The 55,396-nt window shown below is 70.9% G+C and carries 55 protein-coding genes and 1 pseudogene (1 of these 56 cut by a window edge); 22 read left to right on the top strand and 34 right to left on the bottom strand.

Going from position 1 to position 55,396, the window contains the following annotated elements; all coding sequences use genetic code 11:
- The 8 genes from EFK10_RS17440 to EFK10_RS17405 form a co-directional block, all read right to left on the bottom strand.
- Positions 1-128, bottom strand: the 5' portion of a protein-coding gene (locus EFK10_RS17440) for an aspartate/glutamate racemase family protein (RefSeq protein WP_127356595.1). The gene continues 616 nt to the left of window position 1, outside the view; 128 of the gene's 744 nt are visible here — the first part of the coding sequence; the start codon lies at positions 126-128; the stop codon falls past the left edge of the window.
- Positions 125-1,498: an allantoinase AllB gene (allB, locus tag EFK10_RS17435; protein ID WP_127356594.1), complete on the bottom strand. Its 1,374-nt coding sequence runs from the start codon at positions 1,496-1,498 to the stop codon at positions 125-127. Before allB ends, EFK10_RS17440 begins: the two co-directional genes overlap by 4 nt.
- A 1-nt stretch (position 1,499) precedes the next feature.
- Positions 1,500-2,069 (bottom strand): SLOG cluster 4 domain-containing protein, encoded by a 570-nt coding sequence (locus EFK10_RS17430; protein WP_127356593.1) that lies wholly within the window; start codon positions 2,067-2,069, stop codon positions 1,500-1,502.
- 37 nt (positions 2,070-2,106) lie between these two features.
- Positions 2,107-3,066 carry a metallophosphoesterase family protein gene (locus EFK10_RS17425; RefSeq protein ID WP_127356592.1) on the bottom strand — a complete coding sequence of 320 codons (960 nt, stop codon included), beginning with the start codon at positions 3,064-3,066 and terminating at the stop codon, positions 2,107-2,109.
- A complete protein-coding gene (locus EFK10_RS17420) occupies positions 3,053-3,841 on the bottom strand; it encodes a nucleotidyltransferase family protein (protein WP_127356591.1) in 789 nt (262 codons plus the stop codon). Before EFK10_RS17420 ends, EFK10_RS17425 begins: the two co-directional genes overlap by 14 nt.
- On the bottom strand, positions 3,838-5,973 hold the full coding sequence (locus EFK10_RS17415; protein ID WP_127356590.1) for a PfkB family carbohydrate kinase: 2,136 nt from the start codon (positions 5,971-5,973) through the stop codon (positions 3,838-3,840). Before EFK10_RS17415 ends, EFK10_RS17420 begins: the two co-directional genes overlap by 4 nt.
- Positions 5,974-6,071: 98 nt before the next feature.
- Complete coding sequence (locus tag EFK10_RS17410; RefSeq protein WP_127356589.1) at positions 6,072-7,751, bottom strand: APC family permease; 1,680 nt, start codon at positions 7,749-7,751, stop codon at positions 6,072-6,074.
- A gap of 13 nt (positions 7,752-7,764) precedes the next feature.
- Positions 7,765-8,628, bottom strand: coding sequence for a GntR family transcriptional regulator (locus tag EFK10_RS17405; RefSeq protein ID WP_164836029.1), 864 nt, complete (start codon positions 8,626-8,628; stop codon positions 7,765-7,767).
- A gap of 148 nt (positions 8,629-8,776) precedes the next feature.
- On the opposite strand from EFK10_RS17405, the gene EFK10_RS17400 reads away from it, so the two are divergent.
- On the top strand, positions 8,777-9,544 hold the full coding sequence (locus EFK10_RS17400) for a PhzF family phenazine biosynthesis protein (protein WP_240677274.1): 768 nt from the start codon (positions 8,777-8,779) through the stop codon (positions 9,542-9,544).
- A gap of 27 nt (positions 9,545-9,571) precedes the next feature.
- Here the strand turns inward: EFK10_RS17400 and EFK10_RS17395 are convergent, their stop codons facing one another.
- The 11 genes from EFK10_RS17395 to EFK10_RS17345 all read right to left on the bottom strand — a co-directional run bounded on the left by EFK10_RS17395 (position 9,572) and on the right by EFK10_RS17345 (position 20,272).
- A complete protein-coding gene (locus EFK10_RS17395; protein WP_127356661.1) occupies positions 9,572-10,099 on the bottom strand; it encodes an NUDIX hydrolase family protein in 528 nt (175 codons plus the stop codon).
- Between the two features lie 53 nt (positions 10,100-10,152).
- Positions 10,153-11,070, bottom strand: a complete 918-nt coding sequence (locus EFK10_RS17390) for an alcohol dehydrogenase catalytic domain-containing protein (protein ID WP_127356587.1) — start codon at positions 11,068-11,070, stop codon at positions 10,153-10,155.
- A gap of 1 nt (position 11,071) precedes the next feature.
- Positions 11,072-11,971 (bottom strand): N-acetylglucosamine kinase, encoded by a 900-nt coding sequence (locus tag EFK10_RS17385; protein WP_127356586.1) that lies wholly within the window; start codon positions 11,969-11,971, stop codon positions 11,072-11,074.
- Positions 11,968-13,002 (bottom strand): SIS domain-containing protein, encoded by a 1,035-nt coding sequence (locus EFK10_RS17380; protein ID WP_206305485.1) that lies wholly within the window; start codon positions 13,000-13,002, stop codon positions 11,968-11,970. Before EFK10_RS17380 ends, EFK10_RS17385 begins: the two co-directional genes overlap by 4 nt.
- 114 nt (positions 13,003-13,116) lie before the next feature.
- Positions 13,117-13,881: a GntR family transcriptional regulator gene (locus tag EFK10_RS17375; RefSeq protein WP_127356585.1), complete on the bottom strand. Its 765-nt coding sequence runs from the start codon at positions 13,879-13,881 to the stop codon at positions 13,117-13,119.
- Positions 13,878-14,879, bottom strand: a complete 1,002-nt coding sequence (locus EFK10_RS17370) for an NAD-dependent epimerase/dehydratase family protein (RefSeq protein WP_240677273.1) — start codon at positions 14,877-14,879, stop codon at positions 13,878-13,880. Before EFK10_RS17370 ends, EFK10_RS17375 begins: the two co-directional genes overlap by 4 nt.
- A 5-nt stretch (positions 14,880-14,884) precedes the next feature.
- A complete protein-coding gene (locus tag EFK10_RS17365) occupies positions 14,885-15,685 on the bottom strand; it encodes a sugar phosphate isomerase/epimerase family protein (protein WP_127356584.1) in 801 nt (266 codons plus the stop codon).
- Entirely contained in the window at positions 15,682-16,416 is a 735-nt protein-coding gene (locus EFK10_RS17360; RefSeq protein ID WP_206305484.1) for a ThuA domain-containing protein, read from the bottom strand. The genes EFK10_RS17365 and EFK10_RS17360 overlap by 4 nt, the downstream gene beginning before the upstream one ends.
- A gap of 23 nt (positions 16,417-16,439) precedes the next feature.
- A complete protein-coding gene (locus EFK10_RS17355; RefSeq protein ID WP_127356583.1) occupies positions 16,440-18,083 on the bottom strand; it encodes a type 2 periplasmic-binding domain-containing protein in 1,644 nt (547 codons plus the stop codon).
- Between the two features lie 285 nt (positions 18,084-18,368).
- Complete coding sequence (locus EFK10_RS17350) at positions 18,369-19,256, bottom strand: carbohydrate ABC transporter permease (protein ID WP_127356582.1); 888 nt, start codon at positions 19,254-19,256, stop codon at positions 18,369-18,371.
- Entirely contained in the window at positions 19,253-20,272 is a 1,020-nt protein-coding gene (locus EFK10_RS17345) for an ABC transporter permease (protein ID WP_127356581.1), read from the bottom strand. The genes EFK10_RS17350 and EFK10_RS17345 overlap by 4 nt, the downstream gene beginning before the upstream one ends.
- Before the next feature lie 131 nt (positions 20,273-20,403).
- Between EFK10_RS17345 and EFK10_RS17340 the strand changes: the two genes are divergently transcribed.
- From EFK10_RS17340 to EFK10_RS17330, 3 genes are read left to right on the top strand one after another with little or no spacing between them, the layout of a single operon-like run.
- Positions 20,404-22,047, top strand: a complete 1,644-nt coding sequence (locus tag EFK10_RS17340; RefSeq protein ID WP_127356580.1) for a beta-N-acetylhexosaminidase — start codon at positions 20,404-20,406, stop codon at positions 22,045-22,047.
- Positions 22,017-23,762, top strand: a complete 1,746-nt coding sequence (locus tag EFK10_RS17335; protein ID WP_240677271.1) for a glycoside hydrolase family 9 protein — start codon at positions 22,017-22,019, stop codon at positions 23,760-23,762. The genes EFK10_RS17340 and EFK10_RS17335 overlap by 31 nt, the downstream gene beginning before the upstream one ends.
- Positions 23,711-24,397, top strand: a complete 687-nt coding sequence (locus EFK10_RS17330; protein WP_206305483.1) for a GNAT family N-acetyltransferase — start codon at positions 23,711-23,713, stop codon at positions 24,395-24,397. Before EFK10_RS17335 ends, EFK10_RS17330 begins: the two co-directional genes overlap by 52 nt.
- 24 nt (positions 24,398-24,421) lie before the next feature.
- On the opposite strand, the gene EFK10_RS17325 is transcribed toward EFK10_RS17330, so the two are convergent.
- From EFK10_RS17325 to EFK10_RS17315, 3 genes are all read right to left on the bottom strand, one after another.
- Positions 24,422-25,366, bottom strand: coding sequence for an SMP-30/gluconolactonase/LRE family protein (locus EFK10_RS17325; RefSeq protein ID WP_127356579.1), 945 nt, complete (start codon positions 25,364-25,366; stop codon positions 24,422-24,424).
- A 151-nt stretch (positions 25,367-25,517) separates the two neighbouring features.
- A complete protein-coding gene (locus tag EFK10_RS17320; RefSeq protein WP_127356578.1) occupies positions 25,518-27,446 on the bottom strand; it encodes a primary-amine oxidase in 1,929 nt (642 codons plus the stop codon).
- A gap of 56 nt (positions 27,447-27,502) precedes the next feature.
- The gene (locus EFK10_RS17315) at positions 27,503-28,258 is read right to left on the bottom strand and encodes a GntR family transcriptional regulator (RefSeq protein ID WP_127356577.1); all 756 of its coding nucleotides are present in this window, start codon (positions 28,256-28,258) and stop codon (positions 27,503-27,505) included.
- A 250-nt stretch (positions 28,259-28,508) separates the two neighbouring features.
- On the opposite strand from EFK10_RS17315, the gene EFK10_RS17310 reads away from it, so the two are divergent.
- Positions 28,509-29,654 (top strand): lectin, encoded by a 1,146-nt coding sequence (locus EFK10_RS17310; protein WP_127356576.1) that lies wholly within the window; start codon positions 28,509-28,511, stop codon positions 29,652-29,654.
- Positions 29,655-29,753: 99 nt separating this feature from the next.
- On the opposite strand, the gene EFK10_RS17305 is transcribed toward EFK10_RS17310, so the two are convergent.
- Positions 29,754-30,509: a GntR family transcriptional regulator gene (locus tag EFK10_RS17305; RefSeq protein WP_127356575.1), complete on the bottom strand. Its 756-nt coding sequence runs from the start codon at positions 30,507-30,509 to the stop codon at positions 29,754-29,756.
- Between the two features lie 174 nt (positions 30,510-30,683).
- On the opposite strand from EFK10_RS17305, the gene EFK10_RS17300 reads away from it, so the two are divergent.
- Together EFK10_RS17300 and EFK10_RS17295 are read left to right on the top strand one after the other, a co-directional pair.
- Complete coding sequence (locus EFK10_RS17300) at positions 30,684-31,499, top strand: maleylpyruvate isomerase family mycothiol-dependent enzyme (RefSeq protein ID WP_240677270.1); 816 nt, start codon at positions 30,684-30,686, stop codon at positions 31,497-31,499.
- A 137-nt stretch (positions 31,500-31,636) separates the two neighbouring features.
- Entirely contained in the window at positions 31,637-32,320 is a 684-nt protein-coding gene (locus tag EFK10_RS17295; protein WP_127356573.1) for a RibD family protein, read from the top strand.
- Here the strand turns inward: EFK10_RS17295 and EFK10_RS17290 are convergent.
- Positions 32,211-33,044 (bottom strand): CDP-alcohol phosphatidyltransferase family protein, encoded by an 834-nt coding sequence (locus EFK10_RS17290; RefSeq protein WP_127356572.1) that lies wholly within the window; start codon positions 33,042-33,044, stop codon positions 32,211-32,213. The genes EFK10_RS17295 and EFK10_RS17290 overlap by 110 nt on opposite strands.
- 46 nt (positions 33,045-33,090) lie before the next feature.
- Between EFK10_RS17290 and EFK10_RS17285 the strand changes: the two genes are divergently transcribed.
- Genes EFK10_RS17285 through EFK10_RS17260 form a run of 6 tightly spaced genes read left to right on the top strand, consistent with a single transcriptional unit; the run spans position 33,091 to position 37,733 of the window.
- A complete protein-coding gene (locus EFK10_RS17285) occupies positions 33,091-34,104 on the top strand; it encodes a zinc-dependent alcohol dehydrogenase (RefSeq protein ID WP_127356655.1) in 1,014 nt (337 codons plus the stop codon).
- Between the two features lie 4 nt (positions 34,105-34,108).
- Positions 34,109-34,507, top strand: coding sequence for a 6-pyruvoyl trahydropterin synthase family protein (locus EFK10_RS17280; RefSeq protein ID WP_127356571.1), 399 nt, complete (start codon positions 34,109-34,111; stop codon positions 34,505-34,507).
- Positions 34,504-35,628, top strand: a complete 1,125-nt coding sequence (locus EFK10_RS17275; RefSeq protein WP_127356570.1) for a glycosyltransferase family 4 protein — start codon at positions 34,504-34,506, stop codon at positions 35,626-35,628. The genes EFK10_RS17280 and EFK10_RS17275 overlap by 4 nt, the downstream gene beginning before the upstream one ends.
- Entirely contained in the window at positions 35,625-36,488 is an 864-nt protein-coding gene (locus tag EFK10_RS17270; protein ID WP_127356569.1) for an SAM-dependent methyltransferase, read from the top strand. Before EFK10_RS17275 ends, EFK10_RS17270 begins: the two co-directional genes overlap by 4 nt.
- Positions 36,485-37,531: a lysylphosphatidylglycerol synthase transmembrane domain-containing protein gene (locus tag EFK10_RS17265; RefSeq protein WP_265737523.1), complete on the top strand. Its 1,047-nt coding sequence runs from the start codon at positions 36,485-36,487 to the stop codon at positions 37,529-37,531. The genes EFK10_RS17270 and EFK10_RS17265 overlap by 4 nt, the downstream gene beginning before the upstream one ends.
- Complete coding sequence (locus EFK10_RS17260) at positions 37,515-37,733, top strand: hypothetical protein (RefSeq protein ID WP_127356568.1); 219 nt, start codon at positions 37,515-37,517, stop codon at positions 37,731-37,733. Before EFK10_RS17265 ends, EFK10_RS17260 begins: the two co-directional genes overlap by 17 nt.
- On the opposite strand, the gene EFK10_RS17255 is transcribed toward EFK10_RS17260, so the two are convergent.
- Together EFK10_RS17255 and EFK10_RS17250 are read right to left on the bottom strand one after the other, a co-directional pair.
- On the bottom strand, positions 37,698-38,705 hold the full coding sequence (locus tag EFK10_RS17255; RefSeq protein WP_127356567.1) for a hypothetical protein: 1,008 nt from the start codon (positions 38,703-38,705) through the stop codon (positions 37,698-37,700). The genes EFK10_RS17260 and EFK10_RS17255 overlap by 36 nt on opposite strands.
- Complete coding sequence (locus EFK10_RS17250) at positions 38,705-39,280, bottom strand: GNAT family N-acetyltransferase (protein ID WP_127356566.1); 576 nt, start codon at positions 39,278-39,280, stop codon at positions 38,705-38,707. The genes EFK10_RS17255 and EFK10_RS17250 overlap by 1 nt, the downstream gene beginning before the upstream one ends.
- Positions 39,281-39,352: 72 nt before the next feature.
- Between EFK10_RS17250 and EFK10_RS17245 the strand changes: the two genes are divergently transcribed.
- The 3 genes from EFK10_RS17245 to EFK10_RS17235 all read left to right on the top strand — a co-directional run bounded on the left by EFK10_RS17245 (position 39,353) and on the right by EFK10_RS17235 (position 41,739).
- On the top strand, positions 39,353-39,670 hold the full coding sequence (locus tag EFK10_RS17245; RefSeq protein ID WP_206305482.1) for a hypothetical protein: 318 nt from the start codon (positions 39,353-39,355) through the stop codon (positions 39,668-39,670).
- Between the two features lie 81 nt (positions 39,671-39,751).
- The gene (locus EFK10_RS17240; protein WP_127356565.1) at positions 39,752-40,432 is read left to right on the top strand and encodes a FadR/GntR family transcriptional regulator; all 681 of its coding nucleotides are present in this window, start codon (positions 39,752-39,754) and stop codon (positions 40,430-40,432) included.
- A gap of 47 nt (positions 40,433-40,479) precedes the next feature.
- Positions 40,480-41,739, top strand: coding sequence for a patatin-like phospholipase family protein (locus EFK10_RS17235; protein WP_127356564.1), 1,260 nt, complete (start codon positions 40,480-40,482; stop codon positions 41,737-41,739).
- A 13-nt stretch (positions 41,740-41,752) separates the two neighbouring features.
- On the opposite strand, the gene EFK10_RS17230 is transcribed toward EFK10_RS17235, so the two are convergent.
- A complete protein-coding gene (locus EFK10_RS17230; RefSeq protein ID WP_127356563.1) occupies positions 41,753-42,526 on the bottom strand; it encodes an SDR family NAD(P)-dependent oxidoreductase in 774 nt (257 codons plus the stop codon).
- Entirely contained in the window at positions 42,523-43,839 is a 1,317-nt protein-coding gene (locus EFK10_RS17225) for an L-fuconate dehydratase (protein WP_127356562.1), read from the bottom strand. Before EFK10_RS17225 ends, EFK10_RS17230 begins: the two co-directional genes overlap by 4 nt.
- Before the next feature lie 111 nt (positions 43,840-43,950).
- Here EFK10_RS17225 and EFK10_RS17220 point away from each other — a divergent pair, with 111 nt between their 5' ends.
- A complete protein-coding gene (locus tag EFK10_RS17220; protein ID WP_240677269.1) occupies positions 43,951-45,021 on the top strand; it encodes a glycoside hydrolase family 18 protein in 1,071 nt (356 codons plus the stop codon).
- A gap of 159 nt (positions 45,022-45,180) precedes the next feature.
- Positions 45,181-46,140 carry a PAC2 family protein gene (locus EFK10_RS17215; RefSeq protein ID WP_127356561.1) on the top strand — a complete coding sequence of 320 codons (960 nt, stop codon included), beginning with the start codon at positions 45,181-45,183 and terminating at the stop codon, positions 46,138-46,140.
- Between the two features lie 350 nt (positions 46,141-46,490).
- Here EFK10_RS17215 and mshC read toward each other — a convergent pair whose 3' ends face one another.
- From mshC to EFK10_RS17195, 4 genes are all read right to left on the bottom strand, one after another.
- Positions 46,491-47,720, bottom strand: a complete 1,230-nt coding sequence (gene mshC / locus EFK10_RS17210; protein ID WP_127356560.1) for a cysteine--1-D-myo-inosityl 2-amino-2-deoxy-alpha-D-glucopyranoside ligase — start codon at positions 47,718-47,720, stop codon at positions 46,491-46,493.
- 77 nt (positions 47,721-47,797) lie between these two features.
- Positions 47,798-48,637 carry an SCO1664 family protein gene (locus EFK10_RS17205; protein ID WP_127356559.1) on the bottom strand — a complete coding sequence of 280 codons (840 nt, stop codon included), beginning with the start codon at positions 48,635-48,637 and terminating at the stop codon, positions 47,798-47,800.
- Positions 48,595-49,191, bottom strand: coding sequence for a DUF3090 domain-containing protein (locus tag EFK10_RS17200; protein ID WP_127356558.1), 597 nt, complete (start codon positions 49,189-49,191; stop codon positions 48,595-48,597). Before EFK10_RS17200 ends, EFK10_RS17205 begins: the two co-directional genes overlap by 43 nt.
- A gap of 60 nt (positions 49,192-49,251) precedes the next feature.
- Positions 49,252-49,953 (bottom strand): histidine phosphatase family protein, encoded by a 702-nt coding sequence (locus EFK10_RS17195; RefSeq protein ID WP_127356557.1) that lies wholly within the window; start codon positions 49,951-49,953, stop codon positions 49,252-49,254.
- A gap of 98 nt (positions 49,954-50,051) precedes the next feature.
- Here EFK10_RS17195 and EFK10_RS17190 point away from each other — a divergent pair, with 98 nt between their 5' ends.
- On the top strand, positions 50,052-51,062 hold the full coding sequence (locus EFK10_RS17190; RefSeq protein WP_322973348.1) for a magnesium and cobalt transport protein CorA: 1,011 nt from the start codon (positions 50,052-50,054) through the stop codon (positions 51,060-51,062).
- Between the two features lie 164 nt (positions 51,063-51,226).
- Here the strand turns inward: EFK10_RS17190 and EFK10_RS17185 are convergent, their stop codons facing one another.
- Positions 51,227-52,012: a ferritin-like domain-containing protein gene (locus EFK10_RS17185; protein WP_127356556.1), complete on the bottom strand. Its 786-nt coding sequence runs from the start codon at positions 52,010-52,012 to the stop codon at positions 51,227-51,229.
- Between the two features lie 291 nt (positions 52,013-52,303).
- Between EFK10_RS17185 and EFK10_RS17180 the strand changes: the two genes are divergently transcribed.
- On the top strand, positions 52,304-52,912 hold the full coding sequence (locus EFK10_RS17180) for a hypothetical protein (RefSeq protein WP_127356651.1): 609 nt from the start codon (positions 52,304-52,306) through the stop codon (positions 52,910-52,912).
- 3 nt (positions 52,913-52,915) lie between these two features.
- Here EFK10_RS17180 and EFK10_RS17175 read toward each other — a convergent pair whose 3' ends face one another.
- On the bottom strand, positions 52,916-53,965 hold the full coding sequence (locus EFK10_RS17175; protein WP_127356555.1) for an LLM class F420-dependent oxidoreductase: 1,050 nt from the start codon (positions 53,963-53,965) through the stop codon (positions 52,916-52,918).
- Positions 53,966-54,091: 126 nt separating this feature from the next.
- On the opposite strand from EFK10_RS17175, the gene EFK10_RS17170 reads away from it, so the two are divergent.
- Together EFK10_RS17170 and EFK10_RS17165 are read left to right on the top strand one after the other, a co-directional pair.
- The gene (locus EFK10_RS17170) at positions 54,092-55,072 is read left to right on the top strand and encodes an aldo/keto reductase (protein WP_127356554.1); all 981 of its coding nucleotides are present in this window, start codon (positions 54,092-54,094) and stop codon (positions 55,070-55,072) included.
- A 30-nt stretch (positions 55,073-55,102) separates the two neighbouring features.
- Positions 55,103-55,396, top strand: a pseudogene (locus tag EFK10_RS17165) (exodeoxyribonuclease V); the annotation flags it as partial.

The following is a 55,396-nucleotide window of genomic DNA, read 5'->3' as shown; positions in this document are numbered from 1 at the left end:
GCCTCCGGCCCGAAGAACGGCTGCACCGCCAGGATCTCCGTCCCGGGCGAGGCGGCGCGACGGGCGGACCGGGCGATGGACTCCGTCATCGACACGGAGGTGTTGGGGTTGACCACCAGGATCTTCATCGGTTCCCTCCCGGGTTCTGGTTGTCTCTCTCATGCCGCTCCGCGGTCGCCTCGGCGGTCAGCAACCGGCCTGCCGGGCACCGGAAGTCCACCTCGCGTCCGCGCAGCCAGGTGCGGCGCACCACGCCGTGCAGGGTCCGCCCGGTGTACGGGGTGACCGGCTGACGGTGGTGCAGGGTTTCCGGTCGTACGGTGAAGGTGTCGTCCGGTGCGAAGGCGCACAGGTCCGCGTCGTATCCGGGCGCGATCCGTCCCTTCGCCGGCAGCCCGGCCAGCCGGGCCGGCCGCGAGGCCATCCACGTCGCCACATCGGGCAGGCGGAAGCCGCGCCGGCGCGCCTGCGTCCACACCAGCGGCAACGCAAGCTGGAGCGAGGAGATGCCGCCCCAGGCCGCGCCGAAGTCCCCGGTGTCAAGGTGCTTCAGCTCGGCGGCGCACGGAGAGTGGTCGGAGACCACCAGGTCGAGCGTGCCATCGGCCAGCCCCGCCCACAGCCCGTCCTGGTTGGCGGCCTCCCGGACGGGCGGGCAGCAGGCGTACTCGGTGGCGCCGTCCGGCACCAACTCGGCCGCCAGCGTCAGGTAGTGCGGGCAGGTCTCGGCCGTCACCGCGACGCCCTCCCGCCGGGCGGCGGCGATCAGCGGCAGCGCTCGCGCGGTGGAGAGGTGCACGATGTGCACCCGGGCGCCGGTGGCGCGGGCCGCGCCGAGCACGGCGGCGACCGCCGCCAGCTCGGCCTGGGGCGGGCGGGAGGCCAGAAAGTCCGCGTACCGCCTGCCACGCGCGGGTGGCGCGGCCGAGAGCTCCCGCTCGCTTTCGGCGTGCACCAGGAGCACGGCGTCCAGCTCCCGCAGCACTCCTAGGGTCTCCAGCAGTTGACGTCGGCTCAGCGGCGGGAAGTCGGGCGACCCCGAGTCGGACAGGAAGCACTTGAAGCCGAGCACCCCCGCCTCGCGCAGCGCCGGCAGGTGCGCCGTACCGCCGGGCACCACACCACCCCAGAAGCCGACGTCCACGAAGCACTGCCCCGTCGCCGCGGTCCGTTTGGCGGCCAGGGCGGCCGGATCCACCGTGACCGGCACGCTGTCGAGCGGCATGTCCACCAGGGTCGTGATGCCCCCGGCCGCCGCGGCCCGCGTGGCGCTGGCGAACCCCTCCCAGGTGTCGTGCCCGGGCTCGTTGACATGGACGTGCGAGTCCACCAGGCCCGGCAGTAGGACCACCTCCTCCCCCAGCTCCACCACCTCGTCGGCGGCAACCGGGTCGTCGAACCCGCCGACCCGTACGATCCGGCCGCCCTCGACGGCGACGGAGGCGGGCCCCTCACCGCGATCCGTGACCGTCCGGCGGGCGCGTACCAGCAGCTCCATCTCAGCCCCTCGGGCCGGGCGCGGCCACGGGGGCGCCGGACACCATCGCGTCCAGCAACTCCATCGCCTGACCGGTTGTCGCTGCAGCTGCGGCGAGCGTCAGATCGGCGGCGTCCGCCACCAGCGCGCCGCCGAACGCGGCCAGCAGCCCGGGCCATCCCGCGCCGAGCAGGACCAGCCGCGCGGCGCCGGGTTCGGTCTGCAGGGCCGCCCACACCGCGGCGGTCTCGGCGAGTGTGCCGATGCCGCCGTCCAGGGCGACGACCGCGTCGCAGGACAGCAGGTGCCGCAGCCGGTCGGGGTAGTCGTCGGCCCAGCGCAGTTCGTCGCACCACCGGCTCGGGGTCAGTCCGGACCAGCCGCGCATCGGCAGCCCGATGACGGTAGCCCCGGCATCGCGTGCCCCGCGCGCCGCGGCGCCCATCAGCCCGCCGTAGCCGCCGGTCATCACCCGCCAGCCCCTGCCGCCCAGGGCCGCGCCCAGTTCCCGCGCCTGCCGCCAGCGGGGATCGGGCGCTTCGAGCCGCGCCGAGCCCACCACGGCGATCGTCCACGGGAGTCCGCCGGCCATGGCTGCGCTCGCACTGCCCGGCAGGCGGTCCCGCGCCTCATCCCGCGACGAGTTGATAGCCGCGCACCCCCTTCTTCGAGGAGAGCGAGACCAGGGCGCCGAGCAGCACACCTTCGGAGTACTCGCTGCCCGGGTTGATGGACCGGGACCGGCCGATCCGGGCCTCGCCGCGGGACTCGTGGATGTGGCCGTGCAGGCCCAGCATCGGCTGGTAGGTGGTGATGGCGTCGCGGACGGCCCGCGAGCCCACGCCGGTGATCACCGGGGCCCCGGACCGCATCACCGGCCGGAACTCGGCGTCCAGCGCCATGGCCTGGTCGATCGGAGTGTCCTTGGGCGGCACGTGGAGGTTGAAGACGGCCCTGGACATGTCGGGCACCTGCGCAGCCAACGCGTCGATGCGGGCTGCGAGTTGATCCTCCGGAAGCTCACGCGGCGAGTCCCACGGGGTGGGGTTGGAGTAGCCGACCGAGATCATCGTGAAGCCCCCGGGCAGCTCCACCAGCCGCCCCTCGGGGTTGACCAGCATGTCCGATGAGCCGAGCAGCTCGTCCACGAACAGCGGATCGTCGTTGCCCGGCGCCAGCAGGCACATGATGCCGGTGCCCCTCAGCCGTTCCTCGGCCAGGGACATCCAGTCCGCCAGCGTGCGGTGCATGTGCTTGCGGAAGGTCTCCTCCACCAACTCCGGGCGCTCGCGGAACTCGGCGATCTGGTCGGGGGTGGTGTCGTACGCGTAGAAGCCGGCGTCGGCGATCTCCTTGCGCAGGGCCGGCAGCCCGTCGGCGTCGACGGTGCGCTCCCGGCCGAACAGATGGGAGCTGTACCGGCCGCCGGGGCCCTCGATGACGGGGACCAGCATCTTGCCGGTGATGTCGCCGCCCATCAGCAGGACGTCGGCGCTGTAGAACTTCCCGGCGTTGACGAACTTACGGAAACACCGGTCCGAGCCGTGGATGTCGGTCGCGAAGAAGATCTTCAGGTCAGTTCCGCGCATCGATCGGACCTCCGATCTCGTCAGGGAGGTCGTACCAGGGCACGCGCCTGCCGACCTTGGCGCGGGCGCGCCACCTCAGGGACTTGGGCGCTGCGGTCAGGGCATCGCCGATCCGGGCGACGCGGGTGGTGACCGCCGCGGCGTCGGGGGGCGCCAGCAACTCGTCGGCGACCGCTGCGACGCGAGCCAGGTTGTCGGTGACGGTGGTGTGCCAGCCCCAGTCGGCGCCGGTGATCCGGGCCAACCGGTCGGTGCTGATGTGGTCGTCGTCGGTGCCGGGCGCGTCCGGCGCGTCGACCGGGTGCGTCAGCAGGAGAGTCACCGCGTCGGTGAGGTCCTTGTGGTTGATCTGCACCACCTGGAGCTTGGTGAGCAGCAGGTCGGCCGGGGCCAGGGTCAGGGGATGGAGGTCCAGCCGGTCGGTGAGGTCCATGGCGTGGCACATCTGGAAACCGCCGACGAACACGTCGAGCCTGCGGTCGTTGGGCTCGTCGTCGAAGAGCAGCCGGCGGTCACCGCGCATGTTGTTGAAGCGGACGTTGGGTGTGTAGCCCAGCTCCTGCAAGGCGGCGCGAAAAGCCTTGCTCTGCTGCGGACGGATCACCAGGTCGATATCCCCGTACGTCCTGTGCAGCGCCGCGGGTATCTCGCGGTGCCGGTGGCCGGCGACGGCGAGGCCGCCGATGAGGCGTACGTCCAGTCCGTGTTCGGCGAAGGCCCCGGTGAGCCTGCTCGCCTCGTGTTCGATGTCGGCGAGGGGGAAGGTTGTCGTCATGCGGGCTCTCCGATCACGACGCGGTGGATGGTGTCGTAGTGCTCTTTCCTGGCCGCCTCGCTGGGGAAGTTGTAGCTCTCCTTGCCCAGGGCCTCCGCCAGGTGGAAACCGATCAGGCTCAGGGGCAGGGCGGCCAGCAGCGGCGAGAACTCCTCGGGTGCGCCCGGCGTCAGAGGCAGGTGCAGTGCGGGCAGCTCGGGGGCCAGGTCGCTGACCACGAACGCCCGAGCGCCGATGAAGCACAGTTCGGACAGGATCTCGGCGGCCCGGTCTGCGCTCGCGCCCGAGGGCGCGACCAGCACCACGGGAGTGCCCTGCGAGCTGATGAAGTACTCCTCGTGCGCCCACTCCTCGATGTTGGTGCTCACACCGAGCAGTTGCGGGCCCTCGAAGAGCTTGGCCGCACCGAATTGGGCCGAGGCCTCGTTGGGGCCGCCGCCGAGGAAGGTGATCCAGGGGTGAGCCGCCAGCAACCCGGCCGCCTCTCGGGCAGGCGCGGCGCTCGCCCGCAGGGTCCGGGCCGCCAGCGCCGGGAGGGCGTCAAGGGCGGCCCGCGCGGTCCCGGTGTCGCGTGCGGCGGCCTGGGCCCAGCGCAGCGCCAGGTCGTCGAGGGTGGCCACCAGGCCCAGGTAGCTGCTCGTCCCGGGAGAGAAGCCCAGCGTGGGCACATCCACCGGCAGGACCAGCTGGGCGGCCCTGGCCAGTTCTCCGTCGGCGTTGTTGGTGAGGGCGATGGTGAGGGCGCCGAACCGGTCCGCCTGCACCGCCGCCTCCGTGGTGCGGCCCACCTTGCCGGAGAACGACACGCACACCACCGCGCTGCGCTCGGGCAGGTACCGCACCTGGTAGCGGGCGAACTCCAGGGCGTGGACGGCCTGCGCGCGGATGCCGGTGTGCCGGCGGAACGCGAGTTCGGCCGCGCGGCCCGCGAAGTACGAGTCGCCGCAGCCGACCAGGAACAGGTTCTCCACCCCGCGTGCGGCCAGTTCCTCGGCAACGCGTCGCACGTGTCCGTCCGGATCGGCCAGCCGGGCGGCGATGACGTCGGGGATCATCTCGATCTCCCGGCGCATGACGTCGATGTCGTGCGAGGAGGCACCGGTGGGGGCCGCCGCCATACGGTCCCCGGGCGCCGCGTCGGAAGGCGGCTCTTTCAGGTCCCCGGGGCGGTCGACGGCCACCGGTTCCCCCAACGCCGTGAACCGTGCGAACCGCTCCCTCGCCGTGGCCGGTTCCAGCCGGGCGAGTGCCGTCGAACCGAACTCCTGCACCGCCCAGGCGGCGGTGGCCACGGCCCGGGACACCGCGTCGGCGAGGGACAGGCCGGCTGCGAGCGCCGCGGCCAGCGCGCCGCAGAAGGTGTCCCCCGCCCCCGTGGTGTCGGTGACGTCGCTCGGCCACGCCGGTATCCGAAGTACGGGTACCCGGCCGGCGTCGACCAGGGCGCCGTCCGCGCCGAGCTTGACGACGACCGCGGGCACGCCCTGCTTGCGCAGCATGGCCGACGCCTTCTCCGGCTCGTCGTATCCGGCGAGCGCCGCCAACTCCTCCCTGCTGGGCACGAAGACGTCGACCCGCCGGGCGAGCGCGAGGACGGCGTCCGGGTCGGTGTCCCAGTCCTCGTGGGTGTCCAGCGTGAGGAGGGCGCCCGGTACGTGTTCCCGTACGTGGGCGACCAGCGCCGACGCGGCCGCCAGCGGCATGGCGGCGATATGCACCACCGGCGGCTCCCCGCCGTTCAGCCATTCCACGGGGATGTCGGCCGGGCGTACCGCCACCTCGCGGGAGCGTTCCAACGGCGTCCGGTACAGCCAGCGGCGCCGGCCGTCCTCTTCGTAGATGACCCAGTTGCGGACCGTCGGGCCGGCGACGGGGCGCAGGCCGGCGGTGTCCACCCCGAGGCGGCGCAGTGTGGCGGGGATCTCGGGCGGCAGGTCCTCGCCGCGTCGGGCGACGACCGCGACAGCGGGATGCCACAGCCGGGCGGCGACGGCGGCGTAGACGGCGTTGCCGCCCGGACGGCCCATGCTGACCGCGCCGTCGCCGCGTACGACGTCGTCGATCGTCAGGTTGCCGATCACGATCAGCCGACGGTCCGCGGTGGTAGCGGTAGCGGTAGCGGTGCGATCCATCGAAGCAGCTCCTCGTGGTCCCGGACGGACCGTCTCGATGCGGGCGCGTGGCGCGGGTGGGGCGGCCGGCAAGGAGCGTCCCCTCCCCACCGGCGTGGTCACTCGGGAGGGATCTCGCGGTAGACCAGCCCCAGGTCCACTCCGCGGCGGTGGTTGAGCAGCCGGACTGCGGCGTACCACAGGACGCCGCTGGCGATCACGCCGAACATGAACCACAGCGACAGCGTGCGGGTCACCGCGAACGTCGAGTTGACGGTGTCGTTGAAGATGAAGGTGGCCAGCAGCGCGGCCAGCACCACCGCGCCGCCCACCCCGGAGAGGGTGACCACGGGTATGCCGAACAGCCGCCGGCCGCCGGCCGACTGCCACACGGCGGGCAGGCGGTACGGGAACACCGCACCCGCCACGGCCACCACGATGAAGGCCGCGATCTGGGCCAGCAAAGCCCCGAGCAGGCTCGCCGAGGACCAGTTCACCAGGGCGAACAGGGCGATCTCGCCGGTGACGGTGCACACCGCGATGGCCTTTACCGGGGTGTGGAACCGTTCGCTGACGTCACCGAGCCGCTGCGGCACCGTACGGTCCAGCGACCAGGCCAGCATGTAGCGGGTGGCCTGCATGGTGGAGAGGGGCGTGCCCATCACCGCCCAGACGACGAAGCCGATCCCGAGCACCAGCAGCAGGAGGACGTTGTGAGTCAGCAGCGCCGCAAGGAAGTTGAAGCCGGGCGGCAGACCCGCGGGCAGCCCCAGCTTGTCCGGGCGGGCGCTGGCCAGATAGCCCAGACTGCCCAGCCACTTGGTGCTGACCCGGCTGGTGACCACGATGGTGAGCAGGCCCAGCACCAGGCCGTTGACCAGCACGCCGCCGACCATCGCCCGGTACTGGTTCTTCGACGCCCGCTTGATCTCGCCACCGATCTGCGCCGAGCCCTGCGCGTAGCCCACCACGAAAAACACCCAGGGCAGCATCAGGAAGGTGTCCACCCAACTGAAGCCCGCGCTGTTGCCGGTGTACCCCGCCTTGTCCGCGGCCGGGATGATCTGGTCGTACGTCAGGCCGCCGTTGTGCCCGGCGAACTGGTTCCAGCCGCCGGTGATGTGGCCGCCGCGGAAGAGCAGCAGGACGATCGACAGCAGCAGGCTGAGACCGGCGAAGGCGAACAGGAACTTCTGCCATCGCCAGTACCGCTGGCCGCCCAGGACGATGAGCACTCCGAAGCTTACCGTGATGAGGGTGCCAAGCCCGAGGACCCACCATTGGGTGTGGACGCCGAGCAGGTCGTGCTTGGCCAGCAGTGAGTTGCTCATGTTCAGCCACACCTTGTTGCCGGTGACCGAGCTGAGCGTGGCCAGCGCCGCCGGCACCGCGAAGGTCAGGGCGAAGTACGCGTTGAAGCCGATCCAGAAGAAGATCAGCCACAGGCCCTGGCTCCAGGAGAGCAGGAAGCCGACGATGGGGTGCAGAGTGCGGCTTACGAAGACGTAGTCACCGCCGGACCGGGGCATCGCCGCCGCGAACTCGGAGTACACCCGGAGCAGGGTGAACGCCATGAGCAGGGTGCCGACCACCACCGCCAGCAGGATGTTCCCACCGGGGAAGGCGGTTTGGGCCTGGAGATAGAGGAACACCCCGCCGACGGCCACGTTCATGCCGAAGCTGTTCATGATGAAGGCGTCGACGAGCGACACCTCCCGGATGAGGCCGGTGGAGTTGCGAATGAAGACGCCGGCCTGTTCCTCGGCCGGTGTGGTGGGCAGCTGACTCGGTGCCGACATGTCAGACCCCTCTCTAGGGGGCGGATCCGGGGTTTGGGGAGGGTGCGGACGCGGGGTCCTGGGCGGGCCGTGCGGTCGAGTGGCGGACTCCGCCGTCCCCGCGGTGGCTCTCGATCTCGAAGCGGAAGCGGTCCGCCCGGTACAGCACCTCGGAGAGTTCCACCGGCTTGTCGTGCTGGTCGCGGGTGACGGCCTCCACCTGCAACAGCGCCTCTCCCACCGGCACTTGCAGATGACTGGCGTGGTCGGGCAGCGCCCGGACCACCTCGATGATGTTGCGGGCCGACGTCATCACCGCGCCGTACCGGCGTTCCAGCACCCCGTACAGGGAGGTGCCCAAGTCCTCTTCGGCCAGTTCCGGGAACCGGGTTGCCGGCAGAACGGCTGTGAGCAGCGCCACCGGCTCCGCGCCCAGGAACGCCACCCGTCGTAGGCGGAAGACCTCGGCCCCGGTGGGCACGTCCAGGGCCGCGGCCGCGACGTCGTCGGCGACCCCCGTCCCGGACTCCAGTACGCGCATGCTCACCGGCAGTCCGGTCTCACCGAGGGTCGCGGTAAAGCTGGTGAGCAGATGGATCTTGCTCGCCACCTTGGGCTCGCTCACGAACGTGCCGCGGCCCCGGGTGCGGTTGAGGTAGCCGTTCTTGGCCAGGGCCAGGAACGCCTGCCGGACCGGGGCGAGGGACACCCCGAGGCGGACCGCGTACTGCTTCTCCTGCAACAGCTTCTCGCCCGGGGTCAGCCGCCCGGACACGATCTCGTCGAGCAGCAGCCGGTAGATCTGGTCGTGGTACGGCACGGCGGAGCTGCGATCGATCGCGAACGGCAGCGGGTCGTACGCCGAGCCGAGGAGTGGTGAAGAGGTGGGTGCAGCCATGCACGAGACCATAAAAGTTATAAGTTTCCAACCTATTTCTCGAAGGCAAGGAGTACGTGTCCTCGCACGAGGGCCGTAGCTTGCCGGGCCGCCGCGGGCCGGCCCGCGGAAAATCTGTGGCGCGGGCCAACCGACCCTTCAATACGGCGTGACCGAACTACCTGACGTCCTCGCGCGATCCGTCGTGCTCGACGTCCTCCATGTGTTCTGCGGGCCCGGCGACCGTTACGGGAACAAACTGGGCGTGGTGCGCGACGGCGCGGCCGTACGGGCAGTCGGCGACCGGCAGGCGCTGGCCGCGCGGCTGGGCTACAGCGAGACCGTGTTCATCGACGATCCCGAACGCGGAATCGTCGACATCTTCACCCCTAGCTGCCCGCTCCCCTTCGCCGCGCATCCGCTGATCGGTACGGCGTGGCTGCTCGACCTCGACGTACTGGTCACGCCGGTGGGCGAGGTGTACGGGCGCCACGACGGGGAGTTCACCTGGATCACAGCGCGCGCCGAGTGGGTGCCCCCTCGTACACTCCGGCAGTACGCCTCCCCCGAGGAAGTGGACGCACTGCCGGCGCCACCGCACGGCGAGGACGGGCTGTACGCCTGGGCCTGGGAGGACGAGGCGGCGAGCCGGGTCAGGGCCCGCGCATTCTGCCGACGGGGTGACAACAGCGTCGAGGACGAGGCGACGGGCGCAGCGGCCCTGCTCCTCACCCATCAGCTGGACCGGGCACTGAACATCATCCAAGGCCAAGGCTCCCAGATTCTCACTGCGCCCGGCCGCGACGGCGAGATCGAGATCGGTGGCCGGGTCCGCCTCACTCAGCCGGCCCCGCCCACGCCCACGCCGGTGCGTGCACGCATACCCATGGACTGGGCGGGAACCGTACGCCTGGCTTCCCGGAAGATTCCCTGGTGAGCCAGGGCCCTGCGGGACGCTCTGAGATCAGGACAGGCAACCGACGTGCGCGAGGGCCTGCTTGAGGAGGATTCCCTGGCCGCCGGGCATCTCCTGCTGGACCAGCGGGGACGATGCCTCCTGGGGGCTGAACCAGACCAGGTCGAGGGCGTCCTGGCGGGGGCGGCAGTCGCCGGCGACGGGGATGATGTAGGCGAGGGAGACCGCGTGCTGGCGGGGGTCGTGGTAGGGCGTGATGCCGTGGGTCGGGAAGTACTCGGCGATGGTGAAGGGCTGGGGAGAGGCCGGGACCCGGGGCAGCGCAACCGGGCCGAGATCCTTCTCCAGATGGCGCAGCAGCGCGTCGCGGACCCGCTCGTGGTGCAGCACCCGGCCGGACACGAGGGCACGGCTGACCGTCCCGTCCGGCCCGATGCGCAGCAGGAGTCCGACGTGTGTGACTTCCCCGCATTCGTCGACCCGCACCGGCACGGCGTCGACGTACAGGATCGGCATCCGTGCACGCGTCTGTTCGAGGTCATCGGGAGCCAGCCAGCCAGGCGTGGTTTCGGTCATGTCAGCCATTGGCTGATCGTACGTTGAGCGCGGGCCGGCACCAGTGGCGTCGATCACAGGGCGGCCCGGATCACACATTTCACAAAGCCGCCCGGCCGGTCGACCAGGAGGCCGAAGCCGGTGTCCACCTCGTCCAGCGTGACGTCGTGGGTGAGCAGCGGCTCAAGGGTCAGCACCCGCTCGGACGCCAGGCGGAGTCCTTCGCGGAGCGCCGCCAGGTGCCGGTGACGTTGCGGTGTGAAGCCGTGTACGACCGTGACGCCGCGGTACCAGAGCTCGACGTCCCAGGTGCGTTCGCCACTGTGGTGGTATCCGCCCACGCACAAGGTGCCGTGCTCGGCGACGAGCCGGCCCGCCGTTCGCAGCCCGGCGGAGGTACCGGTGAACTCGATCACGACGTCGAAGGCCGCGGGTTCGGTGTCGTCGGGTTGACACACCGCGTGGGCGCCCAAGTGCCCGGCGAGCTCGCGGGCGTGCTCCAGGGGGTCGACCCCGAGAAGGAGGGACGGCGCGTACGCGGCCGCGGCCTGGACGGCGATCAGTCCCATGAAACCGAGGCCGACGACGGCGACCCGCAGGCCGGGGCGCAGGCCGCAGCGGGAGAGGGCCTCGACGACGCAGGCGACCGGTTCGCCGAGGAAGGTGGCGGCGGACACGTTCGCCGGCAGCGGCAGCAGGGCGGTGGCCGGCACGTGCACGACCTCGGCGTAGGCACCCGAGGCGAATCCGGTGACCCGCTCGCCGACTGTCCAGCCGTACACGCCCGGCCCGAGGGCCACGATCTCACCGGTGAGTTCGTGACCGAGGCGCAGCGGGGGTGCGGCTGCGTCGTGGCCCGTCCAGGCGGGCAGTTCGGAGGCGCAGATGCCGGACACCAGGGTGCGGACGGCGATGTGTCCGGGGGCCGGCCGGGTGTCCGGTACCTGGACGGTCTCGCTGGTGCGGGCGGACACCACCTGGGAATAGCGCATGTCAGCGCCCGCCCTGCCGCAGGGCCAGCGCGAGCGCGCCCCGGGCCGGGGGCGCCTGAAGCATCACTGCTTCGGTGCCCGGCAGCGAGTCGGCCAGAGCACGGGTGAAGCCGTCACGCAGCCGCTGCCGGCCGGTGATGACGCCGCCCGCGAAGACGACGACGTCGGTGCGGGCGCCGCGTGCCGCGAGGTGGGTGACGAGGGCGGCGAGGGCCTTGCCGCCCTCCTCGATGACGGTGGCGGCCGACCGTGAACCGGCGTCCGCGGCGGCGAAGACGGCCGGGGCGTGGCCGCCCCACGTCTCCACCCCGCCGTCCCAGCTCATCGCCGCCGCGAGGGCGGGCAGGTCGCGTACGCCGAAGGCGGCGAACAGTTCGTCCTGCAACGGGTCGGGCGGGGCGCCCGCGTCGGCGCCGCTGAGCAGGGCGCGCGCGGCTTCCCGCACGAGCGCGGAACCGGAGCCCTCGTCGCCCAGCACCCAGCCCCAGCCGCCTGCGGACAGATACGCCCCGGTGTCGCGGTGTCGCCCGACCGCAATGGAGCCGGTGCCCGCCACCACGCCGATGCCGTGCCCGAACCCGGCGGCGGGGACGAGCAGTTCGGCGTCGTTGACCACGTCGGCCGGTATGCCGGTCAGGGCGCGCAGTTCGGCCGCGAGGAGGGCGCACTGCGCGGGGGTTTCGCAGCCGTGGGCGCCCACCGCGATCCGTTCGGGGACGGTGGCGCCGGTGACCGTGCGCAGCTGCCGGGTGAGCCAGGCGGCCGCGTCCGGGATGGAGCGGGTCTGCCAGCCGGTGCTGTCCACCGTACGGTCGCCGGTCTGGGTGCCGTCGCGGGCGTCCGCGAGGAGGATGCGGGTCTTGGTGCCGCCGATGTCCACGCCGGCCACGGTGCCCGTCATGCGACCGGCTCCTCGGTCTTGGTGTCGGCGTTGTGGAAGACGAAGTCCTCGATCTCCACGTCCCGCGTGCCGGCGAGCGCGCCGGCGAGGCGCTGGAGGACGACGGTCTCCAGCACGGTGCGTACGGGCAGGGGCACGTCCTGCGGCACTCTGGCGACGTACAGCCGCTTGCCGCCGCTGAGTGCGGCCGAGGTGACGGCGAGGGTCAGATGGCCCGCTTCGGCGAGGGTGCGGGCCAGTTCGAGTTCGCGCCCGTCGCCGATCACCACGTGCAGGGTCCGCCCGGCGGACTCCATGGCGCCGTGCAGATAGTTCCGGGTGACCAGGGCGGTCGCCGGGACCCGGCAGACCTCGCGCAGCAAGAGGGCTCCGGCCTCGGAGGCCGAGCGTGCGGCGCCGGAGGCGATGACGTCGGCCGCGACAGTCCCGGCAGCCAGCCCGGCGACCTCGTCGACGACGGCGCTCACCGCCTGCTCATGGGCTTCGAACCGTGCACCGATGCCCGCCCACTCGGCCGTGATCTGCTCCAGGGGCCGGCCGGTCAGCGCCCGGGCCACCATGGTGAGTGCGACGAGGGTGCCGGTATAGCCGACGGTCGAGGCGTAGCTGTCGGGTTCGCCGCCCAGGTCGACACGGTGTGCCGCCACCTCGGAGAGCGGTGACGGCGCGGTGTTGACGAGGGCGGCCCGTCGATGCCTGGCGACCTGGCCGAGGGCTTCCAGGGTCTCGGTGCTTCGGCCGGACTGGGAGACACCGATGACGAGGTCGGCGTCGGCGAGTACGGGTCCCGGGCCGAGGTCACCGGCGAGTTCGCGGCGCGTTGCGATGCCGTCCTCACCGAGGAGGCGCACCGGCAGGGTGAGTGCGGCGTGGCTCGCGCCGATCCCGACGAACACCGGCCGCCGGATGTCCGAGGGCAGTGCGGACGAGGCGAGCTGCTCGCTGACCCGCGCGGCGACGCGTTCCAGGGCGGCGGGCTGGGCCGCGCGTCCTGCGAGATAGGGAATGGTCCCTTCGGGCACTGCGGACACTGGATGGTTCCTTTCACGGGCGCACGGAGCCCGGGCCTACCACGCGCTCCTGTCTGGGCGACGGCGCGGCGGGCCGGGTGGGTACCTCGGGTGGGTGTCGGTGAGGCGGGAGGGTCAGGCGGCTCCGCCGCGGACGAACGAGGTCCGCAGCCGGTACCGGTCACCCCGGTAGGTGATCGTGGTGGCGAGTACGACGCGGCCCCTGGCGTCCGTCAGCGACTGCTGCATGACGAGCACCGGGTCGCCGGGCGCGAGGCCCAGGTGGGGAGCGAGTTCCGGTGGACAGCCCCGGGATTCGATGACGGATTCGGCGTCGACGGGTTCGCTGCCCGCCACCGTCAGCTCCGCCAGCAGGGAGGACTTGGAGAAGTCGGTCTCCACCAGCCCGGGTGCGAGGTGGAGGACCACCCGCGAGGCGTCGACGCCGATCGGCAGGCCGTCGAGCATCCGCACCCGGTCGAGGCGGAACAGCTCCGTGCCGCCGGCCACCACGAACTCGTCGGCCTCGTCGAGCGTGGCGGGGCTGACCTCGGCGCGCAGGACGGTCGCGGACGGCACGAGTCCCTTGCGGCGGGCGGTCTCGGTGAAGGACTCCAGGGAGTTGGGCCACTCACGGTCGGTGCGCTCGGCGGCGTACCAGCCGCGTCCGTGTGAGGAGTGCAGCACGCCCCGCTCGACCAGGTGGTGGAGCGCCTTGCGCAGCGTGACCCGGCTGATGCCGAACTCGTCGCTGAGTTCGCGTTCGGCGGGCAGCCGGCGTCCCGCCGGGAGGGAGCCGTCGGTGACGCGCCGCTCGATGACCTGGGCCGCTTGGACCCACAGAGGTTCATGGTGGTCCGCGGCGATGGCCGCCGCCGTGTTCTCAGACGTCGTGTTCACCGTTCCCCCCGTCCTTGCGTGAGCCGGTCGAAGCCCGCGTCGACATCCTTGTCGATACGCCGTCTGTCCGGGTCCGGGTTAGCGTCGAAGAAGTCGGCGATCTCGGCGGCGCCGCGCCGAAAGGGCGTCCCCGGGGTGAACTGCGGGAGCAGCCGGTGCAGCTTGCTGTTGTCGTAGAGCAGCGAATGACGGAAGTCCTCGGTGAGTACGGGCCCCATCCAGGCGATCTCCCGGCCGATGTCCTCGCTGGAACGGTGCACGATCAGTGGTTCGACGCCCGCGGCGCGGGCGAGTTCTCGGTGGATGCCGTCCCAGGTGAGGATCTCGTCGGACGTGATGTGGACGGACTCCCCGGTGATCCGCTCGTCGCCGAGCAGTCCGGCGAGCGCGCGGGCGAAGTCGCGGGCGTGCATGAGGTTCCACAGCGAGGTGCCGTCGCCGTGCACGACGACGGGGAGGCCGCGCCGCCAGCGGTCGATCACAGTCCAGCCGGCGAGCACCGGAAGCACCTGCTCGTCGTACACATGCGCGGCCCGGACGATGGTGGCGGGGAATCCGCGCCGCCGGTAGGCCTGTTCGAGAGCGTCCTCGCACTCCAGTTTCAGCCGGGGGTAGTCGAAGGCCCCCGCCCGGCGGGCCGAGGACTCGTCGACCGGCAGCCGGGGCGCGGGGCGGGCGTAGACGGAGCCGGTGGAGATGAACACGTACTGGCCGGTGCGCCCTTCGAAACGGGCTACGTCCTCGGCGATGTCGTCGGGGTGGTAGCCGATGAAGTTGACCACGACGTCGAAGGTCTCGTCGGCAGCCGGCACCCCACGCAGCTGCGCGTCGTCCCGTACGTCGGCGCACAGCGCGCGGACGCCGTCCGGCAGCGGGCGCCTGATGTCGCGGCCCCGCGTGATGACCGTCAACTCGGCTCCTTGTGAGACGAGTTCGTGCGCGGTGGCGGAGCTGAGAACTCCGGTGCCGCCCAGAAGGAGGACTCGCATCCCGGTCATGGCGGTCACCGCCTCCCGCGCGCCAGGCCGCGCCCCACGAGGTAGTCGTGGCAGCGGCCGAGCAGCTCGTACATGTCGTGGTGGGAACGGTCCATCTCGACGATGTTCCAGCGCACCCGCGGGTTGGCGCGGGCCGCGGCTTCGACGTCGACGACGCCTTCGCCGAAGGGCACCATGTGGTCGTCCATCCCCTGCGCGGGTCCGTCCTTGAGGTGCACGGACTCCAGGCGCGCGCCCAGCGACGCGGCGACGGCCGCGGGGTCGGCGCCCCCGGTGTGGGCCCAGTAGGTGTCGAGTTCGAGCACGACGGCCGGGTCGAGCGCCCCGAGCAGCAGGTCGTAGCCGGTCAGGACTTCGTGACCGGTCAGGCCCGCGAAGCGGGTGCGGAACTCGGCGAAGTGGTTGTGGTAGGCGATTCGCATGCCGCGTGCCGCGGCGTTGTCGGCGGCCTCGTTGATGCGTTCTGCGCCGCGCATGATCGCATCGGCGCTGCTGAACTCCTCGGGTTCCAGGCTCCATACGAGGGTGTCGGCGCCCACTTCCTCGTACTCGTCCAAGATGGCGGTCGCCGCCTCACCGGCCGGGAAGGGAGCGTGGGCGCTGCACAGCGTGAGGTCGAGTGCGTCCAGCCGGGCGCGGACGGCAGCCGGGCGATGGCCGTAGAGGCTGATGGTCTCGACGGCCGGGTAGCCGAGTTCGGCGACCCGTTCCAGGACGCCGAGCAGGTCCCGGGACGCCTCCTCGTGCAGCGACCACAGCTGGGCGGCGATCGGGGGTGGGGCGGCGGGGGGAAGGTCAGAGGTCATCGGCGGTCTCCGATCGTGCGCGCGTTGCCCAGCGGCCAGCGGGTGGACCACGTCCCGATGCTGTCGTCGTCCATTCCGGCCGCCCAGAGCGCGGCCTGCCGCACGAGCTGCCGGAAGCCAGGGTTGCCCCAGGCGCGCGAGTCGTGTCCGAGCGCGCTGTAGCAGACCCGGCCCGCGCCGTGTTCGCGTACGTAGACCAGGGGTTCGGTACCGGTGGGGGTCTCGCGGTCGGCGAGGACCCGCACATCGTCGGCGTAGCCGAGGACGTAGTACTCGTCGTCGATCGCGAAGTCCTCCAGATGGCGGGTGACCGGGTGCTCCTCGCGCACCCGCACGTCGAAGCGGCCCTCGGAGCCGGCGTCGCCGTGCGAGACATACCGGGATCCGATCAGTTCGTACGCCGTCCGGTCGGCGTCGAGGCCCCCGTCCCCGAACCCGAACAGGTTGCTGGCGTGCAGGGCGACCAGCCCCTTGCCGCCCGCCACCAGGTCGGCCAGGGCCTGCTGCTGGCGCGGGTCGAAGACGGTGGACGAGCGGTAGAGGACGTACACGTCGGCCTCGGCCGTGGCCTCGAGCGGGTCGACGAACCGGTCGAGGCCGACGGCGCGTGCGGTGGGCAGGCCCGCCTCCGTGACGATCTCCTGGAGCGCCAGGGCAGCGCCGATCAGGTCGTGGTGGAGGTCGGTGCCCTCCACCACGACCATGGCCGAGGCAGAGCCTCGCAGTTTCATCAGGGTCCTTCCGGCAGTGCCGTTCAGCTGGACTTTTTCAGGGAGTCCGCGTACTCGCGGGCCATCTGGTCGCCGCCGCTCTGCTTCCACGTCGCCACGGCGTCCTTCAGGGAGGACGCCGTGGAGCGGCCGAGGAAGACCGAGATGATGGCATCCCGCATCTTCTGGTCCAGGGAGGAGCCCTTGGTGTTGTACGTCTGCGAGTACAGGTGGGCGGCCGGGTTGGGCACCAGCAGCGGCACGGCCTTCTGCTGCCAGTCGTAGTACTGCTTGTCGACACCGGGGGCACCCTGCGGATCGCACAGCACCTGGGGGCCGCCCACGATGTAGGCCAGGCCGAGGTCCTGCTCGCGCTGGCCACGGGTGGTGAGGACCGGTACGCCGTTCTGGACGGTGTAGTCGCTGCCCTCGGCGCCGTAGCTCATGACGAACGACTCGTGGGAGCCGAACGGGGCGGCGATGTAGTCGAGGACCCTCAGAAAGCGGTCGACTCTCTTCTTGTCGCTGGTCTTCTTGAGCATGGTGATCGCGTACGCGCCGCCGCCCTGCCAGTACGCGGCCTTGCCGCCGTCCTGCGCGAACGGGGCGATCATCCCGAACTCCAGGGCGTGGTCATCGGCGATGATGCCCATGGCGCGGTTGCCGTCGGCGACAACCGCCAGCTTCCCGGACCGGAACAGCGCGTCGCGCTGCACCTTGCTCATGGTCGCCGTGTCCGGGTGGAAGTAGCCGCTCGCGTGCAGGTCGGCCACGGCCGCGACAGCGGGGATGAACTGCTCGTGCTCGTAGGAGGAGACGAAGGTGCCGTCGCTCTTCTGCGTCCACTTGTTGGGCACACCGAACGACATCATCAGCGACTCCGCGAAGGTGATGTCGTCGACGCCACCGCAGAACGCGTAGATACCGGCCTTGGGGTTGTTGACCGCCTTCGCGAGGTCCTTGAACTCCGCGAGAGTGGTGGGCTGGGGATTGCCGCCGGCCCGCTTGATGACGTCCGTCTTGGTGTACAGCGTCGAGGTGAAGACGGGGTCGGACTTGGGCACGCCGTAGATCCGGCCGTTCAGATAGCCGTTGAGCCAGTTCGCCTCCTGGATGCCCGCCAGGTTCGGGTACTTCTTCACGGCGTCGCCGGAGAGGTATTCGCTGAGGTCGGTGAACTGGGCCTCGGCGAGCTGCGGCAGCCGCGCGACGTTCATGTAGACGGGTATGGAGACGACCTCGGGCAGGTCGTTACCCGCGACCAGGGCCGGGAACTTCGTCTGGAAGTCGGCGGCGGGCACAAGCTGCGGCTTGACGTTGATGTTCAGCTCCTTGTTGAGGAGCTGCCAGTACGCGTTCTTCTCCAGCGGCGGGGCCGGCTGGCCGTATGTCATCACCAGCACGTTGAAGTCGCTGCCGTCGCCGACGGGGCCGCCGGTCACGGTGGTCGGACCGTTGGTGGGGAACGCGGCGTACACGTCCATCACGCCCTGCGCGTTGCCCGCGTACTGCGGCTTGGGCTTCACCGGTTCGACGTAGGTGGGCACCGGGACGGCCTTGCCGGCCGCGGCTGTGCTGCCCCCGGTGCCCGGGGAACACGCGGTGAGTGAGTTGAGCGCCGTACCGCTGAGGGCGGTCAGAGCGGCGCCCTTGAAGAGGGTTCTGCGGCTGAGATTGGGGGTCGACATGTTCTCTCCTAGGGCCTGTCTTGTGGGTCTCCGTGGGGCAAGGAGCGGGGTCTGGTGCGTGCGATCGCAAGGCGGTGGGGGCACCTCCCAGCGTCTAGCTGGGGGAGATGGAAGCGACGCGGAGCGTCGTTGACTGACGACAACGCGGCGAGCGTGCGTGCCTGGGGGCACTCTCCCCCAGACTCCGTCCGGGGGCACCCCCACCAGCTTTCGGCCGGTGGGGGCACCTCCCAGCCGCCAGGCTGGGGGAGGCACGCGACGCCGCGGAGGTCCACACGACAGGCCCTAGCCCTTGATGGCCCCGGTGAGCATCCCCTTGGACATGTGCTTGGTCAGGAAGGGGTAGGCGCACAGGATGGGTAGCGTGGCGATGACGACGAGCGCCATCTGGACGGACTGGGCAGGCGGCGCGGCCAGGCCCGGTTGTGCGGAGGAGTTCGATGTGACGTGGTTCTGGAGGACGAAGGACCGCATGACGAGCTGAAGCGGCCACTTGGTCTGGTCGTTGAGGTAGAGAAGGGGTCCGAAGTAGTTGTTCCAGTAGCCGACGGCGATGAAGAGGCCGACGACCGCGATCACCGCCCTGGACAGCGGCAGCACGAGGGACCAGAAGATCCGCCATTCGCCGGCGCCGTCCATCCGGGCCGAGTCGAACAGCTCATGCGGGATCGCCTGGATGAACCCGCGGACGATCACGATGTTGAACGCGCTCACGGCCGACGGGATGATCAGTGCCCAGTAGGTGTCGAGCATCTGCATCTGTTTGACCATCAGATAGACCGGGATCATGCCCGGCGCGAACAGCAGGGTGATCAGGACGAAGGACAGCAGCCCGCGCTGGAAGAGCATGTTGCGGCGGCTCAGGCCGTAGGCCGCCAGCACCGTGCAGAAGAGGCTGAAGGCGGTACCGACGACGGTCACCCCGAGGCTGATCACAATGGAGCGGCCTACGCCCGTGCCGTCGAAGATCTGCCGATACGCATCGAAGGAGATGCTGGTCGGCCACAGGACGTAGCCGCCGTTGGCGTCGATCTGCTGCTTGGTCGCCAGGCTGGTGGAGACGACCGAGAGAAAGGGGAAGATCACGACAGCGCAGATCAGGAACAGCGCGAGTCCCTTGAGGGCGAGCGCGATCGGCCTGGGCTTGCCCTGCCACACCGGACGGTCACTCATCGTCGGTAGATCCCTTCCTCGCCGAACCGGTGGGCGAGCTTGTTCGCGGCGAGGACCAGCAGCAGGCTGACCACTCCCTTGAGCAACCCCGCCGCCGTGGCCACGCCCCAGTTCCCGTCCACGACGCCGTTGAAGTACACGTAGGTGTCGAGGACTTCGGCGGCATTGGGGCCCACCGCGTCACGCTGGAGCAGGATCTGCTCGAAGCCGACCGTGAGCGCGTCGCCCAGCCGCAGGATGAGGAGCAGGATGATGATGGGCCGCATGCCGGGCAGGGTGATGTGCCAGAACCTGCGCCAGGCACCGGCTCCGTCCATGGCCGCCGATTCGAACAACTGCGGGTCGATGGCAGCGATCGCGGCGAGGAAGATGATCGTTCCCCAGCCCGCGTCCTTCCAGACGGCCTGCGAGGTGAGCAGCAACTGGAAGGTGTTGGGGTCCGACATGATGTCGAACCCGCTCATGCCGTGGGTGGCGAGGATGCGGTTGATGACGCCACCGCCACCCAGGATCTGCTGGAACAGGGCCACGATGATGACCCAGGACAGGAAGTGCGGAAGGTAGATGACCGACTGCACGAACTTCTTCACCATCGGCATGGCCACGGAGTTGAACAGCACCGCGAGCATGATGGGCACAGGGAAGAAGAGCAGCAGTTGCAGGAAGGTGATCTCGAAGGTGTTGGCCAGGGCTCCCCAGAAGAGGTTGTCCTGGAAGAGGGCGGTGAAGTTGTTCCAGCCCACCCACTGTGAGTTGGTGAAGCCGAGGAACGGCACGTAGTCCATGAACGCGACCACGCTGCCCAGCAGCGGTATGTACGTGAAGAGCAACAGGACGAGCACGGCCGGCGCTGTCATCAGCAGGAGCGGCGAGTCCTGCCTCATCCGCATGACGAATGACTTCGCCCGCGCGGCGGGCCTTGGTTGTTTCCCGGGCACTTCCGGCGAGTCCGGTGAGTCCGGAGGTCTCCCCCTGAAGGTTCTCAGCACCCGGGGCAGTGCTTGGTTGACTGCCATGCGCACCTCTCCTCGCTCGGAACTGCGCAGATAGCAAAGAAGTGCGAGGAACGTACCACTTGAACCAAGTGAATACAACGGTTAACCTCTCGTCCAACGCGAGACGACAACCCTCCCCCGTTGGACCACAGTTGGGACCTGTCTTGGACGCCTACGCCGCCCTGTTGCCTCGGCCCGTCAAAGCCCGTCCCACCTCGGGTTTCTTCCAGCTGACGCCCGATATCCCGGTCACCCTCAGCGGATCGGGGACGACGCACGCCATGGTGGGAAGTTTCCTTGCCGAGCTGCTGCGGCCGTACGACAACGCCATACCAGTCAATACCACTGGGTCCACTGAAGTCGTCATCACCGACAGCGAGGGAGACCCGGGCACCTACACCCTGCGCGTCACACCCGAGCGGCTGGAGATCCGCGCGGGTGACTCCGAGGGCGTGGCCGGCGCCCTCACCACCGTGCGACAGCTGCTGCCCGACAGCATCTGGCGCCGCGCCGCCGCGCCCCCGGCGGAGGGCTGGCGTGCGCCGTGCGGCGTGGTCGAGGACCGGCCCGCGTACGGCTGGCGGGGCGCCATGCTCGACGTCGTCCGGCACTTCTTCCCCAAGCGGACCGTTCTGCGGTACGTCGACCTGCTCGCCGCGCACCGTTTCAACCGGCTGCATCTCCACCTGACGGATGATCAGGGATGGCGGGTGCAGAGCCTTCGCCATCCCGAGCTGCACACGACGGGCTCCTGGCGGCCTTCCACCCGGCTCGGCCCCGACGGGCCCGACGACGGGACGCCGTACGGCGGTTACTACACCCTCGACGACCTCGCCGAGATCGCCTCGTACGCCCGGCTGCGCGGTATCACCGTCGTCCCGGAGATCAATGTGCCGGGCCATACCTCGGCTCTGCGGGCCGCCGCCCCCGGCCTCGGCCGGCCCGGCGAGCCGCAGGCCGTCCTCGACACCGTGTGGGCCGGCGGCACCTCGATCGCCCCGACCGCCGCGACGGAGGACTACCTGCACGACGTCCTCGAAGAGATCATCGAGGCGACCGGCGCGCCCTACGTCCACCTCGGCGGCGACGAGTGCTCCATGGACTGGTGGTCGGAGGATCCCGAGGTGGCCGCGGCGATGGCGGCGGCGGGCTGCACCGAGCCGCAGCAGATGCACGGCCACTTCCTGCGCTCGCTCGGGCGTTTCCTGGCCGAGCGCGGCGTACGCATGATCGTCTGGGACGAAGGACATCTCACCGGTGGCGTCCTGGACGACAGCATCGTGATGGCGTGGCGCGGCGAGGAGGCCTCCGCGCGTGCGGCGGCCACCCATGACCTCGTACGCTCCCCGCTCTTCCCGACCTACTTCAACTTCGACCAGTCCGACCTGGAGGAGGAACGGCGCTCCGAGGGCGGACCGATCACCCTCGAGGACGTGGCCGCCTTCACCCCGGCTCCGGACTCCTGGTCACCGGAGCAGCGCGACCGGGTCATCGGCGGCCAGTTCCAGATCTGGACGGAGTGGGTGCCCTCCGAACGGCACCTGGACTATCTGGCGTTTCCGCGTGCCTGCGCCCTCGCGGAGGTGCTGTGGTCGGGCGCAGTCGACGACATGGCGGAATTCCGCGCCCGCCTGGGCCGGCACCTGCGGAGGCTGGACGCGATGGGCGTGGATTACCGGCCGCTGGACGGGCCCCTTCCCTGGCAGAGTGGCGGCACGGGAGTGTGGCGGCGCAGCTCGCCCGGCCGCATCAAGGAGACCCGCGCGTGGCTCGAATCGATATCCGGACGGCCGTGATCCAGGGAGCACCCGCAGTGACGAAGATCCTCACCAGCCATCTCGGGTACAACAGCGCCGGTTCGAAGAAAGCCGTGGTGCTGCTGAAAGACGCCCACGAGCCGGCGGCCGCACCCACCGCGTACCTCGTCGGCGACGACGGCACCCGCATCGAGCTGCCTATCGGCCCCGAGCAACGGGTCGACCGCTGGTCGCTCGGAACCTTCCGGCACATCGACTTCTCCGACGTCCGGACGGAGGGCGTCTTCCGCATCGCGTACGGAGACGTGGAGTCCGAGCCATTCACCATCGGGCAGCGCGTGCTCCAGTACAGCACGCTCTCCGACGTGCTCTACTACTTCCGGTGCGTACGCTCCAGCGGCGCCATCGACCGCAAGGACCGCAACGCCCGCTTCTTCGCGGACGACTCGGACCGCACCGTGGACGCACGCGGCGGCTGGCTGGACGCCTCGGGCGACTTCAGCAAGTTCCTCAGCCACCTCAACTACACCCGCATGATGAACCCCCAGCAACTACCCCTGTGCGCCTGGGCGTTCATGGAGGCGGCCGGCGCACTCGCCGAGCGTCAGCCGCGCCTGCACACGACGCTCGGCGGGCGGATGCGGGACGAGGCGCTTTTCGGCGCGGACTTCCTGGTGCGTTTCCAGTCGCCGGAGGGCTATTTCTACACGGCGATCTTCGACGCCCTCACCAAGGATCTCGACGAACGGGTCATCAACGCCCCGCTGCAGGACTCGGTCCGCACCACCCGCTGGCAGGCCGCCTACCGGCAGGGCGGCGGCCTGGCGATCGCCGCGCTCGCCCGCGCCTCGACGCTCGACGACCACGGCGACTTCACGTCCAAGGAGTATCTCGCCGCCGCCCGTCGCGGGTTCGAGCACCTCGAGCAGCACAACCGGGAGTATCTGTACGACGGCGAGGAGTCGGTCATCGACGACTACTGCGCCCTGCTGGCCGCCTCCGAACTCGTCAGTGCCGCACCGGGCGAACCCGCCTTCGAGGCGGCTGCCGAACGCCGGGCGGCCCAGCTCGTCGACCGCTACACCGACGGCACCGGCCTCGGCTTCGGCTATCTGCTCGGGGACGTCGAAGGCCGGCCCTTCTTCCATGCCGCGGAATCCGGTCTCCCGGCGGTGGCGCTGATGCGCTTCGCCCGCGTCTGCCCGTCGTCAGCGCTCGCGGACCGAGCGCGTACGACCGCCGTGGCGCTGCTGCGGGACACCGCGGCCCTCACCGACGAGGTGGCCAACCCGTTCGGCTACGCGCGCCAGTACGCGCAGCCCGCCGACGCCGCACCCCGTACCGGCTTCTTCTATCCGCACGCGAACGAGACCGGCTACTGGTGGCAGGGCGAGAACGCCAACATCTGCTCAGTCGCGTACGCAGCCGAGCTGACCGCCGGACTTCCCGAGTGCGACCCGGAATTGCGTGAACGGCTGCTCCGCCTCGCGGACGACCAGTTGCAGTGGATCGTCGGACTCAACCCCTTCGACTCCTCGATGATCAAGGGAGCCGGCCGCAACAACGTCGAGTACCACCCGGACTATCCCAACGTCCCGGGCGGCATTCTCAACGGCATCACGGCCGGCTTCGAGGACGAGCGGGACATCGCCTTCATGCCCGACGAACACCGTGATACGGACGGCTGGCGGTGGGCCGAGCAGTGGATCCCGCACTCGGCGTGGTTCCTGCTCGCCATGTCGGCGGCCCGGTGACGGCCGCCGGGCCACCGTCGCCGCCCACCGCCGTACGCCCGTTCACGCTCGTCGACCTGCCCGGCGTGTACCGGGTGTGCCTGCGGACCGGCGACTCGGGACGGGATGCGACCGCCCTCTACCGCGATCCGGATCTGCTGGCGCACATCTACGCGGCACCGTACCCCGCCGCCGATCCCGGTCTGACCTTCGTCGCCCACGACGAGGAGGGTCTGCTGGGCTACGTCGTTGGTACGGCCGACACCTACGCCTTCGAGGAGTGGCTCGCCGAGCACTGGTGGCCGCCGCTGCGCGGGCGCTACCCCGAGGCTCTGGCCACGGACCCGGGCGACGGCACCCTCGACTGGCAGCGGGTGGCCCACATCCACCAGGCCCGGCCCGTCGACGAGCCGCTCTACGAGCGCTTCCCCGCGCATCTGCACATCGACATCCTGCCGCGCGGCCAGCGAACCGGCCTGGGGCGCCGCCTGATGACAACGCTGCTGACGGCCCTCCGGGGCCGCGGGGTGTCCGGTGTCCACCTGGGGGTCGGCAGCGGAAACCCCCGAGCGCACGCCTTCTACCTGGCAGTCGGCTTCACGGAGACGTCCCGCGACGACTGGGGGGCGGTCATGGTCATGGACCTGACCCAGTAACCCCCCGAGCCGCCCGTACGGAGATCAGTGATCGATGTGGGCGAGGAGCAGGTTCGGGTCGGTGTGGGTGAAATACGCCCCGCTCGCCACGTACACGGTGCTTCCGCACACCGCGAGAGAGGTCGGGTTGGACAGCCCGTCATCCGCCGTGAGCACCGTCTGGTGCGTGCCGTCGGGGTTGATCAGGGCGACGGAGTTCGCGAAGTTCTGCGCCGCCAGGACCGTGTCGTCCTGCCCGACGAAGGTGAAGTCGTCGAAGCTCGCCACACCCTCGGCCTTCGTCGTGACGGTGCCCGCGGTGCCGTGCGCGCCGATCGGGATGCGCAGCAGGGTGCCCTTGTCGGTGTTGCTCACCCAGACCGCATCGTTGTGCACCTTGATGCCGTTCGCCCCGAACCCGGAGGAATTCGCCGTGGCCGGCTGAAGGGCCTCGCCGCTGGCCCACAGGGACGTCTCGCCGGTCCGCGGCGACACCTTCCACACGGTGCCGGAGGTGGAGTCGGTGACGTAGAGGGTGTCGGTGCGCTCGTCGAGCGCGAGGCCGTTGACGACCTTCACCCCGGTGAGGGCGGCGACCTGCTCGGGAGTGCCGCCCGGGCGGATGCGCCAGACGCCGGACAGGCTGCCGGCGTTGTAGTTGACGTAGAGCGTGCCGTCGGCGGCGCGCACGATGCCCGACGCTGTCGCGCTGCCCGAGGCGGGGGCGGGCAGCGTCGCCAGGATCGTCGTCTTCCCGTCGGGGGTGACCCGGGCTATCTGCCTCGCCCGGTTGAAGGTGACATCGGCAGCCCCGTCGGGCTCCAGAGTGATGTTCTCCGGCTGCTGCTGGGTGGTGATGTCGAAGTGAGCGACCTCCCGCGCCTGGGACAGCGGGGCGGTGGCCCCGAAGGCAGGGGCCATCGTTAGCGTGGCCGCGACTCCGGCGACCGCGATGGCGCCCAGCAGCGTCGTGCGACGGTGGCGATACATGTGACTCTCCAGAGATGAATCGAAAGGACCGGGAGGCGCCCGCAGGGGGGCGCCACCCTCCGTCCTCAGGCCGACCGCATGCTCGCACATCTACCTGTGCCGGACCTGGGGGGCTCCCATACCTCTATCTGTGTCAGGCCTGGAACTCCGGTCACCCGCCATGGCAGTGGCTGCCACCCGGTGCCGGGATGTCCAGCGTCGGGTTGCGTGCGAAGAAGCCGTACGGCTTCAGGACGAAACCGGTGGTGTCCACCGGCATCACGGGCCAGTCCTCGGGCCGGGGGAAGTGCGTGAGCCCGAAGGTGTGCCACAACACGATGTCCGTGTTGTCGACGTCACGGTCCGCCGCGGTCCAGGCGGGCAGTCCGCTGCCACCGGAGTGCATGTTCACCAGGTCGCCGGCCGGGTAGTTCTCGTCCGGCGCGTAGGGGGTCACCCACAGGTGCTTCGCGGCGTACGTCGCCCGCTGGTGGATGTCTGACTCCTCGTCAGCCAGCAGAACGGGCTTGCCCTCGGGATACAGCATGTAGCCCACCGGCTGCCCGAGCCGGTTGGTCACCGAGGGATTGGTGACCAGCCAGGACCGGTTGTGCGCGTTGTCGGCCAGCCGCTGCGCCCCGGCTTCGGTGCGCAGCCGGGTGACGGTCTGTGTGAACCCGGTGCCGGTCGGATTGCGCGGACCCCGGGGCACGGGCGCCGACTCCACCTCGTCAACGGCGTTGTCCGTGCCGTCGACCATCATGTCGAGCCGGGCGCTGAAGAGATGCTGGTGGTACGGGGCGCCGAGGCCCGGGGCGATTTCGGAGGCGAACTCGTAGCCGGGGCCGGGATAGGCGGAGGTGAAGACGACGCCGGTCGCCTTGACCTCGAGTTCGATCGAACCGTCGAGGGAGAAGTACCAGTAGAAGCCGTAGTCGTAGTTCCCGACGGTGACGAAGAAGGAGACGACCAGGCGCCGGTTACGGCGGGAGGCGGTCGAGCCGTTCCAGTTGTCGAAGTGCTTCCACAGGATCCCCGAGTCCTCCTCGTGGATACAGATCGCCTGCGGCACGACGCGGGCCTCGCCCGCGCTGTCGGCGAGGACGGCGTCCAGGTAGGTGATCTCGCCGACGCAGTCACAGCCGAGTTCGAGGGAGTTCACGAAGCCGCCGAGCAGGTACTCGCCGCAGTCGAAGAAGTTCTGGAACCAGCGCTGCGGGCTCGGGTCGCCGTAAGGCACCATCATCTCGGCGAGCGAGGCGCGGTAGAGGACAGGGCGCGGCGTTCCGGCGTCGTCGATGGTGACGTTGTGGAGCACCAGGCCCTCGCGCTGGTCGAATCCCACCTGCATGGACCAGCCGAGCCAGTGCAGGACGCCGTCCTCGTCGATGGTGAAGCTCGGTCCCTCCGGCTGGGTGATCTCGATCGGCTTCATGCCCGCCCGCGGCGGTTGGTCCACCCACGCGGGGTCGTGGAAGTTGCCGTCCTCGTCGGGCACGGGCAGGTCGACGTAGTCGATCACATCGAGGACCTCTCGGGTCACCACGTCGACGATGACGGTGACGCCGTCCACGGGGTGAGCCCAGCCGAGGTCGTCGGGGGTCTTCTGGACGAAGGTGAAGCAGCGCTGGAGGCGTCGGCCGGACTCGGCGTCGGAGGGCACACCGGCGGACAGCGGGTTGACGCGCAGTTGCGACAGGTCGGTCAGCCCCCGTTTGCGCATGGCCGCGAGCCAGCGCTCGTCCTGGTGCACGATCTCCTCGACGATGGAGAACTCGGCCACCACGACCGGGACATGTCCGTCGACCGCGACGTCGAGTTCCCGGCTCGAGACGACCCGGTCCTCCTGCGGGCATACGACGACGTCGTGCGAGACACCCGAGCGCATGTCGATGAGCATCACGTGGAAGCGGCGCGGTGCGACCGAGCCAGCGAGGAGTTCGCGCTTGTCCTGCTCGGCCAGGCCGAAGTAGGAGACGTGGGTGTCGGGACCGAAGAGCCCCTCCCGCTGCAGGATGGCCTTGCTCGCGGCGATCTCGTCCGGACGGAGCGAGGCGAGGGCACGGACTATGTGAGAGGTGTCTTGCGTCGTTGTCGTCATGAGAGCTCCGCTGTGTGCAGGGGTCGGGGCGGGTCGGGTCCGGCCGCGGAGCCGGCTCATGCGCCGGGACTCCGTACGAAGGACGTGCGCAGCCGATAGCGATCGCCGGCGTACCGGATGACCGAGGACAGCAGCGGACGCTGTGTCTCGTCGCGGACGATCTGGCGCATCTCCAGCACGGGAGTGCCGACCGCGATGGCGAGGTGTCCGGCGAGGGCGGCGTCGGCCGGGCGCGCCTCGATCGTGGAATCCGCCTGGGCGAGACGGGAGCCGAGTCCGGTGATGGTGTCGTACAGCGAGCGGGTCGTGAAGTCGACGCCGTCGAGACCTGGGGCGATGTCGGCGGGAACGAGCGACTCGTCCACGGCGATCGGCACCCCGTCGAGCATCCGCACCCGGTCCAGGCGGTAGAGCGGTGTCCCGGGGGCGATCTGGAACGCCTCGGCCTCGTCGAAGGTCGACGGCCCCAGTTCACAGCGCAGCACGCGTGAGCCGGCGACGAGGCCCATCCGCTGGGCCGTCTCCGTGAAGGATTCGAGGGTGTTGGGCCAGTCCTTACGCTCAGGGGCACCGGCGACATACCAGCCGCGGCCGTGCGCGGACTGCAGCACGCCCTCGTCCACCAGGGCGGTCAGGGCCCTGCGAAGGGTCACGCGGGAGATGGCGAGCATCCGGCACAGTTCCCGCTCGGGCGGCAGCCGGGACCCGGGCCGCGCCTCGCCTTCGGCGATCTGCGCGCGCAGCGCGGCCTTGGCTTGCACCCACAGCGGCTCGGGGTACTCGGCGGCGAGCACCGGAGCCACGTCGATCACGCATTTCCCCCTTGTACCGGCCGCGGGCGCCGTTCAGGTTCGGACCCGGGCTGACTTCTCATGATAGCCAAGTGGTTTTAGTTTGGTCTTATGAAGGTACACCACCGGAGCCACCGCCCGCCTCGGTAAATGGTCTATACCAAACCCTTGACGCGCACTTCGCTCACGCCTTAAATCAAGCAGTGAACCCCTGAACCCTCCCTGTAGCTCCCCCACATGCGCGCGCATCGGCGAAAGGTATGACATGGGCATGAAACTTCACTGGAGACGCACGGCCGCTCGACGTCCCGGCGCGCTGGCCCGTAAGGCGGCGTACGCGGCCGTCGGCTCCCTCGTCGTAGCTCTGCTGAGCGTGCTGCCCGCATCCCCCGCCGCCGCCGCCACCGGCCAGATCAGCGGGCTGGCGGGCAAGTGCATGGACGTCGCGGGCGCTTCCAGCGCCAACGGCACCGCCGTGCAGCTCTACGACTGCAACGGCACCGGCGCCCAGCAGTGGACCGTCGGCTCGGACGGCACCATCCGCGCCCTGGGCAAGTGTCTGGACGTCACCGGCAATTCGACCGCCGACGGGGCCGTACTCCAGCTGTGGGACTGCTCAGGTGGCGCGAACCAGCGGTGGACAGTGTCCGCCGCACGGGACATCGTCAGTGTCTCGGCCAACAAGTGTGTCGACGTCACGGGCAACAACTCGGCCAACGGCACCCGGCTGCAGATCTGGACCTGCACCGGCGGCGCCAACCAGAAATGGACGGCGCCGGCCGCCAGCGGCACCCCGAGCGGATTCGTCGTCTCCGAGGCCCAGTTCAACCAGATGTTCCCGAGCCGGAACAGCTTCTACACGTACAGCGGTCTGACCGCTGCCCTGAGCGCCTACCCGGCCTTCGCCACCACCGGAAGCGACACGGTCAAGAAGCAGGAAGCCGCCGCCTTCCTGGCCAACGTCAACCACGAGACCGGCGGTCTGGTCTACATCGTGGAGCAGAACACCGCCAACTACCCGAACTACTGCGACTGGAGCCAGTGGTACGGCTGCCCGGCCGGCCAGTCCGCGTACTACGGCCGAGGCCCGATCCAGCTCAGCTGGAACTTCAACTACAAGGCGGCCGGTGACGCGCTCGGCATCGACCTGCTCAACAACCCGTGGCTGGTGCAGAACGACGCCGCCGTGGCGTGGAAGACCGGCCTCTGGTACTGGATGACCCAGTCCGGCCCCGGCACGATGACCCCCCACAACGCCATGGTCAACAGCGCCGGCTTCGGCCAGACCATCCGCAGCATCAACGGCTCGATCGAGTGCGACGGCCGCAACCCCGCCCAGGTCCAGAGCCGGGTCGACGCCTACAACCGCTTCGTATCGATCCTCGGCGTCTCGGCCGGCGCCAACCTCTACTGCTGACGTCCGACCTCTGAGAGGGGGCGCCGTCCGGGCCACCGCACAGCCCGGACGGCGCCCGTCGGACGTGTGGTGCCTACGACCGCTGCCTACGACCGCTGCCTACGACCGCGCGAACGACGTGCGGAGCCGGTAGCGGTCGCCCGCGTACTGGATCGTGGAGGCGAACAGCGGATCCTCGTCCGCGTTCACCGCGAGCTGGTGCATGACGAGGATCGGATCGCCCGCAGCGACACGGAGGTGCTCGGCCGCGCGGTCCCCGGCCTTGGTGGCTTCGATGGTGCTGTCGGCGCGCATCGGCTCGACCCCGGCCTCGGAGAGCGTGGAATAAAGCGAGTGGCTTCCGAAGTCGACCTTGCCGATATCCGGAACGAGAGCCAGGGGAATTCGGGTCAGGTCGAGGGCAATGGGAACACCCTCCAGCAGCCGGACCCGCTCAAGCCGGAAAAGGAGAGCTCCGGGGGCGATGCCGAGCGACTCGGCCTCGTCAATGGTGGCCGGGGTCGCCTCCGCCTCCAGCACCTCCGAGCGCGGCGTCAATCCCATTCGCGCGGCCGTCTCGCTGAACGATTCGAGGCTGTTCGGCCATTCCTTCTTGGCGCCGACCTGAGCGACGTACCATCCCCGGCCGTGTGACGCGTTGAGGATCCCTTCTTCAACCAGGCGCCCGAGAGCCTTCCTCAAGGTGACCCGGCTGATACCCAGTTGCTTGCACAGCTCTCGTTCGGGAGGGAGCCGCATGCCGGCTTTCAGGACCCTCTTCTCGATTTCGCCGCGGATCAGGTTGACCGCCTGAATCCACAGAGGCTCGGGATAGTCCGGCAGGACAACGCCCGCGACCTCGCGAATATCACTCATACGTGAGGCCCCCATAGTGATGTGCTCCCACCACCGCCGCAGCTCATGGACAGTAGCGCGCTCAGGATAGCTTTCCGGCCGGGCGTCTGGCCAGGAGACGGGACTGCGGGCGAATACATCTCGGGCCGGAAGCCTCTGGACAGGCACCCGGGTGCTGGTCCAGGCTTCACGCTCGTGACCACCCCCTTGAATCCGCCGACGGACGTGCGCCCGGAACTGCTCGAGGCCATCCGCGACACGGCCGCCGACATAGCCCGGACGCTCCGGTCCTGTACGGACACCACCGTGCCCATCCTGGGAGCCGAGTGGACCGTCGGCGAGGCCGCCGCGCACCTGGTGGTGGCCAATGAGCTGATGGCCACCCTCGCGGCGGGCCAGGAGCAGAGCTACGGGGACGGGACCGCCGCAAGCCTCGCCGCGGCGAACGCCGAGTCACTGGCCGGTTTCGGCGAGCGCGACGCGACGGTCCTGTTGGAGGGGATCGTCCGGCATGCGCAGGCATTCGCCGATGCGGCCGCCCGGCGGCCGGCGACGGAGCCTACGGTGACCCCGCTCGGGCCCATGGACCTCGGCGCGCTGGGCGCCTACCTGCTGACCCACATGATGGGGCACGGTTACGACATCGCCGTCGCGCTCCGCCAACCGCACATGGTCGACCGCGAGCGGGTGGAGCTGGCGTTGCCGTTCCTCATGACCGGCATGCCGCGCATCGTCGACGAACGCACTGCCGCGGGGTTCAGCGCCCGCTACGCACTCAGGCTGCGTGGCGGTTCCCGGTTCGCGGTCACCTTCGACGAGGGCGTCGTCACCGTCAGTGCCGAACCCACGGGCCGCACCGACTGCACGATCATGTTGGAGCCGGTGGCGTTCTTGCTGCTCGCGCTCGGCAGGTGCAGCCCGGCCTCCGTCATCGCACGCGGCAAGATCGTCGCCTGGGGCCGTAAGCCCTGGCTCGCACCGCGCTTTCCGGGGTTCTTCAAGGCGCCGTAACCGGTTCGGGTCCGACGTCAGACGCCTTCCGTCGTGGCACCGGCGCCGAGGTGACTGCAGCGGATTGCGGTGCCACGAGTTCGCGGGGAGCGCCGGAACCACACCCAAGCCGGGCGGTGAGGGGGATCATTGTCCTCATGAGATCGCGCCCGCATGTACTGCTGTCGGTCGCCGCTTCGCTGGACGGCTGTCTCGACGACACGAGTACGGACCGCCTGCTGCTGTCGAACGACGAGGACTTCGACCGGGTCGACGAGGTCAGAGCCGGGATGGACGCCATCCTCGTGGGGGCCAACACCATACGGGCCGACGACCCCCGGCTCCTGGTGTGCTCCGAGGCGCGGCGGCAACGGCGCATACGCGCGGGCCTGCCGCCGACGCCGGTGAAGGTCACCCTGACCGAGAGCGGGAAGCTGGACCCGGCCGCCAGGTTCTTCACCACCGGGGACAACGACAAGCTCGTCTACACCAGCACCAGTGCGCTGGCCACGGTCCGGGACCGCCTCGGATCGGTCTCCGCCGTCATCGGCGCGGGCGATCCGCTGGACGTACGCGCCGTGCTGGCCGACCTCGCCGAGCGCGGAGTCGAGCGCCTCATGGTCGAAGGCGGAGGCACGGTCCACACCATGTTCCTCGCGGCCGGGGTCGTCGACGAGCTGCACCTCGTGTACGCCCCGTTCTTCGTCGGCCAGGCCGACGCGCCGCGAATGGTCAATCCGGCTGTGTTCCCACAGGGCCCGGGGCAGCGTATGACACTGACAGAGGCACGGCAGATCGGCGACGTGGTGCTGTTGCGCTACCTCCCGCGACACGACGACTGACCGGACGGGGCCGGCGGGCCGGGGCCGTGTTCTGCCACAGCCACCCGATGTCGCGCCCGAAGGACCAGACGAGCGACGCCAGCGCCGACGCGGTGATGAGCGCCGCGACCGGGCCGGGGCAGACCCCCGAGCACGCCACGACCAGGATGAGCCCCTGCACCGCCGCCACGGTCTTACGGGCGAAGCTCGGCGGCAGCGCGGAGCGCAGCCACGGCATCACCCGGGCGACCGCGACGAAGGCGTAGCGCATGGCCCCGATCGCCAGAACCCATGCCCCGAGCGAGGTGGCCAGCCGCAGGCTCAGCACCAGGATGAGGAAGGCGTCGACCTCCATGTCGAAGCGGGCACCCAGCGACGAGACCGTCCCGGTGCGCCGGGCGACCCGGCCGTCCACCGCGTCGAGGACCAGTGCCACCGTGGCCAGACAGGTGAGCGGTACGCCCTGCCCCGCACCGGCCGCCACCAGGGCCGTAACGCCACCGACGAGCGTGGCTCGGGCCAGCGTGACGCGGTCGGCCGGTCCCAGCGAACGGGTCCGCGACCGGCGCAGGGCGGTGTCGAGGATGGCCCACAGGCCCGCGGCGTAAGCGATTCCGGCCAGCCAGCCCACCGGGCTCAGGCCTGCGGAGTTCCACAGCAGGGCCAGCAGGAGGAGTTGGGCGGCCGCCGCGACGGCTTGATCCCGCCCCGTTGAGCCATTGCGCTGTTCGGATCGTACGGTCATCACGTCCCCTGATAGTCGCCGTCACGCAGGAGTACGCATGAAACCGGTGGAGCGTTCGGCACGAGCTTTCTGGCTGCGGGCCCCCGGCGAGGGAGAGGTCCGGTCCGTCATCCTCCCGGAGCCGGGCCCGGACGAGGTCGTGGTGCGCACCCTCTACTCGGGAATCAGCCGCGGGACCGAGAACCTGGTCTTCCGTGGCGGGGTGCCCGAGAGCCAGCACGAGGTGATGCGGGCGCCCTTCCAGGAAGGCGATTTCCCCGCGCCGGTCAAGTACGGCTACCTCAACGTCGGCGCGGTGGAGCACGGGCCGCCGGACCTGCTCGGCCGCACCGTCTTCTGCCTCTATCCGCATCAGACCCGGTACGTGGTCCCGGCCGGCGCGGTGACTCCCGTGCCGGACAACGTGCCTGCGGAGAGGGCCGTGCTGGCGGGGACCGTGGAGACCGCGGTGAACGCCTTGTGGGACGCGGGCCCGCTGATCGGTGACCGGATCGCGGTCGTCGGCGCCGGGATGGTCGGCTGCAGCGTCGCCGCGGTGGCTGCGGGGATCCCCGGGGTCAGGGTCCAGTTGGTCGACGTCGACCCCGCGCGGGCCGCCGTGGCCGAGGCGCTCGGCGTCGGCTTCGCGCAGCCGGGGCAGGCCGAGGCGGGGTGTGACCTGGTGGTGCACGCCAGCGCCACCGAGGAGGGGCTCGCCCGGTCCCTGGAACTGCTGGAGCCCGAAGGGACGGTCCTCGAACTGAGCTGGTACGGCGACCGACGGGTCAGCCTGCCGCTGGGCGAGGCCTTCCACTCCCGCCGGCTGGTCGTGCGCGGCAGCCAGGTGGGCACCGTGTCACCGAACCGGCGTACGCGCCGTGGCTTTGCGGACCGTATGTCGCTGGCGCTGCGGCTGCTCGCCGACGCCCGCTTCGACGCGCTGATCACCGGCCAAAGCGACTTCGAGGATCTGCCCCGGGTGATGGGCCTCGTCGCCGACGGTGAACTTTCCGGGCTGTGCCACCGTATTGCCTATCGTCCCGCTCAGCAGCGTGGGGCGGTTCACCGCCCTGGAGGGTAGGCCCGTGTTCAGTGTCACCGTTCGCGACCACGTCATGGTCGCCCACAGCTTCCGCGGCGAGGTCTTCGGCCCCGCACAGCGGTTGCACGGCGCGACGTTCCTGGTGGACGCGACCTTTCGCCGTGAGGCGCTCGACGCCGACAACATCGTCGTCGACATCGGACTCGCCACCCAGGAGCTCCGCCTCGTACTCGCCGACCTCAACTACCGGAATCTGGACGACGAGCCCGCGTTCGCCGGTATCAACACCTCGACGGAATTCCTGGCCAAGGTCATCGCCGACCGGCTCGCCGACCGGGTGAGCGCGGGCGCGCTGGGTGAGGGAGCGCGCGGGCTGACCACGATCGCGGTCACCCTGCACGAGTCCCATGTCGCCTGGGCCAGCTACGAGCGGCCGCTGTGACCGCGAGCGGCGCCGCCGCCTCGGACGTGGCCTCGGTGCACGTCGTCGTGCCCGGCGACGTGGACGATGTGACCGCGCCCAGCGGTGGCAACGTCTTCGACCGCCGCGTGAAGGAGTGCCTCGCGGCGGCCGGCCGCCCGGTGCGGGAAATCGCCGTACCGGGGACCTGGCCACGGCCGGACGCCTTCGCGCGCGGGCGGCTGGCCCGGTCGCTCGCGGCGCTGCCCGACGGTGCCGTCGTCCTCCTGGACGGGCTGGTGGCCTGCGGAGTCCCGGACATCGTCGTCCCGCAGGCGCCCAGACTGCGCCTTGCGGTGCTGGTGCACCTGCCGCTGGGCGACGAGACAGGCCTGACGCCCGCGCTCGCCGCCGAACTGGACGCCCTGGAGCGGGAGACCCTGCGCGGCGTGAGCCTGGTGGTGGCGACCAGCCCCTGGGCGGCGCGCCGCCTGGCCGAGCACCACGGGCTCTCCGCAGACCGGGTGCACGTCGTCACCCCGGGCACCGATCCGGCGCCGCTCGCGCCCGGCACCGACGGCGCGTCGCGGCTGCTGTGCGTCGCCTCCGTGACGCCACGCAAGGGGCAGGACCGGCTCGTCGAGGCGCTGGCAACCCTCGCGGACCTGCCCTGGAGCTGCGTCTGCGTGGGACCGCTGGGCCACGACCCCGAATACGTCGCGCGCCTGCGGGAGCTCATCGCCCAGCACGGTCTCGGTGAACGCGTCCGGCTCGCCGGGCCCCTGACCGGCCAACCCCTGGAGACGGCGTACGCGGCCGCCGACCTCCTGGTGCTGCCGTCCCGCGCCGAGACGTACGGCATGGTGGTGACCGAAGCCCTGATGCGCGGGATTCCGGTGCTGGCGACGGCCACGGGCGGCGTACCGGACGCCCTGGGCAAGGCGCCCGACGGCAGCCTGCCTGGGATGCTCGTACCCCCGCAGGAACCCCCGCACGAGAACGCCGCGCTCGCGGAGGCGCTGCGCCGCTGGCTGGACGACGGCGGGCGGAGGCGCCGCCTGAGGACTTCGGCCCGGCAGCGGCGTGACACGCTCCAAGGCTGGGACGAGGCCTCGCGACGCATGGACGCGGTACTGGATCTGCTGCGGGAGGGATCATCTTGAGTACGTCGCCGGCAGCCGCCTTCAGCCCGCAATGGCTGGCGTTGCGCGAGGACGCCGACGCCGACGCCCGTTCGGCCGCGCTGCTCGACCCGCTGCGGGCGCACCTGGAGAGTACGCGGCGCGGCGCCGGGCCGCTGGTCGTCCGGGACCTGGGCTGCGGCACCGGATCGCTGGGCCGCTGGCTCACCCGGGAACTGCCCGGCCCGCAGCACTGGATCCTGCACGACCGTGATCCCCGGCTGCTCTCCCTCGCGGCCGCGAGCCTGGCCGGTCTGGCCGGCCGTGACGGCGGCCCGGTCACGGTCGAGACCCGGGAGGGCGATCTCACCCGGCTCCGGGCCTCGGACCTCGCCGGGACCTCGCTGGTGACCGCCTCGGCACTGCTCGACCTGCTCACCTTCGGCGAGGTCGACGCGCTCGCCGAGGCGTGCGTCGGGGCCAACTGCCCGGCGCTGCTGACCCTTTCGGTCGTGGGGAGCGTCGAGTTCGACCCGGCCGACCCGCTCGATGCCGAGATCGCCGCCGCCTTCGACACCCACCAGCGGCGCGAGTCCGGTGGCCGCCGGCTGCTCGGCCCCGACGCGGTCACCGCCGCCGCCGAGGCGTTCGAGCGCCGGGGTGTCCGGCTGCTGACCCGGCCCAGCCCCTGGCGGCTCGGCGCGGACCAGGGCGAGTTGGCGCGGGAGTGGCTGCGGGGCTGGGTCGGTGCGGCCTGCGAGCAGCGGCCGGACCTCGCCGCCGAGAAAGACGCGTACCTGCACCGCCGGCTCGGCGCGAGCGCGGCCGGTGAGCTGCGCGTACTGGTCGGGCACAGCGATCTCCTGGCCCTGCCGGGGACCCCGGGAGGTGGGGCACGGTGACGCGACGGATCTGGCCGTGGTTGCGGCTGCTGATCGGGGCGGGCATTCTCGCCGCGCTCGTCTGGCGTATGGGCGCCACCGCGTTCGTCGGCGGGCTGCGCGTCATCGACGGCGGATCGATCCTCGCGGCGCTGGCGATCGGCCTGCTCACCACTGTCTTCAGCGCCTGGCGTTGGTGCCTCGTGGCGCGCCGCCTCGGCCTGCGGCTGCCGCTGGCGAAGGCCGTGTCGGACTACTACCGCGCTCTGCTGCTCAACGCGGTGCTCCCGGCCGGTGTGCTCGGTGATGTCGACCGCGCCGTGAGGCACGGCCGTCGTACCGGTGACGTGGGCCGGGGGGTGCGCGCCGTGTTCCTCGAACGGGCGGGGGGGCAGGTGGTCGTCCTGGCTCTCGGCGCGGCGGTACTGCTCACCCGGCCCGCCCTGGTCTCCTCCATGGCCGGCCACTTCCTGCCGAGCGGCGCGGTCCTGGCCGTGGTGCTGAGCGCTCTCGCCGTCCTGGTCCTCCTCGGGGCGTGGGCGCTGCGCAGGCGGGGGGCCTCGCGCGGGCGCCGTGCCTTTGCGGCGGGGCTGGCCGACGTACGCAAGGGCCTGCTGGCCCGGGGCACCTGGCCGGGGGTGGTCCTGCTGTCGGCGGCGGGACTCGTCGGGCATGTCGCCCTGTTCCTCGTGGCGGCCCGGGTGGCGGGCTCGCCGGCGCCGCTCGCCGCACTGGTCCCCCCGACGGTCCTGGCGCTTCTGGTCATGGGGCTGCCGGTCAACATCGGCGGGTGGGGGCCCCGCGAGGCCGCCTCCACGCTGGCCTTCGGTGCGGCGGGCCTGGGAGCCACGCAGGGACTCGCCACCGCCGTGGTGTACGGAGTGCTCACCCTCGTCGCCAGCCTGCCCGGGGTCGTTGTGCTGGCGCTCCCCGGCATCAGGGCGTTCGCCGACAAGTGCCGGTGGCCGGCTTCCTCTTCAGGAACCGGGTCAGGCACTATGGCGTCCCAGTGGTATCGAGCATCAGCATCCGAGCAGGGGAGTCAGGATGGCGTTGGCGCCTGAGATGAGCACGGCGGAGCCCGAGCCCCTGGACGACGGGTGGCCCTTCAGCGATGACGCCGCCGGGGCCGACGAGGCTCCGCACAACCGCGGCAGGCTCCTGGTCGGGCTGTTGGTGCTGCTGGCGCTCGGCGTCGTGGCCGTCGGGCTGGTCGTGCTCGTCGCCCCGTCAGTGAACGCGGTCGGCGGCTGCGGCGGCGGCTGAGGGCCGTCCCGCACCGAGGAGATACGGGAGCCGCCGGGTGAGGAAACGGCGCGGGAACTCGTCCCGCAGCCGCCACAGCCCGGCGTCGATCACGAAGTGGGCCATGACCGCGCCCAGGTAGGCACCGTACAGCGCGCGCCCGGCGGCGGATGAACCGTGCAAGTGCGAGGCGAGGTTGAGTAGGGTGCCGAGCAGCAGCCCGATATTGAGCAGCAGCGCAAGGCTGACCAGCCGCGCCAGCCCGGGCCGGCCACCGCCTGCGACCAGGGCCATGATCAGCAGGTACTGGTAGCCGTGGGCGGCGGTGAGGCCGGCCACGGCGGCGTACGGCGAGGCGAAGACGAACACTGGCAGGAAGAACAGCAGCGACATGACGTACACCGCCACGAACGCCCCACCGGGCCGCCGGCGGCGCAGCAGCAGTACGCAACCCGCCCCGACCGCGGCCGAGTAGGCGATGGCCGCCGGCGGGAACAGGAAGCGCAGCCGCAGGTCCACGGTCAGCTGCAGCAGTTCGGGCCGCGAGAGCAGCGCCACGATCCCGGCCACCCCGGCGGCGGTGACGGCGGCCCGCTCGGCGCGGTCGAGGCGGCCGTCGCCGTAGGCGGTGGCGCTGAGGGCGGCCAGGCCCAGATTCTGCTTCTGGAAGTGGAAGAACTGCCAGGCAAGAAACACCGGCAGGACCCAGACGAAGGCCCGGGGCGACGCTGCGGCCGCGAGCAGCGCCGTACCGACGACCAGGGCGACCGGTGCCAGGACGTAGCGCCCGCGCCGCGCCAGCATGTGGCCGCGCACCTCGGGCACGCTCCAGAACCAGGCGGTCGCGGCGACGTGCACCGACGTGCCCAGGAACAGCAGCCCGCCGAGCGCCGGCACCGGCTGCGCCGAGCCGGCCGGGGCGAGTGCGATGCTCGCCAGGTAGCAGCCCAGCGTCAGCACGACCGTCCCGCACAGCCATATCCCCCTCAGCATCAGGCCAGGATAGAGGGGGCCGGGTAGAGCTTGGCGAACTCCTCGGCGGTCATTCCGAACAGGACCTCGTCGTAGTACCGCCCGTCGGCGAAGTCGTGGTCGCGCAGGCGCCCTTCCTCCTTGAAGCCGAAGCCGAGGTGGAAGGCGATCGAGGCGGCGTTGAACGACCAGGCCCCGGCCTCGCACTTGTGGAACCGCCGCTCGCGGAACATGAAGGCCAGCAGGAGCCGTACGGCGTCCGAGGCATAGCCGCGCCGGTGGTACTGACCGCCGAGCCCGATCCCGTACTCGAAGCGGCCGGCGCGGATGTCGACGTGGTGGGTGCCGAGCGATCCGACCAGCACGCCCTCGTCCAGGGACTCGATCGCCAGCCAGAACTCGCAGTCGTCCGCCTCCTGCTCCGTCTCCGCCCTCTCCTTTGCCCGGGCCTTGTAGACCTCGTCCGAGCGCGGCGGGAAGACGACGAATCCCTTGCGCTGGATGTCCGAGTCCGCGTTGAACTCCCGGAATTTCTCCCAGTCTTCCGGCTCTATCCCCCGCAGGCGTACCCGCTGCCCTGTCCACATCGATGTCATGGGGTCACGGAAGCAGGCGTAATGCTGTCCTGTCCAAGGATTTCAGTGCGATAGTCACCGCCATGGCTGACGATGACGATCGGACCTCCGAGCTCCTCGACCGCTTCCTCAGCGCGCTCGGGGATCTGGCTGCGCGACGTCTGGGTGGACCTCGGTCCTGTGACCCTGGCGAGGGCTGCGGTGACGCTGCGCGACGGGCGGCTGATCACCAAGGGCGAGGCGCTCGACGTGCTGGCCGAGCTGGGCGCGCCACAAGAGGTGATCGCCGACATCCGGGCCCGGCGGTACGGGCCTGAGCGGCCGGTGTCGTGGGTGTGGCGGCTGCGGCGGGCGTGGCTGGCGAGGACATTCGTACGAGCCGGAATCGACCGCACGCTCGCCGGGGCATAATGAAACGATACATCGGAGGTCTGGCTCGGCCGTGCGGCCCAGGCGGCGCGGCGAGTCCGGAGAAGGGAAGGGAGGTCGCTCATGGCGGTCACCGACGAGGCGATCGAAAAGATCAAGGACATGATCGTCTCCGGCGCGCTGCGCCCCGGCGACCGGCTTCCCAAGGAGAGTGAGCTCGCCGCCGACCTGGGCCTGTCCCGCAACTCGCTGCGCGAGGCGGTGCGGGCGCTGTCCCTGATCCGGATCCTGGACGTACGGCAGGGCGACGGCACGTACGTCACCAGCCTCGACCCGCAGCTCCTCCTGGAGGCGCTGAGCTTTGTCGTGGACTTCCACCGGGATGACACGGTCCTGGAATTCCTCGCCGTCCGCAGGATCCTCGAGCCCGCCGCGACGGCGCTGGCCGCCGCCCGGATCCCCGGCACCGACCTCGACGTGCTGGACGCGCAGCTCGACGCGCTGGGCGAGCAGCCGTCGGTGGAGGAACTGGTCGCCGCCGACCTGGAGTTCCACCGGGGGATCGTCCATGCTTCGGGCAATTCCGTGCTGTGCTCGCTGCTTGACGGGCTGTCGGGTCCGACCACCCGGGCGCGGATATGGCGCGGGATCACGCAGGAGGACGCGGTGAGACGCACCTTGCACGAGCACCGGGCGATCCTGGCCGCGATGCGCGACCGGGACACGGAGGCGGCGCGCTCGTGGGCGACGGTGCACATCGCGAGCGTGGAGCAGTGGCTGCGGTCGACGTTGGAGAATGTGTGACGTTGTAGATTGACTCCCCCTTATCACTCACGGGGGTTGTGCAAACGATGCTACGGAATGCGGCGGCCACCCGGTCGCCCCTCACCTCCAAGTCGCCTCTCACCTCCAGGTCGACCGGCGCCGCCGCCAACGACCTCATCACGGCCTGCTCGGTGCGACTGCCCCGGCAGCCGCCTCCGCCCGATCCGCCGCGCTCGCCCGCCCTTTCGCTGGCGTTCTCCGGGGGCGGTTTCCGGGCGACGCTGACGGCCCTGGGGATACTGCGGTTCCTGGCCCAGGCCGGGCTGCTGCCGCAGGTGCGGTATGTGTCCTCCGTATCAGGCGGGTCGGTGGCCAACTCCCTGTTCGCCTGCCACTACGAGGAGCTGGAGAAGCGGGAGTTCGCGCCGGAGGCCCTGGACGAGCTGGTCGTCCGGCCGTTCGTGGAGCGGATCAGCACGAAGTCCCTGACCTGGACGCTCGCCCGGAATCTCTGGCGTACGGCGAGTCCCCACATCTCCCGGACCGATCTGCTGGCCGAGCAGTTCGATCACTGGTTCCTGGGGCGGCGGGAGTTGGAGAGCCTGTCGCCGTCCTGCCGCTTCGTCTTCAATGCCGCGTCCTTCACCAGCGGGGTCCGCTTCGGCTTCGAGCGCGACCGGGTCGGCGACTGGGTGGTCGGGCAGGTCAGCACCGCCGGCACGGGGATCCGGGTGGCACAGGCGGCGGCCGCCTCCGCCGCCGTGCCCGGCTTCTTCGCGCCCTTCACCCTGCGCGGGGTCGACTTCCCGTGCGCCAACGGCCAGGCGATCAAGCTGCTGGACGGCGGCGCCTACGACAACTCCGGACTGGAGGCCGTCGACGACCTGCCGCAGACCCTGCTGATCGGGGTCAACGCCGGCGGCCTGTTCCACACCGGCTCCGCCTACGGCCGTATCCCCATTCTCCGGGACCTCTCCCGCGCCAACTCCCTGCTCTACCGGCAGTCCACCGCGCTGCGCGCCCGCGACATGGTCGACCGCTTCCAGGCCTGGGAGCAGGCCGTACGCGCCGGTCAGGAGCCCCCGTCCTGGGGACGCCAGGGCGTGCTCTTCGGCCTGGCGACCACCTTCGGGCCGGACCACATCGCCCCCGAGTGGGCGGACCGGGACGAGCACCCGGAGTGGCGGATCGAGCTGGCCGAGTACAAGACCTCCTTCGACCGCTTCCCGCTCGAGATCTGCCACCGCCTGGTCCAGCGCGGCTGGTGGCTGACCGGCGCGGCCCTCACCCGGTTCCACCCGGAGGTGCTGGCCGGCGCGAGCCTTCCCGTGTGGGTGGACCTGTGACGTGCTTCCTGTACTACGTCGCCGGGCGCAGCCTCAGCCCCTGCATCCCGCCGTCCACGGCCAGCGCCGTCCCGGTGACGCTCGCGGCGGCGGGGCTCGCCAGGTAGACGATGGCCGCGGCGACCTCGTCCGCGCCGACCAGCCGCCCCAGGGGCTGGCGGGCGTTGAGCGCGGCGCGCTCGGCGTCGGGGTCGTCGGCCTGGTCGAGCAGCCGGCCGACCCACGGCGTGTCGGCCGTACCGGGGTTGACGCAGTTGACCCGGATCCCCTCCCGCACATGGTCGGCGGCCATGGCCAGGGTCAGGGAGAGCACGGCGCCCTTGGTGGCGCTGTAGAGGGCGCGCTGCGGAAGACCGGCGGTGGCGGCGATGGAGCAGGTGTTGGTGATCGACGTAGTCCGTCCCTCGGCCGCCGCCCGCCGCAGGTGCGGCAGCGCCGCCCGGCTGGTGCGCACCATGCCGAGGACGTTGACGTCCAGGACGCGCTGCCATTCGTCGTCGGCGTTGTCCTCGACGGTGCCGATCGCGCCGATGCCCGCGTTGTTGACGACGATGTGCAGTCCGCCGAACTCCTCGGCCGCGTCGGCCACAGCGGCCCGTACGGTCTCGTCCGAGGTCACGTCGGCCTTGAGGCGCAGGGCCCCGGCCGGCGCGGCCGACGGGTCCCGGTCCAGGACGGCGACCCGTGCGCCGCGCGCCAGGAGCAGCGCGGCGGTCGCCGCACCGATGCCCGACGCACCGCCGGTGACGATGGCGTTCAGGCCTGCGAAGTCAGTGTTGGTTGTCATTGGTCTCCCCCCAGCCGGGCCCGCCAGACGGGCCCTTCGGGATAGCGGTGTGCGGCGACGGACTCGGGGCGTATGGCGGCCGAAAAGCCGGGCGCGCTCGGTGGGCGATATCGGGCGTTCTCGACGACGACCGGATCGGTGAAGTGTTCGTGCAGATGGTCGACGTACTCAATCGCCCGGCCGTCCCAACTCCCCGACACCGCCACGTAGTCGAACATCGACAGATGCTGCACCAGCTCGCACAGCCCCACCCCGCCCGCGTGCGGGCACACCGGCACGCCGAACTTGGCGGCGAGCAGCAGGATCGCGATGTTCTCGTTGACCCCCGCGACCCGGGCCGCGTCGATCTGTACGAAGTCCACGGCCTCGGCCTGCAGCAGCTGCTTGAACACCACGCGGTTGGCGACATGCTCGCCGGTGGCCACCTTGACCGGCTGTCCGGCGCGGATCGCGGCGTGGGCGAGGATGTCGTCCGGGCTGGTCGGCTCCTCGATCCAGTACGGCTCGTGCGGGGCCAGTGCCGTCATCCAGGCGATGGCGGTGTCCACGTCCCAGCGCTGGTTGGCGTCGACGGCGATCCGGACGTCCGGGCCGACGGCCTCGCGGGCCAGCCGCATCCGGCGGATGTCGTCGTCGAGGCTGCCCCCGACCTTGAGCTTGATCTGCGTGAAGCCGGCCGCGACGGCCTCCTTCGCCAGCCCGACCAGCTTGTCGTCGGAGTAGCCCAGCCAGCCCGGCGACGTGGTGTACGCCGGATATCCCTGCTCGCGCAGCCGCGCCGTGCGCTCGGCCCGGCCCGGTTCGGCGGCGCGCAGGATCTCCACGGCCTCGTCGCGGGTCAGCGCGTCCGTCAGGTAGCGGTAGTCGACCAGGTCGGCGATCTCCTCCGGCGTCATCGACGCCAGGAGCTCCCACACCGGCTTTCCGGCCTCCTTGGCGGCGAGGTCCCAGGTCGCGTTGACCAGGGCCCCGGCCGCCATGTGCACCACGCCCTTCTCCGGACCCAGCCAGCGCAGTTGCGAGTCATGCGTCAGCTCGCGGTACAGGCTGCCGAGATCACCCGTCACGCTGCTGACGGTGCGCCCCTCCACGTAGGGTCGGAGTGATCGGATGGTGGCGGCGACGACGTCGTTTCCCCTGCCGATCGTGAAACACAGGCCGTGCCCCTCCAGTCCGCCGGGGGCGTCGGTGCGGAGCACGACATAGGCGGCGGAGTAATCGGGATCGGGGTTCATCGCGTCCGAGCCGTCGAGCTTTTCCGAGGTGGGGAATCGGACGTCGATCACCTCGACGCCCGTAATGGTCGGACTCATACGCACTCCACCCGCCTTGATACATCGGATGACCCACCTTACATCCGATGTATAGCGCTACAAATATCGTCAGGTCCAGGGGCCGACAGCAGATGGGGGGAGAAGGATCGGATGTCTGACCAAGAAGCGGTGACCACGCAAGGCCAAGACGGCATGGGCAAGCCCGCAAGACGCCGCGCCGTCCGCTGGGCGCGCCGGGGCGCACTCGCCCTGGCCCTGACGGTGTTGTTCTCGGCGACAGCCATCGGCGTCGCCCTGCGACTGGAGTACGCGGGCGACCCCGACGCCGCCGGCCGGACGCGCGGCCGGGACGCCGTGTGGCTCGGCCACGCATGGGTCGACGGCCGCCGGGACGCGGCCGATCTGACGGCGCTGGTCCGCCGCGTGCAGGGCACCGGGATCCACGACCTGTACGTACACACCGGGCCGCTGGCGCACGACGGGAGCCTGGACGCGTCGCTCTACCCCGACGCCCAGTGGCTGGTCCGCGAGGTGCACCGCGCCCTCCCCGGGGTGCGGGTGCAGGCGTGGCTGGGGGACATCGTGTCGCACGACGGCTCGCCGGGGCTGCGGCTGGACGACGCGGCGACCCGCTCCCGTATCCGGGCGAGCGCGGCACAGGCCCTCGACGTGGGCTTCGACGGCGTCCACTTCGACCTGGAGCCGATGTACTCGGGCGACCAGGGCTTCCTGGACCTGCTCGACGCCACACACCGCATGACGGCCGCGCGCGACGCCCCGCTCTCCGTCGCGACGCACCAGATCGACCCGCTTCCCGGCCTGCACGCCCCGTCCGGGGCGCTCTTCAACCACCCCAAGTGGTGGACCCAGAAGTACTTCGGCCAGGTCGCCCGCCGCGTCGACCAGGTCGCGGTGATGGCATACGACACGGCGATGCCGCTGGAGAGCCTGTACGGCGGCTACGTGGCCCAGCAGACGGCGCTGGCGCTCGAAGTGGCCCCGCCCGGCACGGATCTGCTGATCGGCCTGCCCGCTTACCGCGAGGACACCATGGGTCACCATGCCGACGCCGAGACGGTCACCGCGGCCGTGCGGGGCGCGCGCCTCGGGCTGGCGCGGCACGATGCGGGCCGCCAGAGTTTCGGACTGGCGCTCTATGTCGACTTCACCGCGACCGAGGAGGATTGGGCCGCATACCGCTCTTCGTGGGGCAAGGCGTGACCGGACGCGTACGTCCGATGACTGTGGGGATCATCCCTCTACGGGGGCTGCCGGCACCGGCCCCCGGAAGCCGTAGGCTGGTGCCGCACGTGAAGCGACGAAAGTACGACAGCCGGCGGGGGCGGCGAAACTCCCCCTCCGGCCGGAAGGAGGCGCTGGGTGATCGAGCTCGAGGGTGTGCCCGAGCTGATCGACCCGGTCATGGTGGCCGCGTTCGAAGGCTGGAATGACGCCGGGGACGCCGCCTCAACGGCGGTCGGACATCTGGACCGGGAGTTCAAGGGCGAGGTCTTCGCGGCGCTCGACGCCGAGGACTACTACGACTTCCAGGTCAACCGGCCCACGGTCTGGCTGGACGGCGGCGTACGGAAGGTCACCTGGCCCACCACGCGGCTCTCCGTCGTCCGTATCGAAAGCCCCAAGCCGCGCGATCTGGTGCTGGTTCGCGGCATCGAGCCGAGCATGCGCTGGCGGTCGTTCTGCAACGAGATCCTGGGCTACGCCCACGAGTTGGGCGTCGAGATGGTGGTGGTGATGGGCGCGCTGCTCGGCGACACCCCGCACACCCGCCCGGTCCCGGTCACCGGCGTCACCTCCGACCCCGACCTGGCCGCCGCGCTCAATCTGGAGGAGTCGCGGTACGAGGGCCCCACCGGCATCGTCGGCATCCTCCAGGAGGCCTGCACCCACGTCGGCATCCCCGCCGTCAGCCTCTGGGCCGCCGTTCCGCACTATGTGTCGCAGCCGCCCAACCCCAAGGCCACCCTGGCCCTCCTCAACCGCCTGGAGGACCTCCTCGACCTGCGCATCCCCCTGGGTGAGCTGCCCGAGGACGCCCGCGCCTGGCAGGTCGGCGTCGACCAGCTCGCCGCCGAGGACAGCGAGGTCGCCGAGTACGTCCAGAGCCTGGAGGAGGCCCGCGACACAGCCGAGCTCCCCGAGGCCTCCGGCGAGGCCATCGCCCGCGAGTTCGAGCGCTATCTGCGCCGCCGCGAGCCCGGCTCCCCCGGCCACGCCACCCAGAGCGGCGAGCCGATGGACGGCCCCTATCTGCGCGACCGCCCGCCGCAGCCGCCGCGCGAGACGAAGCCGGACGAGGACGAGCCTGACGAGGACTGAACAGACGGAACGGCGGTGGGGCCCGGCGCAGCGCCGGGCCCCACCGCCGTTCTCGCGTCCTAGGGCCTGTCCGGCCGATCTCCGCGGCGTCGCGTGCCTCCCCCAGCCTGGCGGCTGGGTGGGGGTCCCCCCGGCCGAAGGCTGGGGGAGTGCCCCCAGGCACCAGCGCTCGCGGCGTTGCCGAAATGCCCTAGTAGCTCTCCCCCAGCCTGGCGGCCGGGAGGTACCCCCACCCCCAAGCTCTCGGCTTCGCTCGAGCAGGGGGGACCCCCATCGAGGGCATCCCGGCGCCTTGCGATCACAGACGCCAGACCTCGCTCCTTCTCCCACGGAGATCGGCCGGACAGGCCCTACAGCGCCACGCCCAGCAGCGCGTCCACCGCCCGGGAGATCAGACCGGGCGCGCCCGTGTCCTCACCGCCCTCGCGTTCCTGCCGGGCCGCCCAGCGGTCCACGGCGGCCAGCGCCGCGGGGGCGTCCAGGTCATCGGCCAAGGCGGCGCGGATCTCCTCGACCACCGCGTCGGCCGACGGCCCGTCCGGACGGGACACCGCCGCACGCCACCGGCCGAGCCGTTCGGCGGCCTCGGCGAGCACGCCGTCCGTCCACTCCCAGTTGTCGCGGTAGTGGTGGGCGAGCAGGGTGAGCCGGATGGCCGCCGGGTCGACCCCGTCGTGGCGCAGCTTGGAGACGAAGACGAGGTTGCCCTTGGACTTGGACATCTTCTCGCCGTTGAGCGCGACCATCCCGGCGTGGACGTACGCCTTCGCCATCGGGAACTCGCCGGTGAGCACCTGGGCGTGTGACGCGCCCATCTCGTGGTGCGGGAAGGCCAGGTCGGAGCCGCCGCCCTGGACGTCGAAGCCCATGCCCAGGTGGTCCAGCGCGATCGCCACACACTCGATGTGCCAGCCGGGACGGCCGGGGCCCAGGCTGCCCCCGTCCCAGCTCGGCTCGCCCTCGCGGGCGGCCAGCCACAGGATCGGGTCCAGGGGGTTCTTCTTGCCCGGCCGGTCCGGGTCGCCGCCGCGCTCCGCGGAGAGGATCCGCATCGCCGTCGCGTCGAGGTTCGACACCTTGCCGAAGTTCGGGTCCGACTCGACCGAGAAGTACACGTCCCCTTCGAGCTCGTACGCCGCCCCGGCGTCCCGCAGTCGCTCGACCAGCGGGACGATCCCGGGGATGGCCTCGACGGCGCCGATGTAGTGGGCGGGGGGAAGCATCCGCAGGGCGGTCATGTCCTCGCGGAAGAGATCGGTCTCGCGCGCCGCGAGCTCCGTCCAGTCGTCGCCGTTGAGCGCCGCCCTTTCCAGGAGCGGGTCATCGACGTCCGTGACGTTCTGGACGTAGTGGACCTGCCGCTTCGTGTCGAGCCACACACGCTGCACGAGGTCGAATGCGTTGTAGGTGGCCGCGTGTCCCATGTGGGTGGCGTCGTATGGAGTGATCCCGCATACGTAGATGCGGGCGACCGGACCGGGGACCAGGGTTACCGGGCCGCCGGTCGCGGTGTCGTGAAGACTGAGGTCGCGTCCACTGCCCGGAAGGGCGGGGACGTCGGAAGCGGGCCAGGCATGCATGTCATGAGATTAACCTCCCGCCTGATAAGCAAAACGACCGGAGGGCACCCGCTTGGTGTGACCCTTCCTTTTCTGCCCTAGATCGGGGGCCACGGAATGGCCGGCCATTCGCTGCTCGGCACCGGGTGGAGACCGGTGCCGAGGAGGTCGCCGACCCGGTCGCGTACGGCCTGGAGCTCCACAGCGGTGATGAGGCCGGCGAGCCGGTCGCCCAGGCCGTCCGAGAGGTCGGCGGCGAGGCGGCCGAGGACGTCGCGGGTGTCGGCGTCGAAGGGTTCGCCGGCCCAGCCCCACAGGAGGGTGCGGAGTTTGTTGTCGGCGTTGAAGGTGACGCCGTGGTCGATGGCGTACAGCTGGCCTTCGGCGGTGGGCAGCAGGTGGCCGCCCTTGCGGTCGGCGTTGTTGATGACGGCGTCCAGGACGGCGAGGTGGCGCAGCCGCGGGTCGTCGGCGTGCACGAGCAGGGCGGTACGCCCCTGGCCGACCTCGGCGAAGCCGACCGCCTTCCAGCCCGGCTCGGGCTCCTCACCGTCGACCAGGGCCAGCAGGCCGTCGTTCTCGCTTTCCGGCGCCGTCTCGATCCACAGCTGGCACATGCCCTGGCCGTACGGCCCGTCCCGCAGCACCGTCGGCGGCACGAGCCCCCAGCCGGTCGCCTCGGAGACGAGGTACGCGGCCACCTCGCGCTGCGCGAGGGTGCCGTCGGGGAAGTCCCACAGGGGCCGCTCGCCGGCGACCGGTTTGTACACGCAGTGGGCTTCCCGGCCCTCGTACTCGACGGAGCAGTAGAGCACCGCGTTGGAGGCGTCGCGGAGGCGCCCACGTACGGTCAGCTCACCGTGCGTGAGAAGCGCGAGATCGGCCGCCGGGCCGGTCAGGCCGTCGCCGACCGCCGGTACCCGTTCTGACGCGGGCATACGTGTCCTTCCGGGTCCAGGGGGAGGCTGCACAGCGGGCACGGCGGCCGGCCGGCGGAGACGACGTCGAGGGCGCGCTTGGCGAAGGACCGGGCCTGGGCTCCGGTGAGGCGGACCCGCAGCAGCGGGGGGCCGTTCTCGTCGTCCTGGAGCAGCAGTTCCTCCGCGGCCTCCAGGTCGTCCTCGTCGGAGGCGTCGATCTCGACGAGCGCCTGGGCCTCCAGGATCATCCGCTCCTCGGCGCCGTCCCAGGCCAGCGCCATCGTGCCGACCCGGAACTCCTCCTCGACCGGCATGTCGAGCGGTGCGGTGTCGGCGAGTTCGGCGGGGGCGACGGCCGGGACGGGGGCGGCACCGCCGGTGCGCCGGACGACCTCGTCCAGCAGTTCGTCGATCCGCTCGGCAAGCGCCTCGACCTGGGTCTTCTCCAGCGCCACGCTGGTGGTCCGGCCGGCGGCGGTGGCCTGCAGGAAGAAGGTGCGCTGACCGGGCTGGCCGACCGTCCCGGCCACGAACCGGTCCGGCTTGTCATAGAGGAACACCTGACGCGGCACTTCCTGCTCCGTTTTGGTTGGGTCACTCGTACAGGCTCACCACCCTACTGCTGTAGCTGATCACGAGGCGCCGGTGCCGCCCCCGACCACCGCGTCGCCCGGGGCTCCGGCGTCCGGCTTATCGCGCGGCACCAGGACGCTGAGGTCCCCGGTGTCACCGAGGCGCAGCAGGAAGGGCCGTAGGGGGGTGTAGTTGATCGCGGTGACCGAGCAGGGGTCGACGGCGAGCCGCTGGAAGAGGTCGAGGTGCATGCCGAGGGCGTCGGCGGCGATGGACTTGATGATGTCGCCGTGCGAGCACAGCACATAGACCGCGTCCGGGCCGTGCTCGGCCTCGATCCGGTCGTTCCAGTCCCGCACCGCGTCGACCGCGCGGGCCTGCATGGCCCGGATGGACTCGCCGCCCTCCCCCGGGAACACCGCGCCGGACGGATACCGCTGAACGGTCGCCCACAGCGGCTCCCCGGCCAACTCGGCGAGCTTGCGGCCGGTCCAGTCGCCGTAATGGCATTCGCCGATCCGGTCGTCGGTGTGCATCGGCAGTTCGGGACGGATGTCGAGCAGCGGCTGTACGGTCTCGCGGCAGCGCTGCAGCGGGCTGGTGACGACAGCGGCGAGCGGCACTCCGGCGAGCCGGCCGGCCAGCGCGCCGGCCTGGTCGCGGCCGCTGTCGTCCAGGGCGACGCCCGGACTCCAGCCGGCCAGCACGCCGTCGGTGTTGGCGGTGGACCGGCCATGCCGGACGAGGATCACGGTGGGCATGGACGCCAGCCTACGTCCGGGGCCCGGGCGGCACCGACCAGGCATCGGCCGCACAGGGACCGGGCATGGATCGTCGCGATCGCGGAAGGATATCCAGGGTGATCGTGGACTGCGCCATCTACAAGGACGGACATCGCGTCGATGAGCCGTCGGACCTGTCCGACGCCCTCGACAAAGCACGCACGGAGGGTGACTCCTTCGTGTGGATCGGCCTGTACGAGCCGACGGAGCAGGAGTTCGAGCTGGTCAGCGCCGAGTTCGGGCTGCACCCGCTGGCGGTGGAGGACGCCCTGAAGGCACACCAGCGGCCCAAGCTGGAGGTGTACCACGACTCGGTCTTCGTGGTCCTCAAGCCGGTCGACTACGACGACGCCAAGGACACCGTCACCGCGAGCGAACTGATGGTCTTCGTCGGCGACTCCTTCGTGGTGACGGTCCGCCACGGCACCGGCGTCTCCCCCGCCGACGTACGTCACCGTATGGAGTCCGACCCCGAGGTGCTGCGGCACGGTCCCTCGGCAGTGCTCTACGCCATTAGCGACACGGTCGTGGACCACTACACCGAGGTGGGCAACGAGCTGCAGACGGACCTGGAGGAGCTGGAGGCCGAGGTCTTCCAGCCCGAGTCCTCGCTGCCGAGCTCCCGGCACAGGGCCGCGAGTACCGCGAGCACGGCGAGCCGGATCTACAACTTCAAGCGCCAGGTCCTCGAGTTCCGCCGCGCGACCGGGCCACTGACACAGCCCATGAGCCGCCTGGCGGCCGGCGACGTGCCGTACACCGAGCCCAGGACCAAGCCCTTCTTCCGCGACGTCGCTGATCACCTCACCCGCGTGAACGAGCAGGTCGAGGGCCTCGACCGGCTGATGTCGGACATCCTCCAGGCCCACCTGACCCAGGTGAGCGTCCGCCAGAACGACGACATGCGCAAGATCTCGGCCTGGGCCGCCATGGCCGCCGTCCCCACCATGATCGCCGGCATCTACGGCATGAACTTCGACCACATGCCCGAGCTGCACTACGTCTGGTCCTACCCGACGGTCCTGACGGTGATCTCCGGCCTGGTCTTCGGCCTCTACCGCACCTTCAAGCGCCGCGGCTGGCTCTAGGGTCTAGGGCCTGTCCGGCCGATCTCCGTGGGAGAAGGAGCGGGGTCTGGCGCCTGCGATCGCAAGGTGGTGGGGGCACTCCCCCAGCCTTCGGCCGGGGGGACCCCCCCCAGCCGCCAGGCTGGGGGAGGCACGCGACGCTGCGGAAATCGACCGGACAGGCCCTAAACGGGTTCCGGAGCGGGCGCGGCCCCGCCCATGGCGTTGCGGCGGGCCGGCATCGAGAGGGTGACCATGCGCCGCCAGCCGATGAGGCGCTCGTAGGCGTACAGGGCGTGGATGCCTGCCTGCAGGGCCAGGGCCCTGGACCGGTGCCAGCCGAGGATGCGGCCCATGTTGGCCGTGACGGCGAGGCTGACGTCGCGGTAGACGCGGACCTCGGTGAGCGCGCATTCGCGCAGGATGCGCTGGATGGTGCGGCCCTGGCCCGCGCGGGCGAGGCGCAGCAGTTCCTCGTGGCAGTAGGCGAGGTGGTTGTCCTCGTCGTGCGAGATCATCCGCACCGCCTTGCCGATGACCGGGTGGTCCCCGAAGTGCTTGGCGAGCAGGGCCATCTGCTCGGCCGCGCGCTGCTCGGTGACCCGGCTGTGCGAGAGGTACGTGACGATGTCCCGCTCGGTCAGCGGCTCCTCGCGGCGCAGCTGGTCGTGGGCGAGGCCGATGCCGGCCCGCTCCAGGAGCATCGTGTAGTCGGTCTCCGGCGGTACGGGGACGGGCCCGAGGCCGCGCTTGTGCAGCAGGGCGTTGAAGATCCGGCCGTGCTTGTCCTCGTCGGCGCCGTGCCGGGTCACCTTGGGGACCAGGTCCTGCTGGGTCGCGGGGACGAGGGCGGCGATCCGTCCGTTCTCCCAGCCGCCCTGCGACTCACCGCTGGCGGCGATCGAGCAGAAGAGCCGGAACGAGTCGTCGTTGTCGAGAATCTCCTGGAAAAGGCTCTTGGCCGACAGCATCACATACCTCCGCGAATCGCCCGAAAGGCGAATATATGCAGAGGAAAAGTCAAGTCCAGCTCGGCGAGACGGGCAACACGGGACACCCAACCGATTCGTAACCCTTGGCGTTCAGGTGCGTTGTGTTTGGTGACGGCCGTGGCGGGGAAGACCCCCGAGCCCCCACCACGGCCGCAGAAAGCGAAGCGATTCACAACCCGGCGTAACTTGTCGTACCTCCTGGGTAAGGTGCAACAACGAGGTCGAGGGGCGCCCTCTCTCCAGAGGTATGGGATCGCGAAGCGGGTGGACATGTTCAGCAAGGTCACCAGGATCCGTCCGACGGCGAGCCGGTTCGGGCCGGCGGGCTCGGACTGGTCGCCGTACGACCGCCTCGACGACGCCGCGCACGCCTACTTCCTGCACGCCGACGTCGCACTGGACGCGATCTCCGGGGTGCTGGGCCGCCGCCGTATCCGCGGCTTCACCCTGGAGCGGGTCGTGGACCTTTCCGAGTCCGGCACCTCGGTCTGGCAGGAGGCCGCCATCTGCGACGGCCGCCGCCTCATCCTCTGGCACAGCGAGGAGCTCGAGGACGACACCGCCCCCGGCGGCACCGTCCTCGACTCCTCGGTGCAGGTGCTCCCGCTCGGCGCGATCGGTCACGTCGGCATGCGGACGCTCGTCGGCAGCGACGAGCAGGGGCGGCGCGTCGACCGGGGGGTCTTCGTCGTCCTGGCCACCGCCATGCCGCACGAGCTGAGCGCCGTCCAGAGCGGCGACGCGGACGGCGGCATCGCGGCGGCCCGCTTCCGGCCCGAGGCCTTCCGCTTCAGCAAGTCCCTCGACGACGGAGGCGCGGGGCAGATATCGCGCCTCATCGATTTCGGGCGGCTTCTGGGCCGGCTGGTCCCGGGCTGAGCGTCAGGCGAGTCCGGCCAGCTCCAGGGCCTCCGTGCCGGCCCGCAGGGCGGCGAGGCGCTCGTCCAGCGTGAGGCCGGCCGGGCTGAGGCTCAGCGTGGTCACCCCGGCCTCCGCGTAGGCCCGCATGCGGTCGGCGATCCGCTCGACGGAACCCAGCAGCGTGGTGGAGTCGATCAGGTCGCGCGGCACGGCGGCCGCCGCGCCCTGCTTGTCGCCGGCCAGGTACTTGTCCTGGATCTCGATGGCTTCCTTCTCGTAGCCCATGCGGCGGGCGAGCTTGTTGTAGAAGTTCTGCTGACGGCTGCCCATGCCGCCGACGTACAGCGCGGTGTACGGGCGGAAGAGGTCGGCCAGCCCGTCCACGTCGTCGCCGAGGGCGATCGGGACGGTGGGGCAGACGTCGAAGCCGTCGAGGGTCTTGCCGACCCTCTCGCGACCGGCCCGGATCGGGGCGAGGGCGGTCTCCTCGAGGTGCTCGGCGGAGGGGAAGATCAGCAGGGCGCCGTCGGCGATCTCGCCGGTCTGCTCCAGGTTCTTGGGGCCGATCGCGGCGATGTAGAGCGGGATGTGCTCGCGCACGGGGTGCACGGTGAGCTTGAGCGGCTTGCCGGGGCCACCGGGGAGCGGCAGGGTCCAGTGCTCGCCCTCGTGGGACAGCCGCTCGCGGGACATCGCCTTGCGGACGATCTCGACGTACTCCCGGGTACGGGCCAGCGGCTTGTCGAACTTGACGCCGTACCAGCCCTCGGACACCTGCGGGCCCGACACACCCAGGCCCAGGCGGAAGCGGCCGCCGGAGAGCGAGTCGAGGGTGGCGGCCGTCATCGCGGTCATCGCGGGCGTACGGGCCGGGATCTGGAAGATCGCCGAGCCGATGTCGATCCGCTCGGTCTGTGCCGCGACCCAGGACAGCACGGTCGGCGCGTCGGAGCCGTAGGCCTCGGCGGCCCAGCACACGGCGTAACCGAGCCGGTCCGCCTCCTGCGCGACGGCGAGATTGTCCGAGTCCATCCCGGCGCCCCAGTAACCGAGGTTGATCCCGAGCCGCATACCGCTCCCCTTACCGATCAGTAACGTCCTTGTTCCCCGGACCTTATCGCCCTCGCGGCGATCCGGCGCCTGTCGGGTTCGTCACTGCACCCCATAGCCCCCCTCCGGCCAGTAATCTCAGCCGTCATGGAGCAACGGCATCTCGGTCGCACCGGCCTGCGCGTGTCCCGGCTCGGGCTCGGCACCCTGACCTGGGGACGGGACACCGGCGAGCGGGACGCCGCGGACCTGCTGAAGGCCTTCTGGGAGGCCGGCGGGACGCTCGTGGACACCGCCGACGTCTACTCCGACGGCAGCTCCGAGTATCTGCTCGGGCGGCTGATCGAGGACCTCGTGCCCAGGTCCGACCTGGTGATCGCCACCAAGGCGGGGAGCGTGCCCGACCCCGACCGGCGCTTCGACGGCTCTCGCGGCCATCTGCTCGCCGCGCTGGACGCCTCCCTGCAACGGCTCGGCACGGACTACGTCGACCTGTGGCAGGTGCACGCCTTCGACCCCACGACCCCGCTGGACGAGACCCTCCAGGCCCTGGACATCGCCGTCACCTCCGGGCGCGCCCGTTACGTCGGGGTCTCCAACTTCTGCGGCTGGCAACTCGCCAAGGCCGCGACCTGGCAGCGGGCGGTGCCGGGGCGCACCCCACTGGCCAGTACGCAGATGGAGTACTCGCTGCTGCAACGCGGCGTCGAACGCGAGGTGCTGCCGGCCGCGCTCGACCTCGGTGTCGGGCTGCTGCCGTCCTCGCCGCTCGGGCGGGGCGTGCTCACCGGCAAGTACCGGCACAGCACCCCGCCGGACTCGCGCGGCGGTTCCCAGGACATGGCACCGTTCGTCGCGCCCTACCTGGACGAGGCCGCCCGGCGCATCGTGGACGCCCTCGCCATAGCGGCCGACGGGCTCGCGGCGTCGCCCTTGCAGGTCGCCCTCGCGTGGCTGCGCGACCGGCCGGGCGTGGCGGCGCCGATTGTCGGGCCGCGGACCGCGCAGCAGCTCACGGCCGCGTTGTCAGTGGAGACCCTTAGTCTTCCGGATGAGATCTGCCAGGCGCTGGACGACGTGTCAGCGCCGCTGCACCGCTATCCGGACCACGACTGGAGCTCGCTCTAGGCGCCGGTCCGCCGCACCACGGAGGCCATCGTGACCGAGGACCGCACCGACCAGGACGACACCGCCCGCCCTGCGGCGGCTGCGGGGGCACAACTGCCGCCCAAGTTGCAGGACTTGGCGGCGGCCGTCCGGGCGATCGAGCGCGGCGAGCGGCCCGCGGCGAAGGCGACAGCATCCGCGCCCGCGCCTTCGCCTTCGGTGGCCCCGGATCGAGCGGCCACACCGGCCCCCGCCGCCGAGTCTGCACGCAGCCGCCCCGTGGTTCCGGCGTCCGGTGACGCGGTCGCCGACGCGCGGGCCGTGCTGGCGGCGGGCGGCGCGCCG

The organism is Streptomyces soli, assembly GCF_003999195.1.
In the GTDB taxonomy this organism is placed as follows: domain Bacteria; phylum Actinomycetota; class Actinomycetes; order Streptomycetales; family Streptomycetaceae; genus Actinacidiphila; species Actinacidiphila soli.
Note: the sequence above shows the minus strand (reverse complement) of the source record. Positions and strands in the feature narration are given on the sequence as shown.

Excerpts from the sequence above, each read along its gene's own strand:
- allB (WP_127356594.1), bottom strand. The coding sequence starts at position 1,498 with ATGGAGCTGCTGGTACGCGCCCGCCGGACGGTCACGGATCGCGGTGAG.
- EFK10_RS17430 (WP_127356593.1), bottom strand. The coding sequence starts at position 2,069 with ATGGCCGGCGGACTCCCGTGGACGATCGCCGTGGTGGGCTCGGCGCGG.
- EFK10_RS17425 (WP_127356592.1), bottom strand. The coding sequence starts at position 3,066 with ATGCGCGGAACTGACCTGAAGATCTTCTTCGCGACCGACATCCACGGC.
- EFK10_RS17420 (WP_127356591.1), bottom strand. The coding sequence starts at position 3,841 with ATGACGACAACCTTCCCCCTCGCCGACATCGAACACGAGGCGAGCAGG.
- EFK10_RS17415 (WP_127356590.1), bottom strand. The coding sequence starts at position 5,973 with ATGGATCGCACCGCTACCGCTACCGCTACCACCGCGGACCGTCGGCTG.
- EFK10_RS17410 (WP_127356589.1), bottom strand. The coding sequence starts at position 7,751 with ATGTCGGCACCGAGTCAGCTGCCCACCACACCGGCCGAGGAACAGGCC.
- EFK10_RS17405 (WP_164836029.1), bottom strand. The coding sequence starts at position 8,628 with ATGGCTGCACCCACCTCTTCACCACTCCTCGGCTCGGCGTACGACCCG.
- EFK10_RS17395 (WP_127356661.1), bottom strand. The coding sequence starts at position 10,099 with ATGACCGAAACCACGCCTGGCTGGCTGGCTCCCGATGACCTCGAACAG.
- EFK10_RS17390 (WP_127356587.1), bottom strand. The coding sequence starts at position 11,070 with ATGCGCTATTCCCAGGTGGTGTCCGCCCGCACCAGCGAGACCGTCCAG.
- EFK10_RS17385 (WP_127356586.1), bottom strand. The coding sequence starts at position 11,971 with ATGACGGGCACCGTGGCCGGCGTGGACATCGGCGGCACCAAGACCCGC.
- EFK10_RS17370 (WP_240677273.1), bottom strand. The coding sequence starts at position 14,879 with ATGACCGGGATGCGAGTCCTCCTTCTGGGCGGCACCGGAGTTCTCAGC.
- EFK10_RS17365 (WP_127356584.1), bottom strand. The coding sequence starts at position 15,685 with ATGACCTCTGACCTTCCCCCCGCCGCCCCACCCCCGATCGCCGCCCAG.
- EFK10_RS17360 (WP_206305484.1), bottom strand. The coding sequence starts at position 16,416 with ATGAAACTGCGAGGCTCTGCCTCGGCCATGGTCGTGGTGGAGGGCACC.
- EFK10_RS17355 (WP_127356583.1), bottom strand. The coding sequence starts at position 18,083 with ATGTCGACCCCCAATCTCAGCCGCAGAACCCTCTTCAAGGGCGCCGCT.
- EFK10_RS17350 (WP_127356582.1), bottom strand. The coding sequence starts at position 19,256 with ATGAGTGACCGTCCGGTGTGGCAGGGCAAGCCCAGGCCGATCGCGCTC.
- EFK10_RS17345 (WP_127356581.1), bottom strand. The coding sequence starts at position 20,272 with ATGGCAGTCAACCAAGCACTGCCCCGGGTGCTGAGAACCTTCAGGGGG.
- EFK10_RS17325 (WP_127356579.1), bottom strand. The coding sequence starts at position 25,366 with ATGTATCGCCACCGTCGCACGACGCTGCTGGGCGCCATCGCGGTCGCC.
- EFK10_RS17320 (WP_127356578.1), bottom strand. The coding sequence starts at position 27,446 with ATGACGACAACGACGCAAGACACCTCTCACATAGTCCGTGCCCTCGCC.
- EFK10_RS17310 (WP_127356576.1), top strand. The coding sequence starts at position 28,509 with ATGAAACTTCACTGGAGACGCACGGCCGCTCGACGTCCCGGCGCGCTG.
- EFK10_RS17305 (WP_127356575.1), bottom strand. The coding sequence starts at position 30,509 with ATGAGTGATATTCGCGAGGTCGCGGGCGTTGTCCTGCCGGACTATCCC.
- EFK10_RS17295 (WP_127356573.1), top strand. The coding sequence starts at position 31,637 with ATGAGATCGCGCCCGCATGTACTGCTGTCGGTCGCCGCTTCGCTGGAC.
- EFK10_RS17290 (WP_127356572.1), bottom strand. The coding sequence starts at position 33,044 with ATGACCGTACGATCCGAACAGCGCAATGGCTCAACGGGGCGGGATCAA.
- EFK10_RS17260 (WP_127356568.1), top strand. The coding sequence starts at position 37,515 with ATGGCGTTGGCGCCTGAGATGAGCACGGCGGAGCCCGAGCCCCTGGAC.
- EFK10_RS17255 (WP_127356567.1), bottom strand. The coding sequence starts at position 38,705 with ATGCTGAGGGGGATATGGCTGTGCGGGACGGTCGTGCTGACGCTGGGC.
- EFK10_RS17250 (WP_127356566.1), bottom strand. The coding sequence starts at position 39,280 with ATGACATCGATGTGGACAGGGCAGCGGGTACGCCTGCGGGGGATAGAG.
- EFK10_RS17245 (WP_206305482.1), top strand. The coding sequence starts at position 39,353 with ATGACGATCGGACCTCCGAGCTCCTCGACCGCTTCCTCAGCGCGCTCG.
- EFK10_RS17240 (WP_127356565.1), top strand. The coding sequence starts at position 39,752 with ATGGCGGTCACCGACGAGGCGATCGAAAAGATCAAGGACATGATCGTC.
- EFK10_RS17235 (WP_127356564.1), top strand. The coding sequence starts at position 40,480 with ATGCTACGGAATGCGGCGGCCACCCGGTCGCCCCTCACCTCCAAGTCG.
- EFK10_RS17230 (WP_127356563.1), bottom strand. The coding sequence starts at position 42,526 with ATGACAACCAACACTGACTTCGCAGGCCTGAACGCCATCGTCACCGGC.
- EFK10_RS17225 (WP_127356562.1), bottom strand. The coding sequence starts at position 43,839 with ATGAGTCCGACCATTACGGGCGTCGAGGTGATCGACGTCCGATTCCCC.
- EFK10_RS17220 (WP_240677269.1), top strand. The coding sequence starts at position 43,951 with ATGTCTGACCAAGAAGCGGTGACCACGCAAGGCCAAGACGGCATGGGC.
- mshC (WP_127356560.1), bottom strand. The coding sequence starts at position 47,720 with ATGCATGCCTGGCCCGCTTCCGACGTCCCCGCCCTTCCGGGCAGTGGA.
- EFK10_RS17205 (WP_127356559.1), bottom strand. The coding sequence starts at position 48,637 with ATGCCCGCGTCAGAACGGGTACCGGCGGTCGGCGACGGCCTGACCGGC.
- EFK10_RS17195 (WP_127356557.1), bottom strand. The coding sequence starts at position 49,953 with ATGCCCACCGTGATCCTCGTCCGGCATGGCCGGTCCACCGCCAACACC.
- EFK10_RS17185 (WP_127356556.1), bottom strand. The coding sequence starts at position 52,012 with ATGCTGTCGGCCAAGAGCCTTTTCCAGGAGATTCTCGACAACGACGAC.
- EFK10_RS17180 (WP_127356651.1), top strand. The coding sequence starts at position 52,304 with ATGTTCAGCAAGGTCACCAGGATCCGTCCGACGGCGAGCCGGTTCGGG.
- EFK10_RS17175 (WP_127356555.1), bottom strand. The coding sequence starts at position 53,965 with ATGCGGCTCGGGATCAACCTCGGTTACTGGGGCGCCGGGATGGACTCG.
- EFK10_RS17170 (WP_127356554.1), top strand. The coding sequence starts at position 54,092 with ATGGAGCAACGGCATCTCGGTCGCACCGGCCTGCGCGTGTCCCGGCTC.